The organism is Proteus sp. fly-1008, from assembly GCF_040140305.1.
GTDB lineage: Bacteria > Pseudomonadota > Gammaproteobacteria > Enterobacterales > Enterobacteriaceae > Proteus > Proteus vulgaris_B.
Genome location: NZ_JBEEWH010000001.1, coordinates 1 through 57671, shown reverse-complemented (window position 1 = coordinate 57671; position 57671 = coordinate 1). Strand labels below are relative to the sequence as shown.

Genomic DNA, 57671 nt, shown 5'->3' with positions numbered 1-57671 from the left:
AATTATATACAAACTATTGTTCACCGACATCCGTCTTATTAAGAAAACATTAAAAAAACCTTAATAATTACTTGGAGATAATCATCTCAATAGCCATAATATTAAAAAATTTGCCAATCAATATGATCAACATCATTGATGCATTTGATATTTGTATTAAATGTAGTTGATAATAATTTTTCGTCCAATAAGAGCGCAGGTGATCCAGAATCAACCAAATATCCATTTTTTATTAGCCAAATTCTGTCTGCTTTTTGATAGGAATGATTTAAATCATGCGTACTCATAATAACTGTACCACCTTGTTGGCAAAATATATCAAGCCATTTGTCCAAAATTGCCAATTGTACGACATCTAGATTATTCGTTGGTTCATCAAGTAACATTAACTTTCCTTTTAAATCGTAACTTGACCATAACTGAATAAATGCGCCAGCGAGCCTGATACGTTGCCACTCCCCCCCAGACAAATGATGAATATTTTTTGATAATAAACCATCAATCTGAAAATCACTCAACAATACATTTAATAGCTCAACGTCCATTTCAGACACTTTGTGATATAAAGCAAGATAATGAAAAACGGGCATAAACGACAAAGCCTCTAATTGTTGTATAACAATGCTTTGCATTCTAGAAAGATCATCATATTTATAATGTCTTATTGAGGTTTCGTTTAGAATAATTCCGCCTCTAAATGAAATTTCCCCCGCTATAGCCATTAAAAGCGTACTTTTTCCTGCACCATTCGCGCCAATTAAGTGAATACGTTCGCCATAATCCACAATCTCTGTAAATGTATGAAGTCGGTTATCAACATTCAAATTATCAAGCTTAAGCAACGCCATATTACAAACGTCCCATCTCTTTTGTTACTAATAACCAGATAAACACAGGGGCACCAAGTGTTGCCGTAATCACACCTATCGGAACTTCTGCACCATTTAGCATCAAGCGAGATAAAAGATCAGCAAGTAATAACAATCCACTCCCCGTGAGTGCGCACGCGGGTAACAGTGTTTTATAATGAGTTATGCCACTTAATCGTAATAAATGAGGTACAACAAGACCTATAAAACTAATAGCACCTGCTATCGCCACACTTAGCCCTATCAATAAACCGACTGCTAAGATAAATCCATTGCGCCATCGATTAACTGATACTCCTAATTGCTTTGCCCTAAACGAACCTAATGATAAATAATTCAGAGTATCTGCGTGTGAAATTAGGATCGCAATTATCGGAATAAGAGCCCAAAATAATACTTGATGACGCCAATCAATTCCCCCAAAGCTCCCCATCAACCAATACATTAATTGTCTTAAATCTAAAGCTGAACTGAAATAAACTAACCAAGTCATGACGGCACTCGCCATAACACCTAATGCTACACCTATTAATAGCAACTGGGCATTAGACAGTTTTTTTATTTGAGCAAAACACATTAATAAAATAGTAATACCTAACGCACCTAATACTGCCACACTGCTTATTAACCAAGGATTTGAACCAACGTGTAAGACAATCAGTAATACAATACACACACCAGCACCACTACTTACTCCCAATAATCCTGGCTCTGCCAACGGATTTTGAAATAAAGCCTGCATAATAGCGCCAGCAATGGCTAAGCTTGCTCCTACCATCATGACAGCAAGTATTCTTGGTAATCGAATTTGCCAAATAAATAATTTAGCTTCATCGGTTAACCACTGATGTGGAAATAAGGAAATTTCACCAAGAGAAAGGGAAAAAACAAAAAGCAGACTCAATATTGATGCCATCAAGAATAATTTTTTTCTATCGCCAATACTTTGCTTTTTTTTAAGTTCAATAAGAGGATTATCTTTACTCATTTTATTCCCTATTAACACTACCGCTTTTTTCATCGTTTTTATTTATAAAATACCTTTAATGCAACATAACATGTTCGTATTCAATGATGAAAAGCTAATTTTAAAACACCTTAATTGGAAGTGAATAATGACAGAGAGATGTGTTTATGATTACAGTATTTAACTACATGATAAACAATAAGAAACGAAGGTTATTAAAAAAACAAAAAATTCTCAATCTAAAGACAAATGTTTATTCAGATAATATCTGATAAATAAAACATCCTCTAAATTGGAGCTCCATAATAAAATTATGGATAAAAAAGCAAAAAAAAACGGCCTTCAATAGAAAGCCGTTTTGGGTGTTTTTAATTTTTACTCTTTTGGTGTTGCGCTTTCAACCCGGCTTTTTAACTTTTGTCCAGGGCGGAAAGTAACAACACGGCGAGCCGTAATAGGAATGTCTTCCCCTGTTTTCGGATTACGACCTGGGCGCTGATTTTTATCACGCAGGTCAAAGTTTCCGAATCCAGACAGCTTCACCTGTTCTCCATTTTCAAGAGAACGACGCACTTCCTCAAAAAAGGCTTCTACAAGGTCTTTTGCATCGCGTTTGCTAACACCAAGTTTTTCAAACAGATTTTCTGCCATTTCAGCTTTTGTAAGCGCCATAGGTCTAGTCCCTCAAGGATGCTTGGAATCGCTGTTTCAATGCTGCGACACAGTTACTTACTGTTGCAGCAATCTCATCTTCTTCCAGTGTATGCTCGATATCCTGCAAGATTATGCTAATAGCGAGGCTTTTATAGCCCTCTGCTACTCCCTTACCACAATACACGTCAAATAAGTTTATGCCAACTATTTGATTTCCGCCAACTTTCTTACATTCAGCTAAAATATCTTCTGCAGCTACATCATTCGGAACAACTACAGCGATATCTCTACGATTCGAAGGGTAACGAGAAACTGCTTTTGCTTGTGGTAAACTACGATTTGCAATTGCATTCCAACGTATTTCGAATACTACCGTACGACCGTTTAAGTCAAGTTTGCGTTCAAGCTCTGGATGAACAACGCCAATACAGCCAATGTATTCATTTCTCAGATAAATCCCAGCACTTTGTCCCGGATGAAGCGCTGAATGATTAGCTGCTTTAAATGTAATTTCATCTAGCTGGCCTGTCAATTCCAGAATTGATTCAATATTACCTTTCAAATCAAAGAAATCAACAGTTTGCTTCTCTAAAGCCCAATGTTCTTCATAACGGTTGCCCGCGATCACACCAGCCAGCATCAGTTCCTGACGTATTCCATATTCTGCTTGATTATCAGGAACAAAACGCAGACCTGCTTCAAATAACCTAACTCTAGATTGTTGACGGTTTTGATTATATACAGTGGTCGTTAATAATCCGGTTAGTAGAGACAATCTCATTGCTGACATATCAGCTGAAATTGGATTAGGTAGAATTAATGCTTCTTCATTTGGGTGTAATAAAGCTTGGATCTTCGGATCAACAAAGCTATAAGTGATAGCTTCTTGGAAACCATTGTCTACCAGCATTGTTTTAACGCGTTTCAATGACAAGTTCGCTTCACGATGATTAGTCATCACTAAATCAGCACGTAATGGCACATCAGGAATATTGTTGTAACCATAAATACGAGCGACTTCTTCAATAAGATCTTCTTCGATTTGAACATCGAAACGCCATGAAGGAACGCTTGCTAACCAACCATCATTTTCAACAGTAACGGTGAAACCTAAACGAGTTAATGAATCCAGAACTTGTGCATCATCAATAACGTGACCTAATAAACGGTCTAACTTGTTACGAGTTAATTTAACTGGTGCAATATTAGGTAAATATGCTTTATTGGTTACATCAATTACTTCACCAACTTCACCACCACAAATCTCTAACAGTAGCTTAGTTGCACGTTCCATTGCCTTGTATTGAAGCTCAAAATCAACACCACGCTCAAAACGATGAGAAGCATCTGTATGTAAACCATAACGGCGTGCACGGCCTGTGATGGATAATGGAGAAAAGAATGCGCACTCTAAAAATACATTTTTAGTTTCTTCATTAACACCTGAGGATTCGCCACCAAAAATACCCGCCATACCTAATGCGTGTTTTTCATCAGCAATAACTAGAACATCATCTTTTAATGTAATTTCATTGCCATCAAGTAAAGTTAGTTTTTCACCTTCTTTACCCATGCGAACAACGATAGCTCCCTCAACGCGATCAAGATCGAACGCATGCAGAGGCTGACCCATTTCGAGTAGAATTAAGTTAGTTATATCAACAATTGGGTCAATAGAACGAATACCACCACGGCGTAATTTTTCTTGCATCCATAAAGGTGTTTTTGCCTTCACATTCATATTGGTGAAAACACGACCTAAATATCGAGGACACGCTTCTGGTGCTTCAACACGAATAGGAAATGTCGCTGAAGAAGTTGCTGCAACCGGCGACATATCAGGTACTTGGCATTCCATTTTATTGATAACAGCGATATCACGAGCAACACCTAAAATACCTAAGCAATCAGCACGGTTTGGTGTAATGCTAATTTCAATAGTATTATCATTTAATTTTAAGTATTCACGAATATCCATACCAATAGGTGCATCGGCAGGCAATTCAATAATGCCTTCATGATTTTCTGAAATAGCCAACTCAGAAAATGAGCACAGCATACCTTCTGAAGGTTCACCACGCAGCTTTGCTGCTTTAATTTTGAAATCGCCCGGTAATACAGCTCCTACTGTTGCGACTGCAACTTTTAGGCCTTGGCGACAGTTTGGTGCGCCACAAACGATATCTAATAATCTCTCACCGCCTACGTTGACTTTAGTCACACGTAATTTATCTGCGTTTGGATGTTGCCCACATTCAACAACTTCGCCAACAAACACACCGTGAAAATCACCGGCAACAGCTTCAACACCATCAACTTCAAGACCAGCCATTGTCAGCTGTTCAGAAAGTTCTTCGCTACTTATCGCTGGGTTTACCCACTCACGTAACCAAAGTTCACTAAATTTCATGAGATAATCCCACCTTATTTAAACTGTTTGAGGAAACGAAGATCGTTTTCGAAGAATGAACGCAAGTCGGTGACACCGTAACGCAACATAGTTAGACGTTCCATACCCATACCGAACGCAAAACCTGAATAAACTTCAGGATCGATACCTACATTACGTAATACATTTGGGTGAACCATACCGCAACCCAGCACTTCTAACCATTTACCATTTTTGCCCATAACATCAACTTCAGCAGAAGGTTCTGTGAATGGGAAATAGGAAGGACGGAAACGAATTTCCATATCTTCTTCAAAAAAGTTTTTCAGGAAATCGTGCAGTGTTCCTTTCAAATTGGTAAAGCTGATATCTTTATCAACAATTAAACCTTCAATTTGGTGGAACATTGGTGTGTGGGTCTGATCGTAGTCATTACGATATACACGACCTGGTGCAATAATGCGGATAGGTGGTTGTTTATCTTGCATGGTACGAATTTGCACGCCAGATGTCTGCGTACGCAGTAAACGTTTCGCATCAAACCAGAATGTATCGTGATCAGCCCTTGCTGGATGATGAGCAGGAATGTTTAACGCATCAAAATTATGATAATCATCTTCAATTTCAGGGCCTGATTCTACAGAAAACCCTAATTCGCCAAAGAAAGTTTCAATACGTTCAATTGTACGAGTTACTGGGTGTAGACCACCGTTTTCAATACGGCGACCAGGTAAAGAAACATCAATTTTCTCAGCAGATAAACGTTCGTTTAATAATGCTGATTCCATAATTTCTTTACGAGAGTTCAGCGCTTGCTGAACCTCTTGTTTAGCCTGGTTAATGACAGCCCCTGCAGCTGGACGATCTTCCGCGGGTAAGTCGCGCAGCGTGGACATCTGAAGCGTTAAATGACCTTTTTTCCCCAAGTATTCAACACGAACCGAATCCAGCGCAGCAACATCCTGTGCCTCTTCGATAGCTGCTTTAGCTTGAGCAACGAGTTCAGCGAGATGTGGCATCGTTTCCTCTTCCTTTGACCTGATGAGGTCTATTAGTTGTTATCAATGATGACGAATAAAATTGCCCTTTTTGGTTTCTAACCCAGTATTGGGATCTGAAAACAAAAAAGCCTCCATATTGGAGGCTCAGGCGCTACTTTTCGTTTCTTTTCTTACGCGCAAAAGCCCCTTAATTTAGGCGCTAAAGTAAAAAAAGAAACGGAAAAAAGCGATATTTAACATGAATAATGTCTCTTCAAATATTAACTTATTGAATTTATATCATTAAGCCACAAATTTAGACAAAATAAAAGAGGGAGAAAACTCCCTCTTCCATTGACTTAATAATTAAGCCAGAGCACCTTTCGCTTTTTCAACTAAAGCAGCAAATGCTACTTTGTCGAATACAGCGATGTCAGCCAGAATCTTACGGTCGATTTCAATGGATGCTTTTTTCAGACCATTGATGAAACGGCTATAAGACATACCGTTCTGACGAGCTGCTGCGTTGATACGCGCAATCCACAGCTGACGGAACTGACGTTTTTTCTGACGACGGTCACGGTACGCATATTGACCAGCTTTGATAACAGCCTGGAAAGCTACACGATATACGCGTGAACGTGCACCGTAATAACCTTTAGCTTGCTTTAAAATCTTCTTGTGACGAGCACGGGCAACAACGCCGCGTTTAGCACGAGCCATATTAAACTCCTAATGTCTATATTCTGTTAAAAAAATGATACTTATGCGTATGGTAAGCAAGCTACGACCAGACCTAAATCTCCTTTAGAGACCATGCCTTTTGGACGTAAATGACGTTTACGCTTAGTTGATTTTTTAGTCAGAATGTGACGGAGGTTAGCATGTTTACGCTTAAAGCCACCACCAGCAGTTTTTTTAAAGCGCTTAGCTGCGCCGCGTACTGTTTTAATCTTTGGCATTTCTATAATCCACTTCGCATTGTTGATAACATAAAATAATGAGGCGAATAGCAATCAGCCATTAAGGCTGACGCTATTACTTGAATTGCCCGACTATTTCTTCTTCGGCGCTAACACCATGATCATCTGACGCCCTTCAATCTTATTAGGGAAAGATTCAACAGCAGCCAGTTCATCCAAATCTTCGCGGATACGGTTAAGCATTTCCATACCGATTTGTTGGTGTGCCATTTCACGACCACGAAAACGTAGCGTGACTTTAGCTTTATCGCCATCTTCAAGAAAACGAATCAGGTTGCGTAGTTTGACCTGATAGTCGCCTTCATCTGTACCAGGACGGAATTTAACTTCCTTGACCTGAATAACTTTTTGTTTCTTTTTCTGTTCTTTGAGAGTCTTACTTTTCTCATAGAGGAATTTGCCGTAGTCCATAATACGACAAACCGGCGGCTCGGCATTAGGACTAATTTCAACTAAATCAGCACCTGCTTCCTCGGCTTTCTCAAGAGCCTCTTTCAGACTAACAACTCCAATCTGTTCGCCATCCAAACCTGTTAAACGAACTTCATGAGCGCGAATCTCACCATTGATGCGATTCTGACGCGTTGATTGAATTCTTTTTCCGCCTTTAATACCTTATTCCTCCAACTGATGAAGACTTCTGCTTCTAATTTCTTGCAGAAGCTTTTCTTTAAATTCGTTAACGTCAATACTGCCAAGGTCTTTTCCTCGACGAGTACGAACCGCCACTTTGCCTGATTCAACTTCTTTATCACCACAGACAAGCATGTACGGAACACGACGTAAAGTATGTTCACGAATTTTAAAGCCAATCTTCTCATTTCTCAAGTCTGCTTTTGCACGAATTCCGGCATCTTGCAATTCTTTGACGAGTTTTTGTACATAATCAGCCTGTCCATCCGTGATATTCATCACGACAACCTGCTGTGGTGCTAACCAAGTTGGGAAGAATCCTGCGTACTCTTCTGTCAGAATACCAATAAAACGTTCTAAGGATCCTAGCACTGCTCGGTGTAGCATAACAGGTACTTTACGCTCGTTGTTTTCAGCGACATAAGACGCGCCTAAACGACCTGGTAGTGAGAAGTCTAATTGTACTGTACCACACTGCCATGCACGATCTAAACAATCGTAAAGTGTAAATTCAATTTTAGGGCCGTAAAACGCCCCTTCACCCGGTTGATATTCAAATTCAATATTATTATCAGACAAGGCTTTTGCTAAGTCTGCTTCCGCAACATCCCATAATGCATCTTCACCGATACGTTTTTCTGGGCGAGTAGACAGCTTAACAACGATTTTTTCAAATCCGAAAGTAGAATATACATCATAAATCAATTTGATGCAGTCATTTACTTCACTTAAAATTTGTTCTTCAGTACAGAAGATATGCGCATCATCTTGTGTAAAGCCACGAACACGCATTAAACCATGTAATGCACCTGACGGTTCATTACGGTGACAACTACCGAATTCAGCCATACGTAATGGTAAATCACGGTAAGAACGTAAACCTTGTTTAAAGATTTGTACGTGACCAGGACAGTTCATTGGTTTAATACAATATTCACGGTTTTCCGAAGAAGTTGTGAACATGTTTTCTTTGTAGTTTTCCCAGTGACCTGTTTTTTCCCAAAGAACACGATCCATCATAAATGGACCTTTTACTTCTTGGTAATCATATTCTTTTAATTTACAACGTACAAATGTTTCTAACTCACGGAAAATTGTCCAACCATCATTATGCCAGAAAGCCATACCTGGTGCTTCTTCTTGCATATGATATAAATCAAGCTGTTTACCAATTTTACGATGGTCACGCTTTGCGGCTTCTTCTAAGCGATCTAAGTAGGCTTTTAGCTGTTTTTTATCAGCCCAAGCTGTACCATAAATGCGTTGTAGCATTTTATTATCGCTATTACCGCGCCAATATGCACCTGCGATTTTCTGTAACTTAAAGTGATGACAAAAACGCATGTTTGGAACATGTGGTCCACGGCACATATCAACATATTCTTGATGATGATAAAGACCTGGTTGTGAATCTTGACTAATATTTTCATCAAGAATAGCAACTTTATAATCTTCACCACGGGAAACAAATGTTTCTCGAGCTTCAGCCCAGCTTACGCGTTTTTTAATAACATCGTAATCTGTTTTCGCCAACTCTAGCATGCGTTTTTCTAGAGTTTCTAAATCTTCCTGCGTGAGAGAATGGTCTAAATCTACATCGTAGTAGAAACCATTTTCGATAACAGGACCAATCGCCATTTTGGTTTGTGGCCATAATTGTTTAATGGCATGCCCTAATAAGTGAGCACAAGAGTGACGAATAATTTCAAGACCTTCATCATCTTTTGCGGTAATAATCGCTAGATTTGAATCATGTTCGATTAACTCACAGGCATCTACCAGTTCACCATTAACACGGCCTGCAATACATGCTTTTGCAAGTCCAGGACCGATATCTGCAGCGACATCCATGACAGAAACTGCATTTTCAAATTGACGTTGGCTTCCGTCAGGAAGAGTAATAATTGGCATTTAAAATCCTTATTTACAGTGGTGACCCATACGCAAGATCACTTGTAAGCTTTTTATTTCATCTATATTCAGTACGTTACGACAATTTCTCACTTTACCTCGCGAGGTTTGTACTCAGTTATGTACACAATATTTATTATATAAATATCCATAGCATTACTGAGCCTTATCGCAACTCAGGGGGGATATTATCACAGACAGTAAAGATTTATACATTTATCTGTCTTTCTTTCCTCAAGAAAATACCAAATAGAAACCACAAGAAAATGCACACATCATATTGTATTAATTGATTGATATCCTTTTCTCTATCTCTTTTTTATTATCTATATTTTTGATGATGGAATTATATCTAAAATATCGAAGTAAATAGCTAACGCAAATTTTTCTTTTTCTAATTTATTCGCTAACATAGTTATATCCATTACAGTGATAATCGCTTGTATTTACAAAGTTATTATCTAGTCTCCATCCGAACCAATTAAGTATATTCTTGTTATAGACAAACTTTGCTTTTTTTATAGGATTTTATTACCATCACTAGTAACCAAGCGGAAACCGTGGCTTTAAAAATAATAGACTCTGGGGCGGGCCAGAACTTTCATCGTTAATATAAAAGGTGTATAACGTGTTTTATCTAAAGCCTCGTCCTCGTAAGTTAGTCTATGCCATTACTTTTGAAACTCTCGCGATTTTATTAAGCACTGTTTTACTTGCAATATTAAGCCAAAGCCAATCACATAATTCACTGCCTGTTGCAATTGCTGTTTCTGTTATTGCCCTAATTTGGAATTATATCTTTAATTCTTTCTTTGAATTTTTTGAGCTAAAGCTAAAAATAGAAAAACGTACAATTATTATACGTCTTATCCATGCTATTAGCTTTGAATTAGGTTTGTTTTTCTTTACGATCCCACTCTATATGTGGTGGTATAACGTTGTTTTTATAAAAGCCATAAGTATGGAAATCACCATTTTGGTGTTCTTTTTTATCTATACCTATTTGTTTACGCTAATTTTCGATAAATTATGTCCTCGAATTTACTCAGCCGAAAATGAAAATAAAGCAACGCAATAATTAGGTTTCCCTATATTCTGTAGGACTTTTATTAAAGTATTGGCGAAATACCTGGCTAAATGCGGAATGAGAATCATAACCTACCACTAAAGCAATATTCTCAATATTTGTGGATGTATATTTCAATAACTCAGCGGCTTTATTAAGTCGCTGTTTAGTCACATATTGCATAACAGACATGCCCAGCTCAGATTTCATTTTTCGTTGTAACGTACTTGCTGAAGTATTAAATGCTAATGCAATATCATGTGTTGTGAGTGGTGTATGTAACTTATTTGCTAACCACGCATCAAGATTATCACGCCAATCTTTTTGTATTTCCATTTGAGCAAGTAAAAGTCGTGTTATGGTTGAATATTGCTCGGGAGGCTGGGGATATTGATGCAACCACTCTAATAACCCTATAGCAGCTGGTGACAAAGCGAATTGCCCCCCCTTTTCACTCAATTGCCATTGTGAAGTTACGGGCAATTCTAAGATAAGATTTTTATTATCTTTATTGCCAGAAAAAGCGTGATTAATAGTTGGAGGGATAATTAAGCAATTTTGATTAGAAATAAGAAAATCTTCTCGATTAAAGTTAACCTCCATCGAGCCAGACAAACCAAAAATAATCTGCCATAAATTATCATGCTGATGAGATACAGTCTCTTGTGTATAACATCGTAAATGTAATTGAGGTAATAACAAAAGACACTCCTCCTTTTCAATACACTGGTTGATAAACACTATATCAAAACTCAACCGAACATCACTATCGAAGAGTATCTTGTTAGAAAATTATTATGTTAAACAAACTTAAGCCAAACGAGAACCATTTGGTAAAGGTAAATTAAATTCAGCTAATACAATCGCACCGGTTTCATCTGGTGCTCCGGTAATTAGCACTTCGGATTTAATGCCAGCTATACGCTTAACAGGGAAATTACAAACACATAAAATACGGCGTCCAACAAGTTCTTCAGGTGTGTAATTTACCGTAATTTGGGCACTAGACCGTTTAATACCCAACTCACCTAAATCTACCTCCATAACATAAGCAGGTTTATTCGCTTTTTTATTAATTTCGGCACTAATAATTGTTCCTACACGCATTTCTACACGGAGAAAATCATCCCATTCAATTACATTTATCATTTTTTACCAATCTATTTTATTTACAGTGATATCTTGATTACTGAGTTATAGATTAACATGCATCATGCAACCTCACCTGTAGCAAGACAATCATTCTCTGTTGAGAAAGAATCATCCTATTCTATTTTTTCACTATTTAAATTATTAATAATTTTCCGTATTTTTAACCATTATTTAAATAGTCGTACCATTTCATAAATTTGTTATGTATAAAAAGTATTCTTAATGGTGAGTCTTTTCATGCTAAAGCGGGAAAATATGAAATGAAAAAAATAACAGACTGGGTAACTCTTGAAGGAAAGCTCGTACGCTTAGTACCACTTAGTATGGATCACTATTCAGACTTATATGAGTTAATTAAGAAAGATAAACCCGATGAACTTTGGTTTACGACTGTTCCTTCAGTAACAGAATTGAAACGTGATATTGAACATAAGCTTCAATTACAACAAAAAGGATTAATGTTGCCCTTCACCATTTATTCTCAAGCAAATAACCGTATTGTAGGTATAACAACATTTATGAATATTGATAACCAAACACCAAGGTTAGAAATAGGCTCAACGTGGTATGCAAAAGAAGTACAAAGAACAGGAATTAACACTGAAGCTAAATACCTATTACTTAAATATGCGCTAGAAGAGTTACAGTGTATTGCGGTTGAATTTCGTACTCACATATTAAACCAAACAAGCCGCAAAGCAATTGAACGCCTAGGTGCAAAACTTGATGGTATTTTACGCAATCATCGACTAACTACAGGCGGTCAAAAAAGGGATACATGTATTTATAGTATTACTGATTATGACTGGCACTCAGTAAAAATACATTTAGAGTGGTTAATGAAGAAATACCAATAAACATTAAGATTATTATGCTTAAAAATAACTTTTTTGCTGTTTAATTTGTTATCATAATTGCTCCTTAATTACCTGTTATTATAGGAGCTTTTATATTCCATGCACTCTGCTTACCAGTTTTTTCAGGCTATAGGCCTTGGTCTTATTTTACTTTTACCTTTAACTAATCCATTAACGACTGTTGCTCTCTGGCTTGGTCTTTCAGGAAATATGACCAAAGAACAGCGTAATCAACAATCTTTAATGGCATGTGTCTATATTTTCCTTATTATGACCATCGCGTTTTATGCGGGTCGCGTCATAATGACAACGTTTGGTATTTCGATACCCGGTCTTCGTATTGCTGGTGGGATGATAGTGGCTTTTATTGGCTTTAGTATGTTATTTCCTAATACACCTAATGTTGATGATCCTATTGCCGACGATAATAATCCCCACCACAATCCCAAAGAACCCAATATTGCCTTTGTTCCTTTAGCAATGCCAAGTACTGCTGGGCCAGGAACTATTGCAATGATAATCAGTACCGCAGCATCAATTCCTTCGCGTACTGATATTGCACAATGGGTATTATATGTTGCCCCTATAACGACCTTCTTTTTAATTAGTGTGATTGTTTGGCTGTCACTACGTGGCTCCACCAGTATTATGAAATATTTAGGTCACAGTGGCATTGATGCTATTTCTCGCGTAATGGGATTTTTATTAATCTGTATGGGCGTTCAATTTATGATTAACGGTGTTCTTGAAATCATTGCAGATTTGCCTGCTTTATTAAAACAGGCTCAGGCCGTAGCTAATTTGCCAGATTAATTATCCCCAGCATGGTAAGCGGCTCTTACTTTAGCTAAATAACGTGGTGCTTGAGTTGCCGGATGGTTTTTTTCAACGTAACGATAAAAATCGTCCGCACTCATTGAATTAATTTTAGCTATCGCATTGTCTCTATCTTTATCAAATGTTCTCAATAAAGCGCCTGCGCCATTAACATAAGCAAGGATGGTGGCGTAATAAAGTGTTTCAGGATCAGCAATACCAACAAGGTGGCGCTCTCTTAATAGTTGAAGATAAGCAGTACCTAAATCAATATTAATAGCGGGATCTTTCAATTGAGCTGTTGTTGGTTGTCCCGTTTTTCCTCTATTTTGATAAACATCTCTTCCTGCTGTTGATGCTTTAATCTGCATTAATCCAACTGCATTTGATTTACTAATTACCTCTGGCCTAAAATTAGATTCGACTTGGATGATAGCTTTAATTAATGTTTCATCAACATTATAACGGCTAGAGGCTTGTTGTATGTGGTTATCAAAAGGGGTTACTTTCCATTGTGCCGTGGATATTGAAGCATTATTAATACGGCTATTTATCGGCTTTTGGCTTAAAAATCGAGATGTGTCTTTTTGAATCGGTTGACGAGCATTATCAGCACAACCAGCAAGAAGCAAAATTGCCAAAGAAAAGATGATTTTTACTTTCACGTTTTATCCTTTTGCATAAAGGGTTGTACAAAGACATATTTATATATCAACAAGTTGGAGATATATTATTCTACTTCCACACAAAAATACATATTAAAATATGGCAAAGTGCGAGAAATAAATCAATCTATTACTATTTCTAGCACGTGCGTTTTATCTCAAATTTAGCCTATATCCTGTTTTCCCCCAGAAATCACTCAATCAAAATCGAGCCAAGCATAATAGGTTTTTATTACATATTCTAAAATAAATCATATGAATTAATTACAATAAGAAGGGGGTTTATGGGAACTATAAAAATGGTAGAAGTATAACAAGCGTTGGTTTTTGAGGAAAAGTGAGCTTTTATTAGTAATAAAAATAATCTCTTGCACAAATAGTTACGAACGATTGTTAATTTTTGTGACAAAACCCGACAATCTACTTAACATTTATTGGAATACATGTTGTTATCTTATTTCTAGTCGTTATCAAATGAAGCTTTTTGCACAGAGATAACTTGACTTTTTTGAAATGATATTGATAATCATTATCAATTAAGAAGATAACTCTGCAACTATAAGGCAATAATAATATGGATATATTTCGTTCTGTAAACAAAATTTCACTTACAGCTTTATGCCTTATGGCAACTGTATTTTTAACCACACCTACACAAGCAAAAGATAAACTTAAAGTCGTTACTACCTTTACTATTATTCAAGATATCGCACAAAATGTCGCTGGAGATGCAGCGATCGTTGAATCAATTACAAAACCTGGCGCTGAAATTCATGATTATCAGCCTACCCCAAAAGATATTGTAAAAGCTCAAAAAGCTGATTTGATCTTATGGAATGGTTTAAACCTTGAACGCTGGTTCGAGCGTTTTTTTAATGAGTTACGTAATGTTCCTGCGGTCGTCGTAACAGAAGGCATCACGCCAATGGCAATTAGTGAGGGTGCTTACAAAAATAATCCGAATCCACACGCATGGATGTCACCAAATAACGCATTAATTTATATTGAAAATATTCGTAAAGCACTTGTTGAACACGATCCTGATAATGCAGCAATTTATAATCAAAATGCAGCAAATTACGCAGAAAAAATTAAACAACTTGATGCACCATTAAGAGAAAGATTGTCTCGTATACCACAAGAAGATCGTTGGTTAGTGACCAGTGAAGGTGCCTTCAGTTATTTAACTAATGATTATGGCTTTAAAGAAGTTTATTTATGGCCAATTAATGCAGAAGAACAAGGCACACCACAACAAGTTAAATACGTCATTGATACAGTAAGAAAACACAATATCCCTGTTGTCTTTAGTGAAAGTACAATTTCAGATAAACCGGCTAAACAAGTCAGCAAAGAAACTGGTGCAAAATATGGCGGTGTTCTTTACGTTGATTCACTTTCCGCTGAAGGCGGTGAAGTTCCTACTTATATTGATTTAATTACTATCACTGTGGATACAATTGCGAAAGGATTTGGTCAATGAGTAAAATAGAAACGAATCCAACGTTGACAGTTGATAACGCTACTGTCACCTATAACAATGGTCATACCGCCATCTTTGATGCGAGCTTCTCTATCACGGGTGGCACAATTTGTGCCCTCGTCGGCATCAATGGTAGTGGTAAATCCACTCTATTTAAAACCATTATGGGGCTAGTAAAGCCCTCTAAAGGTAAAGTGACATTAAACGACAACCCTATTCAACAAGCATTAAAGCAAAACATGATTGCTTATGTACCACAAACAGAAGAAGTTGACTGGAATTTTCCTGTGCTCGTTTCTGATGTTGTAATGATGGGACGTTATGGAAAAATGGGTTTTTTTCGTATTCCATCAAAACATGATCATGAGGTTGTTGAAGCATCGCTAGAGCGTGTGGGGTTATCTGGATTAGGTCATCGTCAAATTGGTGAGCTTTCTGGTGGTCAGAAGAAACGTGTTTTCTTGGCGCGAGCAATGGCTCAAGAAGGCACTGTTTTATTACTTGATGAACCCTTTACTGGTGTCGATGTTAAAACCGAAAATGCCATTATCGAACTTTTACGTAATTTACGTGAAGAAGGTCATCTCGTTTTAGTTTCAACACATAACTTAGGAAGTGTGCCTGAATTTTGTGACCACGTTATTTTAATAAACAGAACGGTATTAGATAGTGGACCAACTGAAACAACCTTTACCCAAAAGAACTTAGAACACGCATTTGGTGGTGTATTGCGTCATATCAGTTTGTCGGGTTCTGATCTTCACGATGACGATGATCCACGCTCACTTACTGTCATTACTGATGATGAACGCGCGGCCGTTTTTTATGGTCATCAAAAAGAACATACTCCAGCGCACCAAAGTCAGCGCAAACAAGGAGATTAGCCATGCTAGATTTACTCCTACAGCCTTTTGAATATAACTATATGGTGAAAGCTATTTGGGTTAGTGCTTTAGTAGGCGCTGTCTGTGCGTTTCTTTCATCCTATCTTATTTTGAAAGGTTGGTCATTAATGGGAGATGCCCTTTCCCACTCCGTTGTTCCTGGTGTTGCGGGGGCTTATATATTAGGTTTACCTTATGCGGTCGGTGCTTTTTTTACGGGTTTGCTCGCAGCATTATCAATGACATTTATTCGCCATATCACACGCCTTCGTGAAGATGCCGTTATTGGCTTTATTTTCTCTACTTTTTTTGCCTTTGGTCTGTTGCTGGTTTCGCTTAAACCGACAGCCGTCAACGTTCAGACCATCATCCTCGGGAATATTCTAGGTATTGCAGATGAAGATGTATGGCAAGTTGTTATTATTACAGGTGTCTCTTTTCTCGTCTTATTTTGTATCTGGAAAGACTTGCTGGTCGTTTTCTTTGATGAAATCCATGCCAGATCTATTGGTCTATCACCTTTAAAATTAAAAATTATCTTTTTTACTTTATTAAGTGCTTGCACCGTTGCTGCACTTCAAACTGTTGGTGCCATTCTGGTCATTGCAATGGTTGTAACACCTGGCGCAACAGCTTATCTACTCACCGATCAATTTAAACGACTTGCTATTATTGCTATCTGCATTGGCACAATAACCAGTGCTGTAGGTGCCTATCTTAGCTATTTCTTTAATGGTGCAACAGGTGGCGTCATTGTCACAATGCAAACTGCACTTTTTTTATTGGCATTCTTATTTGCGCCTAAACATGGCATGTTAGCTGCACGTCGCCGTGCTCGCCAAAGCTCACAACAGTTAATCTCACAATCTCATCAGCACCAAGAAGTTGCAAAACAAGAAGAGGTGAAACTATGAATGAGCTAATCGAATTTTTCATTGAACCATTTCAATATCCTTTTATGCAACGAGCTATTATTGCTGCTATCATTATCGGGATCGCCTGCGCTATTTTATCTTGTTATATGGTTTTAAAAGGCTGGTCTTTAATGGGAGATGCTATCTCTCACGCAGTGTTACCCGGTGTAGTACTTGCTTATGTCACTGCAATTCCATTAACGGTAGGCGCCTTTCTTTCTGGCTTATTTTGTTCGTTTGCCACTGGCTATTTAAAAGAGCACAGTCGTATTAAAGAAGATACTGTGATGGGAATTGTATTCTCAGGTATGTTTGCCGTAGGCTTGGTTATTTTTGCCAGTGTCGATACAGACCAACATTTAATGCATATTCTATTTGGTAATATTTTGGGTATAACGCCAGATGTATTAACTCAAATTAGTATTATTTGTTTAATTACCATCACTATCATGCTAGTTAAGCAAAAAGACTTTATGCTTTATTGTTTCGATCCTAATCAAGCAAGGATCGTCGGTTTACCTGTTACCTTATTGCACTATGGCTTACTGTCTATTTTGGCATTAACTATCGTTGCTTCAATGCAGGCCGTCGGGATTATTTTAGTTGTCGCCATGCTTATTTCTCCGGGGATCACTGCGTATTTATTAACACGTAGTTTCTCTCGTATGATAATGCTAGCTATTATATTTTCTGTCGCATCCAGTGTGATTGGTACATTTATTAGTTTCCATATTGATGGTGCAACAGGTCCATGTATTGTGCTAACTCAAGCTATATTCTTTATTATTGCGTTATTCTGTAATCAGATTAAATTAGCAAAAATAAAGCGACAAACAAAACCCGCGAACGCCTGATAATCTCCTTTATCTTCGCAAAAACGGGATAATCATCCCGTTTTTTAGCTTTATACTTTATTGATTTAATTAAAGTGTTATTGTCATAAGATAAACATCGCTCGTTATTATTTTATTTGGGTCTACTAAGTAAACAACTTTGCGAGGTGTAAGTATGTGGCAGAATATAGGTCGTTTACTGGAATCAAACTTAGGATTTTCAGCAAAGATAAACGAAAAAACTCACCTTTCTAGTGGCGATATTCACCATACATGGAAAATTTATTATGGTGATACCCCCGTCTTTGTAAAATCCAACTTACGTGAGTTTCTGCCTAATTTTAAAAATGAAGCAGAACAACTTGAAATGTTGGCAAAAAGCCAAACAATTCGTACTCCTCGCGTTCTTGGCATTGGTAATAGTAAAGATGCCAGCTTCTTACTCCTCGAGTTCTTACCTGTGCAACCTTTTACACCTCACAGTGCTTATTGCTTTGGTCAACAATTAGCAAGACTACATCAATGGGAAGATCAACCTAGTTATGGTTTTGATTTTGATACTCAAATCGATACAACTCCCCAACTAAATGGCTGGGAAAAACGCTGGAACCACTTTTATTCTGAAAAACGTGTTGGCTTCCAACTGCAACTGGCGTCAGAAAAAGGGATGGTCTTTGGTGATATCGATGAGATCACCCAAATTATTCATCATCATCTAGCTGATCATAACCCACAACCGTCTTTGCTTCATGGCAACTTATGGCCTAAAAACTGCGCTGCAATTGGTCAATCTGAAGGTACAGTTTTTGATCCTGCTTGTTATTGGGGAGATAGAGAATGTGATATAGCGATGCTACCACTTTGTACTGCAGTACCCGCTAATATTTTTGATGGTTATCAGAGTGTCTGGCCATTATCTGAAAAGTTTTTATTACGTCAGCCCATTTATCAACTCTATTTTTTCCTCAACCGTTGTAATCTATTTGGTGGTGAAAAAGATTACCTAGAAGCCCGAAAAATCATTGATGATTTATTAGCCACCCCCTGACAAAAGATAAAAAACAGTTTAAAACAGGTAATAAGCTAAAAATATAACCTCGCCAGCTCACATTGTGCGAGGTTTATTTTCCCTTCAGTTAGATAAATGAACTATCCTCGTTCATTGTAAAGGGCTATTACCACCCTAAAAATTTCAGCAAGAAATACCCAATTGCCATAACAATAATGGGGGATAGATAAAGCACCATAATTTGAGTGAAAATAGTATGTCGTGGTAATTTGATATTCTGTTGTAACTCTTCCGCAGTGATACCACTCTTCATCGCTCGTTCAATAATAAGCTGATCTTGTATATTTTCTTTTAAATACTTAACTTGACGATAAATTCGTAATCCCGATGCGCTAAACGCCAATCCAACAAACATAAAAAGAAAAATAACAAAAAAAGTGATATTTTCCTGACTCAATCCCATTTGTGTATTGGGGATAGGTGAATTTCGCCAGAAGAAGCCTAAAAAAGGTGTATTAAATTGTACCATTTCCGCTAACACACGAAAAAAATCATTGATCACGGCATTTACACCATCACCACTTGGACGTTGGATTGCAGCCAATCCTATCAACGACACTGTTGTAGAAATAAAGGCAGGAATAAAAATAAGCCAGCCAAGAACTCGCTTTGAAATGGCATATAATCCTGCATATTGATAACTCATCACATCCTCACTAGTAGAATTCGTCAATATTTATCTGTTTATCGTAGTCTAATTAACGGCTAATACGACAATATATTAATAGTAGCCATTCTCTCTATTTATTTTACTAAATAAATAAGAAACTGATTAAAAAGATTTTCTTTGTAACTCTTGCTACAATCGCCATTCGACAACATAGACCTTATTTATGGAGAGTAACATGTCTTTTAAATTCCCTATTGAAGCTGCTATTTTTGATATGGATGGTTTATTAATCGACTCTGAACCATTTTGGCAGCAAGCAGAACATGAGGTCTTTGCTGAATTAGGCGTCGATTTATCCCTTTCATCGGCAATGCCCGATATGGTTGGATTAAGAATAAACGAAGTCATTGATTTATGGTATAAAGCCTCACCATGGCAAGGCGTTTCAAAACAAGAAGCAAAACAAAAAATGGTTTCTCGTGTTGTCAAATTGGTTGAAGAAACCAAGCCACTATTACCTGGTGTCGAACATGCTCTAGATCTTTGTAAATCATCAGGATTAAAAATTGCGTTAGCATCGGCTTCTCCTGATTTTATGCTTGAGCGTGTGCTTGAGTTGTTTAATATTCGTCATTATTTCTCAGCTGTCGTGTCTGCTGATGAATTACCGCACAGTAAGCCACATCCAGAAGTTTATCTAAATGCAGCTAAAGCACTTAATCTTGATCCTATCCACTGTGTTTCATTAGAGGATTCTCGTAATGGCATGATTGCCTGTAAAGGTGCAAGAATGCGCTCTATCGTTGTACCAGCAGCAACACAATTTAATGATAAGCAATGGGGTTTAGCTGATGTGAAAATTGCCTCTCTTAATGAGTTAACACAACTACATTTATTAGGTTAGTTTCCATCAATAAAAGGGATATTTTGCTTTATTAGATATCCCTTTTGTTCTGCTTCTAACACTTAATTCATTAATGCTACTTTTTTTACTCTTAGCATTTTCTCACTCATTTGTCTTACTACCACCAGCCCCCATTCTATCTTTTAGGTTTTTATCCTAAATTCGATCGTTTTTAAATCAATCAAATAAAATATTTCTGTTATTGCTTAATATTTAAGACAATTTTTATCTTTTTTGTCTGTTAGTTATCATCAAAACCTTTTATACTTTATCACTGTATAAATGAACAGCAAACGAACAGACTTGGAATGACCGCAGAAGGACATTTACTTTTTTCTGTTGCAACACTTGTGTTAGCACAGAAACTTGAAATAACGCCAGCTCTTGCTCATGGTGATTGGTTTCACATGATCCCTGCTGTCTTATTAGGCTCACTTTTACCAGACTTAGATCATCCTGCCTCTATACTTGGACGATTGTTCCGTATTATTTCTCTGCCCTTATCAAAACTTTGTGGTCACCGAGGTTTCACTCATAGCCTACTCGCATTTTGTGGTTTAGCCATTTTATGGGAAACCCAAGTTTCACCACGCTGGGAAATTTCAGCAGATATTTTTCATGCACTTTTACTTGGTTATCTTAGCCATCTCATTGCCGATATGTTAACCCCAGCAGGAGTTCCTTTCCTATGGCCTTTAAAAATGCGCTTTGCGCTACCTATTTTAGGTAAAAAAAATAATAAAAAAGGGGAGCGTTTTATCTCCGTTCTTATTCTTGTAGGCGCACTTTTCTTACCTCCACACCTTACTGTTACATTGCCTTCGCAAGTCAATAATTGGTTACAGATGTACCACGACAAGCGCACTAATTTTTAACCCCCCCTGACAAAACCCTACGTTTCTCTATTTATTTATAAATTCTTACATCTTTTTATGCCTATTTTCTTGTCTTTATAACCAAACGATTATATAAAAGAATAATTAATTATAAAAAGTTATTAACAATCCTGTTACCCTATAGCGAGTTGATGCTGTTATATCCTTTCTTACTATCTAAGAACTCATATCGCATACAATCGTCGAAATTATATAAATAAAAATCTCGTTGGAGAGTTAAGATGAATTTTCCGTTAATCATTAACGTACTCGTCTTTGTTGTGTTATTACTCGTCTTGGCTAAATTAAGTCAACGTCAGTGGAGCCTTTCAAAGAAAGTTCTTGTTGGTTTAGTTTTTGGTGTTGCTTTTGGATTAGCGCTACACGCATTCTATGACTCACACGATCCTATTATTAAAGAATCTATTCTTTGGTTTAATATCGTGGGTAATGGCTATGTTCAGCTATTACAGATGATCATTATGCCATTAGTATTTGCCTCTATTCTTAGTGCCGTTGCTCGTTTGCATCAAGCATCATCATTAGGAAAAATCAGTGGGCTAACTATTGGTACTTTATTATTTACCACTGCCATTTCTGCATTAATTGGTATTGTGATCGCCAATTTATTTGGTTTAACCGCAGAAGGCTTAGTGCAAGGCGAACAAGAAGCACAACGCTTAATTGCGCTTGAGCAAAATTACATGGGTAAGGTTTCTGACTTAACCATGCCTCAGCTTATTTTGTCATTTATTCCTAAAAATCCATTTGCTGACTTAACAGGTGCAAGTTCAACATCAATTATTAGCGTTGTTATCTTTGCTACATTCTTAGGTATGGCTGCGCTGAAATTACTCAAAGAAGATCAGCCTCGTGGCGAAAAAGTCTTAGTTGCGATTGATTGCTTACAATCATGGATCATGAAGCTAGTTCGTATCGTTATGATGTTAACCCCTTATGGTGTTATGGCGCTGATGACTAAAGTTGTAGCCAGCTCAAATATGCACGACATCATTCAATTAGGAAGCTTTGTTGTTGCCTCTTATGTTGCTATTGGCTTAATGTTTGTGGTTCATGGATTACTCGTTAGTTTTACAGGCTTAAACCCTGTTAAATTCTTCAAAAAAGCGGGTCCATTATTAGCATTTGCATTTACTAGCCGTTCAAGTGCAGCAAGTATCCCGTTAAATATTGAAACACAAATCAAACGTGTAGGTGTACCAGAATCTATCGCGAGTTTCTCATCATCTTTTGGTACAACGATTGGCCAAAATGGCTGTGCAGGTATCTACCCTGCAATGCTCGCTGTTATGGTTGCACCAACCGTGGGTATTAACCCCTTAGATCCAATGTGGATAGCCACTTTAGTCGCTATCGTAACCGTCAGCTCTGCGGGTGTTGCGGGTGTTGGTGGCGGTGCTACATTTGCAGCTCTTATCGTTCTGCCTGCAATGGGTTTACCTGTGACATTAGTTGCCCTATTAATCTCTGTAGAACCATTAATTGATATGGGACGTACCGCATTAAACGTCAGTGGCTCAATGACTGCTGGTACAATCACCAGCCAAATCATGGGGCAAACGGATAAAGCGGTCTTCAATCAAGATGAAGAAACAGAACTTACAGTAAAATAAACTTTATCTACCTCTATTGAGAGAGCCAGTTCATTTTGAACTGGCTTTTTTTTATATCTATATTAAGTTACATATCTTCTATCTATGCCATTCACCAATATCAATAAAAAACCTATAAATATAACAAGGTAAAATCGTGCAAAAAATTATGCGAGTTTTGCGAAAACTCTATAAGTATGAAAACAGCCAATATGATCCTGAACGCCAAGTTTCTCTTTATCATCTTGATGTTCTTTCCGAAAAGGAAAAAAACATATTATTAGCAGCCAATTGGCAACCTAATATTATTGAAAAATTTGCGGATCATTCAGATATTATTAATCAATTACATAGTTTAAAAAACAATCCGTTACTCACTCAAAAACGTTGTTTAGATGCATTTGTGGCTGGTGTTGGTGGTAGCTATCTTAGAGGACGCTCTGTTTTAGGCGCTTTCCATAAATTACAAAATTTGCCACTACATAATTATGACGAAAAGCCTCAATATGCCTGTTGTTGGATTTGTAGTGATAGCAACGACCAAAAGCATATTAATGATAGTTATTTTCAATATTGCCTCTATTACGGTAATTCTTATACTGGCAATCCCTCTTATGCTTATCTGAATTTAAAGCACTTGCTAACAATTCCTCCCGTTAGTCCAACGCAGGCAGACAAAGAGACTTTTAAGCAATTACTTCATTTATTACGTAGCGCCCATGAAGATGAAACTCCGGGTAAGTTTGAAAAACGGTTAAATGAAGCTAAATTAATTTCTGGTGATAAATACACCAAGCGAGGTATCTTGCACTCACTTGCTTTAGTGGGTGTTATTCCCAACGCCTTTATTCCATTATCTTTAAATAGCTGGGCCAATTTCGGTGATATTACCATTGTAGAAAATCAGCTTAATAACACCAAAGGGCGTTCCGATATGGAAATGCCGTGGGCAGGATGGAACGGTAATCTCAAGATTGATGAAGAAAAAGCCATGGCTTATTTTGGGGAATACTTAGATTAAATATCAATATTTTCCATAAAAAACGCCCAATACTGATCATATTGAGCGTTTAAACATTGGCGTTAATTTATAGCCTTTAATATTTTTATTTTAGATACTCACCATTGCGTAGTGCTTCAATACGCTTGTCTAATGGTGGGTGAGATAAAAATAATTCACTAAATGACTTATTACGGCCATTAATGCAGAAAGCCATCATACTGCTCTCTTCTTGTGGCTCATAACTCGTTTTTAAACGTTGTAATGCTGCAATCATCTTCTCGCGACCAACAAGTTTTGCCGATCCCGCATCTGCATGGAATTCACGGTAACGAGAGAACCACATGGTAATAATGCTTGCCAAAATACCAAATACAATTTCCAGTACCATTGAAACCCCCATATAAACCCATGGGTTACCATTGCTATTTTCACTCTCTTCATCACTCGAAATAAAATTAGCAACGAATTGTGCAATGATACGCGAAATAAAGATAACGAAGGTATTCACAACCCCCTGAAGCAAGGTCATGGTTATCATATCACCATTAGCAACGTGGCTAATTTCGTGAGCAATAACCGCTTCTGCCTCATCACGACTCATATTGGCTAACAATCCTGTACTTACAGCCACCAGCGAAGCATCACGACGAGCGCCTGTCGCAAAAGCATTAATATCAGGTGCATCATAAATAGCCACTTGTGGCATTTTAATACCGACTTGTTCAGATTGGCGTCTTACCGTATCTAATAACCAACGCTCTACTTCTGAAGTTGGGTTTTCGATAACTTGACCACCCACTGAACGTAATGCCATCCATTTTGACATTAACAGTGAAATAAATGCACCACCAAAACCAAACAAACCCGCCATGATCATCAAACCTTGAACACTGCGACCTTGTATACCGGTTAAAGATAAGATGATCCCAAAAACAAACATTACAGCTAAGTTTGTTAAAAGGAATAACGCAATTCTCATCATATTGATACTGTTCCTATTTTATCTAATTATCACATTGCAAAAACTATCTTATAAATAAGGCTTTTTTGAATTTTATCAAGTCTTTTAACGTATTTAATACTAAAAACAGTATAACTTTACATTTTGATAAAAAAATAGGATTTAATTACCTACTTATTGGGCATTATTTAAAACTGAAAAAAGATGGGTGATCTAAAATAGGCGGGACAACTTTTCGTATTATTTAGCTAAAGAGAAGGCTTTATAACCTTATACCTATCAATAATAAGCTCATCATAAAAAGTGAAATAGATTAGCATATAAATGGGACACTATTATCGTCGAGCTAACTGTCGCTATGCTCTTTGTGCACGACTTGTAAATAATACAAATCGTGCACATGAAACAAGCAATAGCGTAATTAACGCTATAAACTAATTACATTTTAAAACGATATGTGGTTGTCATTGAGCCTGATAATGAATGTGCTCGTTGTGAATGACCATCATACAATTTTGGTGTGGTGTAATCGTTTTCTTGCTGGTGGTGCCAACCGATACCACCACTTAAAGAAACAGAAAGATTTTTTGTTGGTTTCCAATAGCTAAATAAACCAAACTGTCCTTGTTTTAATCTTTCACCTGAATAACTGAATTCACTATAGTTAGTGCGTGCACCAATTGACAGCTCTTTACTAATTCTGTATTCAGCTTCCAATGCCCCCATAACTTCACCATCACGTACATAGTCAATATCAGCGTAAGCTGGTGAGTTAAAGCGTCCACGAGTATTACCTATTGGGTTACGTGCAAATTGACCAACACCATTTGCTTTCTCAGCATCGGTATAAGTCACACCTGTACGCAATGTCCATGGTGACTCAGGAATTCGCCATTCCATCGTACCTGCAAAGTGCCATGCATCATTATCAAAATTACGCTTACCTTTATTAGCATCACTTAATGTACGCTTACCTTCACTACCATAATCGTGATAATAAACAACACCACCAATCGTCACATCTGAGGTTAATTTATATTTTGCTTCTAAGCCTTGCTGACGGAACACATCATCCGCCTGACCATAGAAATAAAATACTTTTAACGGTTTAGAGTTATAGTTAATTCCACCAGTTAACACATGATCGATATTGTGTCTGACACCATTACCATCACTGAAATACATTCTGTCGATATTTGGGCTATCACGACGCATTACTTTACCATCAAGAAACAGTAAATCTAAGCTCCAATCACCCATTGCAGTGTTGGTAGCATAACCATTATAACTGTTTAATGATAAGCGCTGTGAGTTAGTAAAAATACCCGTATTTTTCAGCGTAAACCAACCTGCTTTACCGTTAATTAAAACAGGATCTAAATCAAATTTAACTTTTGCGAAACGTTGACCAATTTTGTTATAGCCTTTTGCATCACCATCATCATTATATAAAATTGCACGAGAGGCGAAGTCTTTACTTGCACCTAATTTGATACCACCATAATAAGAGACATCAAATCCGAGAATGCCACCTAAATAACCAGATCTGAAATCTGCTTGAAAGTTTTGTCCCCAAGCATTGGCAACTTGTTTTCTATAACGTTGCTCTTCTTTATCAAAACGGTTTTCAGTTTTTAAGTATTTCCACATATTAATAGTAGAAAGTTCTAACTCAGAATCTGAGATCAATGAGTTTTCTTTAATTGAGTCTTCCCAATTTCCAGCATTCGCAGCACTCACAGCCAAAAAACAAGGGGATAACATAAGCAACGCAATTCTTTTTACTTTCATTTTAATAAAACCTGGTTAATAAATATTTTTAATTAATTTATATTGACTTATATTCCATAAGCTCAACAAAGTACCATTTTTATATTTAGCTAAAAAGTTACCCTTGTTTAAATTATTGTTGCAGTAATTTTAAACACTAAGTCATTTTTTGGCATAAAAAATTCAATATGACTATTTCGCCACATTAGTATTTACTTATTTTCTCTTAATAGAAGTTTTTTAAACAAACTATAGTTTATTGGACGTTTAGATATTATCCCTTACGTAAAAAGCCTGAGTTTGAAAATATAATATTTAAATCACTAATTGCTACTCTAATAACGTATTCTCAATGTATCAACAATGATAATTCACTATTTAGACAATAATTTTTAGCTACTGTGATGGCGAGCCAAAGTGACACAAAAAGTTCATAAACTGTATGCTATAGTAATTTTATGTCAGTTTACGCGACCATTGTCACAACATGTTACATTTATTGCAATAAACAAATCATTAAATGTGAATTAAGTCACAATAAATAATCAAGCTATTCTTTTTATATCTCGTAATACTTATTTAAACTTTATTTTGAATTAAAAATTAAGTGACGTAAAAAAAATTTAAATTTTTATGTATTATAAAATGCTAGTGACGTTAATAATTACTAATGTTACTGGTAACTTAATAGAGGGGTCATTAAAGTGTATTGAGAAACAACATTAAGATTATCGCTAGAAAATACATAATCTATTTTATTAAAAATGCTTTTAATAACTCACCAGATGCACATTGATTGATAATAGCAGTCCTTAAATCTTGGCTGTATTAAGATATAAAAAAGCCCCCAGTAATTGATTATCCAATTATTGGGGGCTGCAATAAATACCGACTTTAAAACGAATACTTTAATTTAATAGTTTTTTCGGCTTAAGTACTTTTGAAAGATCAACTGCGATTTTTGCAGTCTCATCTAAATAAGGATCTGGCCCTTCATAATCCTTAGGTAAATCATCAAGTGACTTTAACAAAGGCTTACCTTCTAATTTAAAACGCTCATTAATACGATTTAATTTAATAGTTTCTAGCTCTTTGTTTTCTTTCTCTCTTTCAGCAAAATTCAGGATAACAAATTTATCTTCACCTTTTGCTTTAGCATCATTGTAACGTTGAATATCATCAAAAATATATGAGAATTCTCTGTCGCTTGCTATACGTTTAGTGTGCTGCTCCGTTAATGGCGCTAATGCTGTTTTCAATTTATCTGAGTATTCAGATAACTGATAACTAGCTGGAGAAATACTATCCCAAGGTAATGCGTTATCTTCAAAGCTCTCGCCCATTTCAGCACTATCAAAACTTGGTAATAATAAATCAGGTGTTACCCCTTTAAGCTGAGTACTACCACCATTAATTCGATAGAATTTTTGGATAGTGTATTGTACTGAACCTAAACCTGGCCAATCAGGGCTAAGCATTTGATCGTAAACTCGCGTTAGAGGGCGATATTGCTGAACCGTTCCTTTACCAAATGTCTGTTCACCAACAATCAAAGCACGCCCATAATCTTGCATAGCAGCCGCAAAAATTTCAGAAGCTGAAGCACTAAAACGGTTTACAATAACAACTAATGGACCTTTGTAATAAACAACATCGTCCCTATCAAAATCTTGTCTTACACGACCATTATTATCTCTAACTTGTACCACAGGGCCACTTGGAATAAATAATCCTGACAGTGAAATGGCTTCAGTTAAAGCACCACCACCGTTACCACGTAAATCAATAACTAATGACGATACATTATCTTTTGCTACTTTTTGCAATTGAGTTTTAACATCATTAGTTAAACCAACATAGAAGCTTGGAATATCTAAAATAGCGACTTTATCGCCATTAATAACTTTTTCTGTCAATTTAACCGCTCGGTCTTCTAAACGGATCTGTTCTCTCACTATCGTGATTGTTCTTGGTTTAGCGCCTTTCTCATCAGAGATAACTTCCAACTTAACTTGACTACCTTTCGGGCCTTTAATCAAGGCAACAATATCATCAAGTCGCCAACCGACAACGTCTACCATCGGTTTATTTTGTTGGCCTACGGCGATAATTTTATCACCGACTTTCAACTCTTTACTTTTTGCAGCCGGTCCTCCGGTCACCATCGAGTTGATCATCGGATAATCATCATCCATTTGTAATACAGCACCAATGCCTTCTAATGAAAGGCTCATTTCAGAATCGAATGCTTCTGTATTTCTTGGTGATAAATAACTGGTATGAGGATCGATTTCGCGGGCAAATGCCGACATAATAATTTGAAAAACGTCTTCACTTTGGCTTTGTGTTTGACGACGCAAAGCGGCTTTATAGCGCTTAGTCAACGTTTCTTTAATTTCACTGTCTGTTTTTTCAGATAATTTCAGTGTTAACCAATCATATTTAACTTTTTCATCCCAAAGCTTATCTAATTCAGCTTGAGTTTGAGGCCATGGCGCTTTCGTTCTATCTAACTCAAACTTATCCTGACCGGTTAAATCTATTGGCTTATTGATACGATCTAACGCATATTTAAAACGTTCAAAACGTCTTTTTTGCGCTAAATTGAAGAGATCATAAAGGGGTTGAAGATCGCCTTTTTTCAGGTATTCACCCACTTTGGTTTTTTCTTTATCAAATTGGGCGATATCAGACGCAAGCAATACATTGTGGCTATAGTCTAATAAATTAAGATAGCGATTAAATATTTTTTCAGAAAAGCTCGCATCTAGAGAAAACTGGCGATAATGAGAGCGTTCAAAACGAGAGGTTACTCGCTCGCTTACAGTAGAGTGTTGTGGCTCTTGCTTTAATTCGGGTAACTGATCAATAGTTGCCATTGCTGGAGTGGCTGGTTTCTCAGCCATCACAACAGAAGTACCTGTTAATGTTAATCCGATTGCAAAAGCCACATTTAAAAGTTTGTTCATGCTCTGGTTGGCCTCCGTATCAGAACTTTAAATGTTCCGTGCGTACATTCATTGCCAAACCGTTAGGCAATTGTACACGTACACCCTCTTTTGCTATCTCTAGCACTGTCGCATTCATCACGCTACTACCGACGTTAACTTTCAGCGATTGACCAACAGTAAGAACTGATGTGTCTGTTACTGGAATTAACTTTTCAGTATTTTGGCGTGGTGCTTTACGAGGAGCTTGAGCCGCTTTTTGAGGACGAGGCTGCCGTTTTTCACCGTCTTTAGGTGGCTGACGACGCGTATTATTTGGCTTTTTCGCTGCCGGACGCTTACTGGTCTCCTTATCACCTTCAGCTTCGCGCTTTTTAGCACGTTGTTCAGCTCTTTGAGCTTGAACGCGCGCCTTGGCTTCTGCTAATTGTGTACGAGCATGTTCAATATGCTCAGCTTCCAGTTCGCCGCAGTCATTACCATCCAAATCGACACGTTTTGCCCCTTCTTTAACTCCATAAAGGTAGCGCCAACTTGAGGTATATAAGCGTAATGCAGAACGTAACTGTGTTTTGCTTAATTCAGCTTCATCTTTTAGAGCTTCAACAAGATCTTGAAAAATGCCAACTTTCAAAGGGCGAGCTTCGCCCTCAGCAATAAAACACTTAGGGAAACGTTCAGCTAAAAAAGCGATGATTTCTTTACTACTATTCAACTTAGGTTGATTTTCCATGAAATTTCCTGATTACAACGGTTTTGCCAACCAGCGCAGGCATGAACAAGCGACATTATAATAGTGTTGCCAACAATTTCTATGGCAAACGCCTGTTAACTTACACAAAATTCACAATATTTTGCTGTATGACAAGTTTTTAAATGCTCGCAGAGCACGTCACACAACGCTTTAAGCCCATTTTCATCTTTTTTATCAAAACGATTAAAAATAGGGCTATCAATATCGAGAACGCCGATAATTTGTCCATTTACCTCTAGAGGTAGAACAATTTCAGACTGACTTGCACTGTCACAAGCAATATGTCCACTAAATTGATGAACGTCATCCACTCTTAAAATTCTGTTTTCGGAGTATGCAGTTCCGCAAACTCCTTTTCCAAAACCTATCCTGACACAAGCAATTTTACCTTGGAATGGACCAAGAACTAATGAGTCACCATCATTAAGATAAAACCCAACCCAATTTATCGTATCTAACTTTTCGAAAAGAAGTGCGCTGGTATTAGCAAGTGATGCGATAAGATCATTTTCACCAGACAACAAGGCTGACAAATTATCAGTGAGTTCCTGATAAAAAAGCGAATTTGGCATCATTAACCCCTATTTACATAACTAAAATAGATAACATACTCGTAATTTAGCCTATTTTATCTTGAGGTTGAATACTCCATTTTCAAGAATTGGGTAAAAAAACGATAAAACTCCCTTAACATCTACAAAAAAATTCAGACTCTTATTATTGTAAAATGAAAGGCATAAATATAATAAAAATGATAACTTGTGAACCATTGAGTATAGGTACTTTTTTTTAGCTTAATCAAACGATAACTCTTAAGAAAGCTAACTTAGGCGAATTAATGAGCAACACTGAGAACAATATCGCAATTAACGAAATAAAATCAATACGCTGTCAAGAATGTGACCATCTTGTGGCACTCCCTCTTGCGCTTAAGCGTGGAGAAGATGCGTACTGTCCTCGTTGCCAAGCTAAGCTTGCCTCTTATCGAGATTGGTCACTTACTCGCTTACTCATTTTGTCGATTACAATGCTAATCTTGGCATCTATTGCATTTACCCAACCATTAATCAAAATTCATTTATTGGGCACAATGATAACAACCAATGTGCTTGATGGTATTCGCATGATGTCAGAGCAAGGCGCTCCTCTTACTGCAACTATGGTTCTCTTTTGTGCTGTCGCCGCCCCTCTCAGCCTTCCTATTGCTATTTTATATCTTCATTTAGGTTCGCGTTTACATTTAAATTTGCGTCCAGTACTTTTAATGCTTGGCAAATTAAAAGAGTGGGTAATGTTAGATGTTTATTTGATTGGGCTGGGTGTTGCAACAATAAAATTAGGTGATTACGCCACAGTTTATATTGGCAATGGATTAATTGCTTTTGTTTCTTTAATGCTACTAAGCTTATTGATGCTAATTAACATTAATATGGACCAACTTTGGCAACAATTTTATCCACAAAAAGAGATCCAGCGCAGTCCTGCGACATGTCATGCTTGCCATTATCATTTTAAAAAAATGCCTTCGACACATTGTCCACGTTGTAAATCTTGCTACACCCCAAGACAGCCAATGAGTTTGCAGAAAACATGGGCAGCATTAATTGCAGCGATTATTTTATTATTACCTGCAAATTTATTGCCTATTTCTATTTTTTATTTAAATGGTCAACGCACCGAAGATACCATTTTTTCTGGCGTCATTGCCTTGGTAAATTCAGGTAATACCCCTATTGCTATTATCGTTTTTATTGCCAGTATTTTCGTGCCTTTTTTCAAAGTTATTATTATGTTGGGTCTATTGTTGAGTATTCATTTTAATTCTAACATTCACCCTCTATTTCGTATGAAATTATACCGTTTTGTCTCTTGGATAGGACGATGGTCAATGCTTGATCTCTTTGTGATCGCACTGATGATGTCATTAATTAATCGAGATCAACTGATGACGTTTACAATGGGTCCAGCAGCTTTTTATTTTGGTACTGCGGTTATTCTTACTATCCTTGCCGTTGAATGGTTGGATAGTCGTTTACTATGGGATACTTATGCAACACGAAGAAAACGACGCTCAGGAAACACAAGCCCAAATACGCCGCAAGCGTAGAATTTCGACATTTTGGCTACTCCCTGTTATCGCCATTTTTATTGCAAGTTGGTTGCTATTCCAACATTGGCAAGATAAAGGCGTACAAATTACGATTGATTTTCAATCTGCTTCAGGGATTGTCTCTGGTAGAACACCAATCCGTTATCAAGGCGTTGACGTAGGGATCGTTAAAGATGTCACCCTAAGTGATGACTTACGCAGAGTTATTGTTACAGCTGATGTACGAAAAAGCCTTGCAACCGCATTACGGAAAAATACGCAATTTTGGCTTGTTACACCTAAAGCAAGCCTATCAGGTGTATCTGGGCTAGATGCCTTAGTGGGTGGTAACTACATCAGTATGCTACCCGGTGATGGTGAAAAGCAGTTTAAATTTATTGCTCAAGAAGTGCGTCCTCAAGCAAATATTGATAAAAATCAGCAATTAATTACCTTAACAGCGGATAAGCTGGGATCACTTAATGTTGATTCTCAAGTTTATTACCGCCAAGTTCCTGTAGGGAAAGTTTATAGCTACGCAATTCGTCCTGACAACCAAGGTGTTTTTATTGAATTAAGTATCGATAAACAATATGCACACTTAATTCGTCAAGACAGCCATTTTTGGAATGTCTCTGGATTCCAAGGCAATTTTAATTTAAAAAGTGGCGTATCCATTAAAATGGAAAGCGTTTCTGCTTTGATTAATGGTGCGATAGCCTTTGACTCTCCAGAAAATAGTCAACCTGCACAAGAGAACCAACAGTTTGTTTTACAATCAGCTACCTCTGTTGAGGCGGGTAAAGCAATATATGGTGAAGATGGGCTAATTCTTTCTCTAACTAGTGAAGAAAGTTGGGGGGTCGATGCAGGACAGCCTATTCTCTTTAGAGGCATTACAATTGGCCAAGTTATACAACGTAATATAAGTGATGATGGTGTTATCTTCGATGCTATTATCGCCCCTGAATATAAACATTATATTTATGAGAACAGTAAGTTTGTTGCCAATAGCCGAATAAACGTCAATATGGGCTTGAATGGCATTGATATTCAAGGTGCTTCTCCTCAAGAATGGCTTGAGGGCGGTATTCATCTTATCCAAGGTAACAAAGGTACTCCTAAAGAACAGTACCGTCTGTATCGCAATGATTTTTTTGCTAAAGCAAGCATCAATGGTAATGAATTACCAGTGACATTAACGCTAAAAGCCTCCAGCCTTCCGGGCATTCAAAAAGGCTCTGTCGTGCTTTACCATCAATTTCAAGTTGGTGAAATCACTGATGTCAGGCCATTAATTAATGAGTTTGATATTGACGTTTATATTTCTAAACAATATCGCCACCTTCTTACTGAAAAAAGTGTTTTCTGGACTGAAGGTGCGGCAAAAGTTTCCGTCAATGGTTCAGGATTGACCGTTGAAGCGACACCATTAAATCGCGCCTTAAAAGGCGCTATTAGCTTCGATAACTTTGAAAATATCAACAATAACGCCTCACGTTACAAACTCTATTCGTCAGAAACTAGTGCTAGGGCTATTGGTGCTCAAATCACTTTAAAAACTTACGATGCTAGTAAGCTTTCTGAAGGCATGCCTATTCGTTATTTAGGCATTGATATTGGTCAGGTTGAATCACTGCTCCTCTCGCCAGATAGAAAAGCCGTGACGGTTTCAGCAGTACTCTACCCTGATTACGTAAAAACATTCGCAAGATCAGGTAGTCGCTTTGCGGTTGTCACACCAGAGCTAACTGCGTCAGGATTAGATAATCTAGACTCTCTGATTCAGCCATATATTAAAGCGGAACCTGGTAATGGTGGCGTTTATCGTCAATTTGAACTTCAAACATCTAACATTACAGACTCTCGCTATCTTGATGGATTAAATCTTGTTTTAAATGCCACAGAAGCCGGCTCAGTACAAATTGGTACGCCGATTTATTATCGAGGTCTTGAAGTTGGTGCTGTGACAGGGCTTGAGTTAGGGAACATGTCTGATAGAGTTTTAATTCACATTCGAATTAGTAAAAAATATCAATATCTTGTTAGAAATAATACCGAATTCTGGCTCTCTTCTGGATATAACTTCTCCTTTGGTTTAACGGGTGGCGTTATACGAAGCGGAACATTTAAACAATTTATACGTGGAGGTATTACATTTGCAACGCCACCTTCCACGCCACTACAGTCAAAAGCGAAACAGGAACAGAATTTCATTTTAAATGCAAAAGAGCCTAAAGATTGGGATGAATGGGGAACTGCGATACCAAAGCCATAAAATAAGATAATTCTCCCTTATTTACTTCCAGTTATTTAAAGCGGATCACAAAAAATGATCCGTTTTTTTTATTTATGAAATATATTTTGGAAATAGATTCCATTTATACTATGCTTGATTTTGTTTGGTCGAAAAGCATTATTCATGATAAATGCCACCAATGAAACATAGCGGAACACAACAAAACATCGCCTAAACTGGAGTTATAATATGAAGAAAACAACGTTGAAAATTGCTTGCTATGAAATTGAAGATATTACTTTGAAACACTCTTCCGATAATCAATTAACTTACATTCATATTCCATGTGATTATGATACAGAGTTTTGCATGCAACTAGATGGATGGGATGAAAACACGAGCATTCCGGCTCAATTGAAAGATAAAAATATTCTGCTTTATCGTCATGCTTATGACAAAGAAAACCACCACTGGATCTTAAAAGTGGCATAAGAGATGCTAAAACAACATAAAAAAAGCCAGATAAATCATTTATCTGGCTTAGGGAAAAGGCTCATTGCGAGCCGTGCGCTAAAAAGTAATTACTGATTACTGCGTAAAAAAAATCTAGGACTAACTCAGACCTTTCTATTTCACAACCTACTGTTAAATATTAGCTAACAATATGTAAATATCCAGTAAACGACTCAATAACACACCCTTTTCTATTCAAAAAATAATCTCAAGTAAAATTTATTTATTAAATCAATAAAATAGAAATAAAATCCTCACCTCCAGTTATTAATCATTTGATTAATTACTTTCGCAAAGTGCTTTAAATGCACCTTGAATAGCTTCTACTGATTTTTTCTTTTCAGGAGAATTAGGGTCTGGAAGTAAAATAATATCAATTAGTTGTGCCTTAACTTTTCCACTTTCCATCTGTTTCATAGCAATTTCATTAAGTGGATACTGAACTAATGTTGCTGGATTGATCACAAACCAAGCGCCATCAGTACGACAATTAAGCATCACCTCTTCTCGTGTAAATGGCCAATCGTCACCAAATTGAAGCTTACTCACTGTGGAAATTGGAGCAGAAAATGCTTGAAAAGAGAAAAGCATTAACATTACCGCTAACACAAAACGTTTCATGTTTATATCTCACTTAATAAATTAGATTTTTACGATTATATAACAATCTATACAGGTGAGTTAATCGCAAAGATGGCAACAGTAAAAATAACCATAGTTCCAAGTAATAGTTCAAACCAGCTATTAATTAGCAACCACTGAAAATTATTTTTCTTACGAATATGAGGCACCAAAACATAACGATTAATTACAGCTAAACCTAGCATTAGCACAACTAAGCTGATTTTAAGCCATAACATGCTTTGATATTCTGATGATAAGTGTATTGCAGGCCACCCTGGAATGAGCATAACAGCACTAATAATACCCGTGATGGTAACCAATAAAACAGCAACATGACCAAATAGTGAAAATCTCTTCATTGTACCAATAATTGGCTTGATCATCCCTTCTGCAAGTTCATCTTTATTACGCAAAAATTGTAAACAAGCAACAAATGGCCATAAACCGCCAAACCAATACGCAGCACTAATAAGATGAATACTTTGATTAACTTTATAAAGAGTTGCTTCTGATCCTGTAAACATGGCGCCATGTCCGATAGACGCATGTAGGATCAACATAATTGACGCAATTATTAATAAAGAGAAATTACGAATATAACGTTGGTGTATAAATAATACAGCTAAAGCAAGAGTTGCTAATATCAACTGCCATTGCCAAATCTGTCCAAATGAAGTACCTAATACCGCTTTCCATATTTCAAATGACCAAGCATCCTCCCATCCATCACCCATAATGCCAGATTGCACAGCCATCCATAGATAAGTCGTAATAAAGACGGTAATAGTGCTGATGGCTAATGCAGGGCGTAAACGAACCTGAATAAGAGGTATAAACTTATCTTTTGCAAGAATGGCGGCCGAGAAGCTCAGTCCGAACATAAACATGACGGCCACAAAATGAAAGAAACGGCATAAAATATAAACGTCTTCAGGTGTCATTATTTTACACTAAATTGATAAGAACCTTTTGTCTTGTGCCCATCAACAGAAACGACATTCCAATCAACTAAATAATTACCTTCAGCCAGATCACTTTCTAAAGGCAATAATAATTTAGTGTTGTTAACAGGATCTAAACTCAGTTTTCCTACTGTGATTTCTTTACCTTCAGCATTTGTTACTTTAATTTTACTAAAAGCAAGTTCTATGCCTTCAGAAAAATCTAGCGTGATAACTTTAGGTGCTTGTGACTGTTCAATAGCCGCGCCTTCAGCAGGTAACTGTGATTTTAAATGTGCGTGAGCTAATGCTTGTTGATATGACATACCTAAGAATAAAACCGCAATGGCTGATAATTTACCCCAAGATGTCTTAAGTGTATTTAATGACATAATAACCTCTTAAATTACAGGTGATTTTTTTATTTATGGAAATATTTTATAGCAAATTTGCGTCAAGATCTCCGCTTCTTCATATTAGAAATAAAAGGTTGTGAACTAGCACTCAAAATATATGTTATTTAGAGCAGTTTCTGTTTCAAATATCACCCATTTTTACACTTCAAAAAAATATAATACCCACATTGACAGTCTAAACAGTTCAATACATAACCAAATTAAGTTAAACGTAAAATAAACATCCTGTATAAATAACATCCAAAAACACATTCAGGATAAAAAACAGTGTAAGTAAAGAAAGAGATAAAAGATAAAAATAGAAAAGGAGCTAATACAGAAGAATAAATAACGCCCTGCTATTCACTCATAGCAGGGCGTAATAATTCATTTATTAACTTAGGCTATCTGAAGCTTTATTAATAATTAGACATGTGCAGATGTTGATAATGTATTCAGATCTTTATCTAACAAGAATAAAGCTTTACCACTGTCACCAACCATTGCTAATTTATCTAAGATTGACTTAAATAATTTTTCTTCTTCATGCTGCTCTGCAACATACCATTGTAAGAAGTTAAAGGTTGAATAATCTTGAGTAGTCATCGCTACATGAGCTAATTTATTAATTTCAGCTGTAATATGTTTTTCATGCTCGTAAGTTTTATCGAACAATTCAGAGAGTGATGAAAATTCTGATGGAGGCGCTTCAATTGCACCAAGTAAAGGCATCGCACCTGTATCACTTAAATAATCAAATAAGCGATGCATATGCTCCATTTCTTCACGAGAATGTGCTTTTAAAAACTTAGCTGCACCATCAAATCCTTTATCGTCGCACCAAGCACTCATTTGTAAATAAAGATTTGCTGAATAAAACTCTAAATTTAGCTGTTCATTCAATTTATTAATCATATCTTGATGTAACATATTTTACGTCCTTTACTAGGAAAATTAACATTACGGATATTATGCACACTTAAAAATAAAAATATAGCTATTTAAATAGAGTTTATTTATTTTTTTAATTACTCAATACGTAACAAAAATAAAAACCAATCTCATTTACAATATGATTTTATTATTTCAACAAAAGTTAAATGCTAATTATTATCATTAATGGTAAAAAAATAAAAAATCGTAACTCATTGTAATAAATAGTCATTATTTTAAATTGAATGATAATATTAATTTAATTATTTTAGCTTATAGAAGTGTTTAACTTTTATAAAATAAGAATAAAGTGGTAAAATTCAATTGTTATTTTCTATTTTCAATTCCTCACTCTATTTATACCTCTATTTAAATCCCCTCTTCTTTTATATATATTCATTTTAATTTGGATATAAAAAAAACTAATTATCACCTGTAAATTAATCTATTTTATTAACACTTATTTCTAGTTTTCTCCATTGCGCCCCATCCTCTTAAATTACTGCGATTTTTCATTTTTTGCATGTAAAAAAACACACAACTCTCAAAAAATAAAAATATTTCTAATTTTTATACAGTTTTTGGTTTTGGCTGATAAGATTAGTAGGTAACTCAAAGTTGTATGTGCAAAAATTTAGTATTAAAGCCCTAATCATAATAAAGGTTAATTAGGAGCCACTATGACAAAAACAGTGTTAGTACCCGTTGATTTTACAGAGCTTGGTTTATTGGACAAGGTTGTTTCTCATCTAAAAGCATTGTCTGTCGCTGACAAACTGAATATTCATTTTTTATCTGTGATCCCAAGTTATGAGTCTTTTGTTGGATTTGCATTTGCAGGCCAAGACAGGCTAGCAAGTGACAAACAACGTATTGAAATTGCGTTATCTACGCTAAAAGAAAACTTATCGCATGTTGATATTTCCAACAGTACCTCTCAATTTTATGTTTCCATTGGTAATCCTCGCGATAAAATTTTAGAAACAGCGAAAAAAATTCAAGCCGAATTAATTGTCATCGGTTCTCGTAACCCTGGCATGAAAACTTATCTCCTCGGTTCTACCGCATCATCTGTTGTTAGCTATGCTGAATCATCAGTATTAGTTGTCCGTTAATTACTTTATTCTCTTATAAGAAATCTGGTATAAGCCATAAACCAGATTTCTTATTCTTTATTCCGCAAAATTAACTCAAAATAATATTTTATTTTATTATTCTTATTTTTAAGAGTAATTATTAACAATATATCTTTAAACAATAAGATTATTATTAAAAAACAAGAAGAAAAAAGAGTGTATTAACAGTTACTATACAAACATATATATTAATAATTTATTAATACTTTTATATTGTTCATCATGTGAATTTATGTAAAGATACTTTTCCTACTATAAAAAACCAAGTGTAATCAATATCGGTAAAAGGAATTAACATGAATAAAGAGTATTCTGAAAAATGGCAAGAGCGTTTTTCATTTTTTGATAAATATGGCTCACCTAAAACCCCTGAATTTAAAGCTGCTTATAAAGAACTATCCTTTGGTAAACGCATTCTCATTGGAATGAATATCTGGGCCTTTTTCTTTGGTTTTATTTATTTTCTTATTTTAGGTTTGTGGCGTAAAGCATTAACATTATTTGCCATTAACATTGCTATTTTTACTATTATCGGTTTCTTACCTGTAAATAATGGTGTAATCAATGCCATTGGTATTGCCATTAATATTTTGTGGGCAATGACAGCTAACTATGCTTATTATTTAAAAGAAACTAAGAATGATCAAAGCTGGAACCCTTTTGAAGGTGTTCTATAATAATTTTTCTATAGTAATATCAAAGGGGTAATTTACCCCTTTAGTTTTTATATTCCTCTAATCCTTTTTACTACAACACTACAATACCTTCTATTTCCTTCATAAAAATTCATTTTCCTAATCAGAGAAATTCTAGTCAATGCTATAATACGTTAACTAGAAATCAGGGAAAAAATTATGTCGAATCATTTTCAAGGTAAATTTGAAGCAGAACTAAAATATCACCTTCAAAATCCAGAAAAATTTATTGCAGTGTTAGAAAAAGCAGGTGCAACCTTATTTACGCCTAATAACCAAGAAACAGATTGGTATATGGAACATTCCGATCTCAAATTCCCGACATCAAACATAAGTTTATGTATAAGAAAAATGTTACCTTCGGGTATAAACCTTCTTATCGTTAAAGGTCCTGATTTATCACAATGTGAAGCAGTACGGATAGAAGATGCAGAAAAAACAGTCTCCATGTTTACCACGCTAGGCTACCACTGTATTCTCAATTATACCAAATCAAGAGAAATCTATTTTTTAGACGATTTTCATATCACTATTGATAAATTAGACAATCTAGGGTCATTTGCGGAATTCGCTATTATGACTGACGATCAAAGTAAACTCCCTCTCTATACAAAACAATTACAAAATTTAGCGACAAAGTTTGGATTTACAGAAAAACATCTTGAAAAAAATAACTATAAAAAACTGATGTTGGATAGCTTAAAGAGACAACTTAATTCAATTTAAAGATATTCTTTCTATCACTTATTCAAACACCGACATTATAACCACATCCTAAATATCGGTGTTTTATCTTGCCTAAGATTATTTACCTCACGTAGTAAAAAAATAGAAAAAACCTTTCTTGATACAAATTTAAATTGAATGCCTTTTTTATGGAGATTTTCTTAAACTTTTTCTTTATTTTTTCTTTAATAACGTTCAGCTTTAGGCTAAAAATGCCATTCAGATCCAATTTAAAAGATATTTTTGTAATACCACTTATATTAATGTCATGTTTTTATTACAATTAATAAAAAAAATACACTAATAGGAGGGATTATGCTTGAAAATTACCTTAACATCTTCATTAAGGCAACTTTTATTGAAAATATGGCATTAAGTTTTTTTTTAGGAATGTGTACTTTCCTTGCTGTTTCAAAAGAAGTAAAAACATCATTAAAACTAGGACTCACAGTTACAGCTTTACTTGTTATTGCCACTCCAATCAATAACTTAATTTATAATTTTATCTTAAAAAAAGATATTTTAGTGGAAGGTATCGATCTTAGTTTTCTAAGATATATTACTTTCATTGGTGTTTTAGCTGCATTAGTTCAAATATTAGAAATGTTTTTAGATAAGTTTATCCCTTCACTTTACCATTCATTAGGGATCTTTTTGCCTTTATTAACTATTCATTGCGCTATTTTTGGTGCCACCATTTTTATGGTTGAGCGTGATTATACATTTTCAGAATCAGTTATATACGGTGCAGGTTGTGGCGTAGGCTGGTTACTAGCAATCGTCTCCCTATCTGGCCTACGAGAAAAAATGAAGTATTCAGATATTCCTAAAGGGCTAAGAGGATTAGGTATCACCTTTATCACTGTAGGGTTAATGTCATTAGGTTTTATGTCATTTTCCGGCATTTCACTTTAAAAAAACATTGAATATCATTTAATTCAAATTTTCATACATCACAAATTTTATTGAAAAAATGACATAAACTATAAACGGAAAGCTTACATTTTCCGTTTATAGTATTTTTATCTATTTTCTTTCTAATCCCCAATTTCTTCTTACCTATTTTAATTCGCACAATCACATAAACACTTCTTATTTATGCTTATAATAATAGAAAAATTAATCTTATTTATTGCTCTTTACATCATAAGTGTTTTTTTATTTTACAAATAGAAGTATTTACATTATTAAAATCTTATTGTTTAAATCACAAACCATTAACTCACATTAAATCAATAATAAATCAACAGGTTATCAATAAGTTATTAAAGATAAAAATTTTTATACTATCTCTTTATTTTTTCAAATTTTAACTCTTAAATTAAATTTAATGAAAATCAATACGTTACATCTCTCAATCATTCATTTGAAAAATTTATTAATAAGAACAATAAATAACCATAAAGAATATTTATAAAATGCCGATACTCTTTTTTAGTATTTGAAAAAATCAAAAGGATATATGGCATTAAATCAAAGAGTGCTCTAAAAACATAACTTTACTCGTTTTTAGCCATTTTTTGTCTATACCAATTACAGGAAGTAAAAATAAAACTTAAAAATCAATAAATTGTACATTTATATTTTTATAAAAAGGAAATAACTATTCATGTTTAAGAACTTCAAACAACGTTATTTACCAAACGTCTCTTTTAGTATGTCGAATTTAAAAACAACCACCTTAGTTTGGCTTATAACGGGCTCCTTAATTTTACTTCTTGGTTTAGCCTCTGTTTTATTTCTTTCATCCGTAAATGATTACAAAAGAAACTTAAACACACTAAATAATATCTATAATGAACAATTACTACTAACTAACACCTGGGAAAATTTGCTACAAACTCGTAATACCTTAAACAGAGCAAGTTCCCGTCATTTATTAATTATTAATAAAATGGCCACTGCAAATACTGATATTTCATCTTTATTGCAACAAACTAAAGAAAAGCTTCAAAGTGTTGAAACCGCTTGGAGTCGTTTTAAAAATATTCCTCATAACATTAAGGATGATAGCTATATTCAACAATTAGAACAAAAATATACTGAACTTAATGCTGCATTAATTGAATTTTTAGCCTTCTTAGAACAAGGAAAAACATACGAATATTTAAATCAACCAACACAAACCTACCAAGATAATTTTGAGCAAGCATACATCAGCTATCATCAACAACTACAAAGTCATTACACTGCATCATTAAATGAAGGTGAGTTACTGTATGATAGAATCATTTATAGTTTAATTGTAATTACAATCCTTATTGTTATTTTTTCTTTTTTAGTCCAGATCGTATTACGAAAAAACTTTATTTCACCTTTAAATGCCATAATGAAGAATATTGAAGATATTAGTAATGGTGAGTTAGCAACTAATGTCTCGACAAAAGGCCTATTTGAAATAAACATCCTCACTAAAAATATTGAAAAAATGCGAGATCAAATAAAGCAGATAGTTAATAACATTAATAGCAGTTCAGGACTTATCAATTCAGAATTAAATGATATTTCTATTATGAACAATAATCTTGCTATTCGTGTTGAGCAACAATCAGCAGCTGTACTTGAAACATCCGCAGGGATAAGACAGTTAAGTGTGACCTCAAAACAGCATGCAGAAAATACCCAAGCATCATGTGAACTTGTGACTAAAACAGATTCAATGATCCATCAAAGCAATGAAATGTTAGCTAACGTAGTTGAAAATATGCATGAAGTCGTCTCTTTCTCTGAACAAATTAATGATATTACATCAACAATTGATAATATTGCCTTTCAAACTAATTTATTAGCGTTAAATGCTGCTGTGGAAGCCGCTAGAGTGGGTGAACATGGAAGAGGATTTGCTGTGGTTGCAAAAGAAGTCCGTGAATTATCCATTAGCTGTAATTTAGCATCAAAAGAGATAAAAGTACTTGTTGCAAATTCAAGTAAAAAAATAAACCAGTGTTTTCAATTAGCGGCTGACGCAAACGATAATATGGTGGATATTTCTAAACATACTGAAAACATCAATGAAATGATCCACGATATATCAATCTCAACCAATGAACAAAGTAACGGTATTGCTCAAATTGAAGATGCTATAAACCAATTAGATCAAACAACACAAGCTAATGCCACAATGACAAGGGAGCTAGTTAATTCACTAGACTCCCTACAAACACAATCAAACCGATTAAAACAAGAGTTAACTGTTTTTCATCAATAAAAAATGCTAACTAACTCAATAGAAAGCTATCTTAGGATAACTTTCTATTGTTCATATATTAAAGTATTAAAAATGACTAAATTCAGGGATCGCCTTCTTGCCATGTGATTTTAAAAAATCTAAAACTTTCCTTGGAGACGTATTTAATATGCGTTCTTCAGGAAAATCTATTTGAGTTAATACTTCTAATACTCGATCAAATTTTCCTAATGATGAAGCAATATGAGAATCAGATCCTAGTGCAATTAATCCACCTGCATCACGCACTGCTTTAGCTATATCTATGCAGTTTTTCTCACTTCCTACTCTAGAATGAATAAATGATGAATTATTCATTTCTAAAGCAACGTTACTAGCAGCGGCTACTTTGGCAACTTCGGTAATATCGATGGGGTATTTAGGATTTCCTGGATGGGTTATCATTTGAACAACACCACTTGTTATTGTCGCGATTAAAGCCTTTGTATTATCCACAATACCCATTGAGCTCATAACCGGATCGTGAAAACCAGCAAGCACGATATCTAATTTCTTACTCATTTTTTCACTGCAGTCCGTTTCGCCTTTTATATTTTTAATATTTGCTTCAATACCATAAAGTATCCCAACACCATCAATCATGCGGGGGATCACGGGTAAATTAGAAAAATGCCATTCATGAGGAGCATCATCCATATCAGGACCATGATCAGTAATTGCAAATAATTTAATTCCCTGCTTTTTAGCTTGCTGAAAATATTCACTCACCGTACTGTAAGCATGTGTACTGGCAATTGTATGAGCATGTAAATCAACGGGATACATAAATAATTCCTTCATAAAAAAGCGCTATGATCATCTATAAGATAGTTCTTCTTCAAATATAGGACCTACCTAAAATCGATGAGCTACAATAACAAAAATATGAAATAACTTATAAGATGCTATTTTTATTTTTTTCTTACATTAGTAAGAAATGAAGATAAACTTCGATAAATATGCTTTAATCTTCAACATGTTATTTAATATTAATTAGATAATTAATGTTTCACTTTAGTACTATACACAATAATTATGAAAACACATTGTATAATGCTTTTTCATTTTAACTTTACAAAGGCTAATTATGTTCAACTATCCTGCAGTCGCTCATTTTGATGAAGAAAGTGAAACCTACGAAATTACTTATCGTGATTTTGATAATATACATGCTGTTGCTTACACGGAAGATGATATTGAGCTAGAAGCCTCTGATATTTTGCATGTTGGTCTTGAAGAGTTTATTTCAAGTAAAATGCCTATTCCTGCGCCATCAAAAGCACAACCGGGTGATTTTATTGTTTACTTACCACTTATCAGCTGTTTGAAAATCGCGCTTCATAATGCAATGCTGGAAACTAAAACAAAAAAATCAGATCTTGCAAGAAAGATGAATTTAACTAGCGCACAAATAGAACGCCTATTTGAAATTAATCAAACATCAAAAATTGATAGCTTAGAACAAGCTCTTTATTTATTAGGCTATGGGATTTCTGTTAGCGTTTATAAAGACAAAAATTGATAATGCTAAAGATAAAAATGGCTCTAATAAAAATTAGAGCCATTAGTTTATATTATTTTACAATCCACAAATCTTGTTATTAGATATTATAACTTTTTGCTTGCTAAAAATTTGGCATGATTAGTATAAATCGCAATAATATCTTCACCTCGCCCCACTAATCCTGCAACTTGGTTAACCATATCAATGTGATCTTCAGCATAATCATCCTTAATTAATTTACCTAATCGCATACTCGTTCGACCAACTAAGCCATCATTTTGACGCTCAATGAAAAAAGCACTTAATACACGCATTGCTGCATGAGTCGGATCCAGTAAATTACCTTTTTCGCCCGCAATGAGTCCTTGAATATAACTGCCAAATGAGTAGTAATGTACGCCATTAACGACTTCTTTACCTTCACCACCACGAACTTCAGGTAGCCCTTGTGGATATTTTTTATTAAATTCAGTTACGTTTTCAGTCGTTAATGCTTCTAATGCAGCGATAGCATCTTGCGGGTTGCCACGATTACCAGAGAATGTAGAAATAATTGTACCAATGGCTTTCATAACAGCATCTGCGATATATTCAGGTACACTATCTTTACGCATAATACGTCGTACTAAGTCAGCAATTTCTGAACCGTGGTTTACACCATTAACAGAGGTCACGGAGGCGATATTTTTAGCATGTTTCGCCGCAACATAACGACAAGCTAATGGACCTTGGCTATGACCAATTAAATTGACTTTTTTTGCCTTCGTTTCTTTAAGAATTTTTTGCACAAATTCCCAAAGTTGCTCACCACGAACTTCGTTAGAATTAAATGCAGAAAGAGATGCTGTAAAGACTTGATGCCCTTCTTTTTCTAATGCATCCGCGATACCGTAAAAGTATGGGTAACCAACGATATCATCAAAGCCAGATAAACCATGAACTAAAATAATTGGATATGTAGTTGACATATTTTCCACTCCTTGGGGTTAAGTTAATTATTTGCTAAACATCCTATTAGCAATACTTACAACAATCGGTAAAATACAAATTTATAATATAACATCATATTTTGACACTTTATTTGTTATAAGTGATTATTAGAATAATCTAAAATTTACGATCGTAAAGTCATATTTTTATCAATTTTATATTTTTTAATTATCACCCGAAAAAATCAACATACCCTCTATCAAACCTTCTGCTTTTTTTAACTTTTTACCAATATATGTATCCGAACATTTTTCATTTTTTGCAAGCTCAATAAAAGTTTTTCCAAAAACATAATAATTAATAAGTAACTGATAATTTTCTATATTATGCCTCATTAGTCTTTTCATTAAATCATTGATTATATTTGCTTTATAATGAGAGCATTGTTTTCGTTGCTTTATTTTTTCCGGTATAACTTCTTTTTTGTTTTTAGTTAAAAAGTAAACAGCAATATGATCATTAGCAACCCATGCTCCCCACTCTTCAAGTATTTTTGAAATATTCTTCATATTAACATCCTTATTTTTCCATATAGTGATAATCGCATCCCGCAATCATTTAAAACACCTATCTAATTATTAATAGGTATTATAAATATAATAGCAAAAATTTAATTTACAACTGTATTTAATAAAGATATGAGGTTAAATGCTAGAACTATTAGAGGATATGTAAAATCTAAATATAACTTGGCTATTTTAATTAAAAATCAGATTATCTTTAAGTTATAAAGAATTTTATTCTGTTTTTTTCTTAAAATAGCCAGCTATATTAAATATTAGCGATTATGGTAATGTTTCTTCAGGTCGTAAAGTCAGTACCTCGTACCCATTCGAAGTAACCAAAATTGTATGTTCTGACTGTGCCGATAATTTTTTATCTCTCGTTACCACAGTCCAACCATCTTTTTTAGTTTTTATTTTAGCCCCCCCCTGATTAATCATTGGTTCAATCGTAAAAGTCATACCTTCTTTCAATTCAATACCTTGCCCCTTAATACCATAATGTAAGACTTGTGGTGCTTCATGCATTTCTCTACCAATACCATGTCCGCAATATTCTCTTACAACACTATATCCATGGCTTTGTGCAAAGCTTTGAATTGCATGACCAATATCACCTAATGTTGCTCCCGGTTTAACTTCCTTAATACCTTCCCACATTGCTTGATATGTTGTTTTAGCTAATTTGCGTGCAATAGGAGATGCCTCTGGCATAATATACATTTTACTAGAGTCGGCAATAAATCCATTCTTTTCTAATGTGATATCAACATTAATAATATCTTTGCTTTTTAGTCGTTCGTCTGATTTTGGTACGCCATGACAAACAACTTCATTAATTGATGTATTTAATACATACTCGTAACCATACTGGCCTTTACTTGCTGGTCTTGAGTGGAGTTCATTAATAATAAAATCTTCCACTTTATCATTGATTTCTAACGTAGAAACACCAGGCATAATAAAGTCATCAAGCATTGTAAAAACTTGCGCTAACAAACGTCCAGATTCACGCATTAATTCAATTTCATCAGACGTTTTGATTGTTATTTTATCCATATTCCTTTCCTCTTATTCTGCTTGTTGCTTGATAGCTTCTTTTTCCAGCATTTCGTTAATAATCATTGGAAATGTTTTCTCTGGATTTAACTCTGCTTGGATACCAATTTTTATCCAAAATTCTGCCTGAGCATTAACAGAACGAGACATTACATTACTTGCCTTTCTCAAATACTCATGTAATTCATCAGAGATTTTTACAATACCCACGCTAATCCTTATATACAAATCATAATGAAACATATACGTTCTATAATAGAATCAATTACTGGTGCTTTCAATTGCTATTTAGTTCTAACATAGGCATAAAGTGCTCAAATAAAGGAAAAAGAGTAAATAACACTCAAAATAAAAGGTCATATTTTTACTTTTTTATATTTCAATGAGTTTATTCAGAAGTACTTAGTAATTTTTATATGACAAAGAGAATAAACGTTATATTATTTTTTGCGTAACGCGAGTTAAGGAAATTTATATGAAACTATCATCGCTGTTGATTGGTTAGATGTTATTAGCGGTACAGTAGGCTTATATGAAAATATGGGGGCTTGTTAAGATATGGAAAAATTTTATTTATTTAAGAGTTTAGAGCATATTAATTATAATTTTTCTTTTTTATGTTATTATTCTCTGACTTTGTTTTTTATTACCACGCTTATCACTATTCACATTCCTTCTATCCTTTCAAAAAAATATTATTTTATATTCTATTAACAATAAAAAATTTTTAGGAGTTATTATGTCTAAAAAACCATATCGCATTATATTAACAGGTGGCCCAGGTTCAGGAAAAACCACATTAATTAATACGCTTAAAAATAAAGGTTATTCTTGCTCTTTAGAAGCAGGTAGAGCCATTATACAAGATCAAATGCTTATTGAAGGTAATGGATTACCATGGATCGAGCCTGAAGCTTTCGCACAATTAATGCTAAGTTGGGAATTACGTTCATGGCATGAAGCAACCAACACTGAAGCACCTTATTTCTATGATAGAGGCCTTCCCGATATTGCAGGCTATCTATTATTGTGTGGATTGCCCATTCCCAAACATCTTAACAATGCAATAATGCTATTTCGCTATTCAAAAAATGTCTTTATTGCTCCACCTTGGCCTGAAATCTATACGCAGGATGAAGAAAGAAAACAAACAATAAAAGAAGCAAAGGAGACTTATTTAGCAATGCTAGAAGTTTATAAAAAATATAATTACAGTTTGATTGAGTTACCAAAATTAACAATAGAGAATAGAACTAATTTTATTATTAATAAGATTTAATATTAGCCAGTAAGATATTACTGGCTTAGATAATAATAAATTCTTAGTAAGAAGCCATAATTTTTAGATCTGGTTTCTCCCCTCGCATTATAGCTCGTTGTTGTTCATGAACTGCCTCATTAATGGCTTTTTGTTCCCCTGGCGTTCGTGTATTTTTACCGCAAACTAATGTTGAACACACCGGGCTACCTATTCTATGGCTCCCTGAAGTACCCGTACTAAAAGTCACATTATCAGTTGTACAACCTAATAATAGAAAAGATAACAATAAAGTGATTACTATGCGCATAATTTTCCATATAAAATTAAATTTTAAATTGATATTGCAGTATTAATAGGCATCAAAAGTATAATGTGGCTTTTGTATCCACTTAAATTCAACTGTTTGTTTTTTTTCATTCCAAATAGGTTCAGGAACGGGCATCGTAAAGCTTATTTTTTGAATAGGCTTCATTGTTGAATATTCATTATTTCTATATTGATTATTTACTGATGATTTTGACTCATTTAAACCCACTTTAAAAAGTTGTCCAAATTTACGATTATCTTCTTGTACCTCTAATTCAAACCGCGATTGTTTACCCAACATAAAAACCAAATTATTATTTATCGAGTTATTATCAGGTCGGTGACTATCTTTACTAGATCTATTAACTGGTTTGTTATTGCCAATTAATTTCTGACTCGTGCATCCCACACAAAAAATTAAAGATGATAAAAGCAATAAAAAAAAATGCATAAATTAAATTCAATAAGAAATAGGAATAACAATTATTTCATAAAATACATTTACTAACAAAATAATTTTCTCTTGCATCATAAAAAAAGAGAATATATCTTTATAAAAGATAATATTAAATAGCTAAAACTAGAAACCACCTCAGATAATGATAAAAAAGCCAACATAAGTAAAATAAATAGAAAATATACCAATTCATTCACTCTAAAAATGATTACTATAAGTATATAAGGTGCAATTATCAACATAAAAAAGGCATTAATAATAATGCCTTACATTCTAATTATAGGGTGTTTTTATTTTCTTTTATAATGAGATTTAACTAGAGAATCCCTATATATTTCAGTTTTATAATGAACAAACTCTATCTTATTATTATTTGGGATAAATAATGGAACCCCATGACCTAATAAAATAGGTATTTTTGTTATTATTAATTCATCAACAAAACCTTCATCAATAAATCCTTGGACAGTTTTACCACCATCAATATACACTCGTTTATAATTATTTTGGTTAAGTCGTTGTATTATTTCAGATACATTTCCTGACATGATCTCAACATTATCTGGTAATGACGTAGATAATCTTTTAAGGGTGTGGCTTAACACAAAAACAGGCTGCGTATAAGGCCAATCGATATCAAAGCTCATTATAGTTTCGAATGTCGTTCTTCCCATAACAATAGCATCAATTTCATTCAGAAAATCTGCAAAACCAAAATCTGAATTTTCAGGATTTTCAATATCGGTAAGCCAATCAATATTACCTTGTTTATCGGCAATATAACCATCTAAACTTGTGGCGATATAAACGACAATATTCATTTACTATACTCATTATTCCGAATAGGAACATCAAGTTAACATTTATTGAATAAGATTTAAAATGGAATATAAAAAGTGAAGTGATTAAATTTAAGGTATGTTTAATTATTTGAATTTGAAAGCTTGTTAAAAATTAGCTATTAAAAATTATAAAAAAGCCTTACAAATGCTTAGATTTATAAGGCTGCTGAAAATCAATATCGTTTATTGACCTGCTGACATTTTCTTCATTTGTTCTAAAGAATCTAATGCTTGTTTACAAGTACTTTCTTGAACATCTTTAGGTAATGCTGCAAATTGTTCTTTCGCCTGAGCATACTGTGCTTTCATTGCTTCAGCTTGAGCTTTAGTTGCATCATTTTTCGCCATTAACTCAACATAAGAGTCTGTTTCTTTAAAATAATCTTCACATGCTTTAGATAAATCAGCAGAAACAGCAACAGAAGAGATTGATAATAAACCCAATGCTAAAATAAGCTTTTTCATAAATATCCTTTAAGTATTGTTAACAGTTAGAAAGTAATTTCTATTATTCTTCTTAAGTCGGTATTATCTCAAAAGATAATAAAATAGGGATAAGTATTATCTTAATTAAAAAATAAAATTTCATCTAATAATGATTGGAATAAAAAATAAAATCAAAATATGATAATTGAAAATTAGCTTATCATTTTCAGTATTAACTATATATATTAAATTATTCTTTTTAAATTAAAGGGTTATTTTTATAAATTAATAATTTAATTTTTTAATTATAATGTTCGTATAACGATAATGCTCGATAAAATAATACCTAAAAATCATTGATAAGATAGACTCGTACACTTGCAATAATTTTAATGGTGACCTTCTCCCTGAAAATAAAATTAAAAAACTAGGAATAGTACGTAAAAGATAAATAAATAGGCTTGCATTTCTTACCCTAGCTTGTAGCTAAAAACTAATTAATGATATCTGAATAATGAATAATGAATAATGAATAATGAATAATGAATAATGAATAATGAATAATGAATAATACACTTTCATACCGTATTATTACGGATTAGTAAATAGTAAATAGTGAAAATTTTTAAAAAATCGAACGTGTTTTGACTCAAAAACTCTCATCTTCTTATTATGTCTAAAATTCATGGGTAATTATGAAAAATATCATTATTTATGATAAACAAATATAATATAAAACAAAAAACAAAAAACAAAAAACAAAAAACAAAAAACAAATTAAACTAGAATTAATTATTTTAGTCTCAACTTAAAAATCAAATGTCAGAATAATTATACACAACAAGTTATTTAATTTATTATTAACTTATTATCAATTAAATTAACAATTTGATTTTTTTCATAGAGTTTATTTATTTTTCCGTGATCTATATAAAAGGATCATGCTTCATTTTTATATATAGTTGCCCGTACTTAATAGGTTCTATTAGTCAGGGGATTACCCCGCCAACGGAGGCATTTAATGTCTATAAAATGGGTTTTAATCATATCTGGAATTGTTATTGGTGCTATCGCTTTACTTCTTGGTATTAACGGAAATCCCCCTAATATGGGTGTTTGTGTTGCTTGTTTTATTCGTGACAGTGCAGGCAGTATGGGATTACATAATACTGAAACAGTACAATATCTTCGCCCTGAAATATTCGGTTTCATTCTCGGTTCATTTGTAGCGGCTTTACTATTCAAAGAATTTCAATCAAAAGCTGGATCAGCGCCAATTATTCGTTTTACATTGGGCTTTTTAATGATGGTCGGTTGCTTAGTTTTCTTAGGTTGCCCATTAAGAATGGTACTTCGTATTGGTGCGGGAGATTTGAACGCAGTAATAGGATTAGTTGGATTAATAATCGGAATTGGTATCGGAAGCTTATTCGTAAAAAAAGGATTTTCCCTACCAAGAAATTATCGACAATCTCCTGCAGAAGGTTTTATTTTACCCGTTATATGCGTATTTTTATTTGCTTTATTCTTATGGAATAGTGATATTTTTAATTCCAGCGTGAAAGGTCCTGGCGCAAGTCATGCTCCAATATGGATGTCTATTATTGCGGGACTTATTATTGGTTTTATTATTCAACGAACTCGATTTTGTTTCATTGGAATGGCAAAACATGCCTTTTTATCACGTAATTATAATATGGCGTTTGGGGTGGCCGCATTAACACTTGTTGTTCTCTTAGGTAATCTTTACTTAGGAAAGTTTAATCTTGGATTTGAAAATCAACCAATTGCTCATAGTGATGGACTATGGAATTTTCTTTCTATGGTGCTTGTAGGCCTTTGTGGTGTATTTATCACCGGTTGTCCATTGCGCCAACTTGCCAATGCTGGGCAAGGCAATTCCGATGCTGCAATTAGTGTATTAGGTATGTTACTTGGTGCTGCTTTTGCTCATAATTTCTCTTACGCCTCAAGCCCCACTGGGGTTACAGATAATGGCAAATTCATTGTCATTATTGGCCTATTAGTTACATTTATTGTTGGTGTCATTTATACTTATGCCGCAAATAAAATAAACCACCATGAGACTAATAAAAATGACGCATAATTATTTATTCCTCTTTCATGAACAATATGCAGTCAAGAAACTTCACCATCAGCTCCAAAAAGATAATTTTTCCTCAAGAATAATTGATGCACCAAGAAAATTATCTTCTGAGTGTGAATTAGCCGTATCGGTTTATTTTTCTAATAATGAAACTTATAAGCATTATATTAATGATAACATTAGAGTTATTTATAAAATAAATTCAGATCGCTTTGATGTGCTTTGGCAAGATAAAATTTGAAGTAAAATATTATTTCAATAATACTTTTTATAGCCTCAATAATGAAAGGCTACATGAGTAGCCTTTCATTGATCAAATAAAACCTAGTGATTATACTTATTAGTATTATTCAAATATAAAAAAACCACCCAGATTTACAAAGGATGGTTTCAATATTTTAACTATTTATAAAATAATTATTTTCTATTCTTCTTCTGGTGGATTTTTGAGGATCTGATGAATTTCCTCTTTTAGTCTTAATTTTTGTTTTTTTAACTCTACAACTTCTTCACCATACCCTCTTCTATCCTTATGTTCCAATCTTACTATTTTATGGTCAAGTTCGTTATGTTGATCAAAAAGAGCGCGAAAATGAGGGTCTGTTTGGCGAAGCTTTGAAATTAAATCACGATATTCTGGAAACATAAATAGCTACCTTCCTTATTAATTGTGAATTAAGTACTCTTTTAAGTCTTACTCAAACTGATTAACCTGTCATTGTCTTTATGTTAAAAATAAGACTAACATCAATTAATATTTATAATTTAAAAATTACTAAATAATTTTCTATTAAACATTTTAATTATGATTATTATACGTAATACATTGAGTTATCTAGCTTTATAAATCCACTTGTTCTTGAACAAATAAAAAAGGATCAATATTTTGTTAACTTTTCCTATTCTGACCAAACATCTTCATAGCCATCTCTATCAATAATAAAGTTATATCCTTCAGGAAGATAAAGATATTTCATTACCTCCGGTAACACTGTATTTAAATGTTCTGTGTGCAATGCTTGGTAAAAATTATCTCTTTCACAATATTCCCCACAATAAAAAAACCAACTTATCGTACTATCTTTAGATCTTTTTATGCGTGTGCCATAGATAGGTGTTAAATTTAAGGTATCTAAAGCAATAGCTACCATCTCTTCCGGATTTTCAGGTAAGACACCATATTTTTTGCATACCCTTTTTTGTTGTTCAATAACATGTAATATCTTATTTTTATTTATCATCATATTCCAAAGCTAAAAATGAGCTCAGTTAAAGTACTTTCCCCGTACAGGATTATAACGAATTCGCCACAATGCACCAAACGCCATAAAAATGAACATTAGTCTATTCAAACAACTAGATACAAAAAATAAATGAATTCAAATAAAAAAGAATAAAAAAACACCAATTCACCTTAAAACTAGACAAAAAGCAGTGTTAACGCATTTTTTGTTGTGAAAAAAGCACTTATTGTTAACTCATAAAATATAAATTCTCTATATTTGTAGTGATCTCTAATAGTTATTTATACCCATCTATTTGAGTCACTAAGCCCAATGCCGCCACATTGGGCTTTTTTATGAAGGATCAGTTGATATTATTTCTCATTACAATAAATTCAAACCTCTTCAGGTTTGTTCAAATGTTGAACTGTAAAATCAATCGGTTTAATCACAAAATGTTTTAATTTTATATGATTTAATCAGTTTCCAGTAAAGTATTACCTAATACTCTGATTTTTTTTATATTTATATTATTATAATTCTTAAGATAAAATAATTATTGCCGACCCAATTCCTTTTTTGCCGGCATCAATAACTATTTATTAGATAGAAGCTCCTGCTTATTAGATAAAAGCTCCTGCTCTTGTAATTTAGAAAGCGCTAACTCTTTCATCCAATCTGCAAGTAATGGTGCTGTTTTTATTGAATCCAATAATGCACGCTCTTTTTTTGTTAAACGAATAACAATAACCTCTGTTTTCATTGTAGACATAATAATTCCCCCATTTATAAAAGAGAAAATATTGGCACAAAACAGTAACAGAAAGGTCTGACTTACACGGTTTTACAAAATCATCATTTAAAGATGTTTTGATAAATTAAAATCCCGCAAGATACGAAATATATTTAGCTTACTGTATTTTAATCAAAAACATTATTAATAATTGAAGTGACTATCGCTGTACTTAATGCGATCAATACCAAATCATTTCCAACAATGCGCCATTCGTAACCAGGATAGTAAGGTAATTGGCTAAGCATTTTTTCAGGAACCATTTTCTTCGCGATACCTGGAGGCAATGGCTTTCCTCTTACTAAATTTTTAGCAATACCAGGGGGTAGCGATGAATATCCAGTAAATCCACCATTCAATGCAATTGCTCTAGCCTCATTATAAGATAAAGAAATTGAGAAAGAGGTTTCATTATCAAAGTGATTATTTTGTAATTTATTATGCCATTTGTTTGGCTTCTCTCCTTGATGCCCTTTATTTTGACCTCTTCCATGCCCATTATCTGGATCAGCATAAGAAGAAACAGATATCATAGACAAACCTATAATCACCAACAATAAATTACTTATTCTAGAAAAAATCCCCATGTCTATAGTCTCAGCAATTAATTTTTCACAGAGTATCCTTCGAGCTACACAACTACCATAAGTAATACTCCTAGAAAAAATAACTGGCAGGTACCATTGTGCTAACTTAGTTACAAATACATAACTAAGTCTTTTTTGTTTCAAATACTCTTACTTCGCATAATCCTGTAATCATGCTCTAACTCTGCAATTCGTTCTCGGAGTAACCAATAGTTTTGGATAGCGGTATCAGTAGGTCGGACTGTGGTTGCAGAAGCCACGCTGGTAGAGGAAGTAGTTATGATTTTGTGATACTCGTCTTTGATATACACCCGCTCAGGACAACACTCATAAATATCATGCAAGCAGGTAATTTCATTCTTAGCATTAACTAACTCCTACCTGTATTGAATATCCAATTGGCTTATACGAAAAAAGGTCACCGAAGTGACCTCTATAAGAACGCTAAATTATTTTCAATAACATGTGTTAATTAGCTAGCTTTGCAACCACTCAATACTGGTTTATCTTTTCCTTCAACTAAATCGGCATTATCACCTTTAGTATAAAGCTTATAGGTGTAATTTTTATTCATTGCCTCATAGTTTGCTCCAGAAGCCATTTTCATAATCTTCATTGGTATCATTTCATCCATTTGATTAATGATTGCATAGCTATCTTTTGCTGTATTTATATAAATAACTTCCATTATTTGATTGTTTTCACATGCATAAGATACTTTCGTTATCTCATCGCCATCATCCGCCATAACAAAACTCGCAGATAAAAGGCTAACAGTAAATACAATACTTTTTAATAATAGCTTCATATAATCTCCTAATACTATTTGATACACACTTCTAATACATCACTAACCAATTTCTTATGATTAATCGAACCCTATATTGGCTTCCATGAGATTTATCCAATTGTAAAAAACCATCATTAGTTTATTGAGCAATAAGGAGATTGTTTTAAGCTTTCCTTAATTTATTTTTAGTTCATTCATTTGTGTAAATAAAACTCTTGGCAAATACTCTTCAAATGACGTATTAGAAACAATCACAAGACCATACATAGATATCCATGTATTCGTTTGTTGTAAGTGCCCTTGAATAAACTGTTTTGCTTTCTCTCACAAATAAACATAACTCTCTTGTGCCCAGCAATAGACCACCGACATCATTAATCTTTTGTGTAGCGATTCGATATTGCTTTTTACCTACGGAAGATATCGTATAAATTAATTGTGTTAATTGTTAAATTTAGCCATCAACCGTATGGATATTCGCCGTTAAAATGACTAAGGTATTTTTTCACTGTCTGTTTCTGTGTGGGAGTTCAAATCAGACGGTAGTCTCTAATATGTTCTACCTACGAACTAGTCAACTTTAGCCTTATAATTTAAATACTCTCACAAAAACAATTAAGGCTACACATTATGCGTAGCCTTAATCTTATTCACATTATCTAACTCAATTAGCTTTTATCTTTATTTTCTATCGCTATTGTTTGTCGTTTTTCTTCTTCGGGTAATTCATACTCAATAGCAAT

At 34.5% G+C, this 57671-nt stretch carries 60 protein-coding genes and 1 other annotated feature; of the genes, 24 read left to right on the top strand and 36 right to left on the bottom strand.

From position 1 onward, the window contains the following. Positions 1-101 precede the first annotated feature (101 nt). The 9 genes from ABN256_RS00300 to thrS all read right to left on the bottom strand — a co-directional run bounded on the left by ABN256_RS00300 (position 102) and on the right by thrS (position 9386). Positions 102-848 carry a vitamin B12 ABC transporter ATP-binding protein BtuD gene (locus ABN256_RS00300; RefSeq protein ID WP_196553171.1) on the bottom strand — a complete coding sequence of 249 codons (747 nt, stop codon included), beginning with the start codon at positions 846-848 and terminating at the stop codon, positions 102-104. 1 nt (position 849) lies between these two features. Beyond that, positions 850-1857, bottom strand: a complete 1008-nt coding sequence (gene btuC / locus ABN256_RS00295) for a vitamin B12 ABC transporter permease BtuC (protein ID WP_197269265.1) — start codon at positions 1855-1857, stop codon at positions 850-852. 354 nt (positions 1858-2211) lie between these two features. Further along, the gene (gene ihfA, locus ABN256_RS00290) at positions 2212-2508 is read right to left on the bottom strand and encodes an integration host factor subunit alpha (protein ID WP_036937394.1); all 297 of its coding nucleotides are present in this window, start codon (positions 2506-2508) and stop codon (positions 2212-2214) included. A gap of 4 nt (positions 2509-2512) precedes the next feature. Next, the gene (gene pheT, locus ABN256_RS00285) at positions 2513-4900 is read right to left on the bottom strand and encodes a phenylalanine--tRNA ligase subunit beta (protein WP_196553173.1); all 2388 of its coding nucleotides are present in this window, start codon (positions 4898-4900) and stop codon (positions 2513-2515) included. 14 nt (positions 4901-4914) lie between these two features. Then, positions 4915-5898: a phenylalanine--tRNA ligase subunit alpha gene (gene pheS, locus ABN256_RS00280; RefSeq protein WP_072070368.1), complete on the bottom strand. Its 984-nt coding sequence runs from the start codon at positions 5896-5898 to the stop codon at positions 4915-4917. Positions 5899-5998: 100 nt separating this feature from the next. After that, positions 5999-6121 (bottom strand) — a sequence feature (Phe leader region). A gap of 104 nt (positions 6122-6225) precedes the next feature. Further along, positions 6226-6582, bottom strand: coding sequence for a 50S ribosomal protein L20 (rplT, locus tag ABN256_RS00275; protein WP_036937406.1), 357 nt, complete (start codon positions 6580-6582; stop codon positions 6226-6228). Positions 6583-6623: 41 nt separating this feature from the next. Then, entirely contained in the window at positions 6624-6821 is a 198-nt protein-coding gene (gene rpmI, locus ABN256_RS00270; RefSeq protein WP_004263702.1) for a 50S ribosomal protein L35, read from the bottom strand. Positions 6822-6914: 93 nt separating this feature from the next. Then, positions 6915-7454: a translation initiation factor IF-3 gene (gene infC / locus ABN256_RS00265; RefSeq protein ID WP_036937410.1), complete on the bottom strand. Its 540-nt coding sequence runs from the start codon at positions 7452-7454 to the stop codon at positions 6915-6917. Positions 7455-7457: 3 nt separating this feature from the next. After that, positions 7458-9386 carry a threonine--tRNA ligase gene (gene thrS / locus ABN256_RS00260; protein ID WP_196553174.1) on the bottom strand — a complete coding sequence of 643 codons (1929 nt, stop codon included), beginning with the start codon at positions 9384-9386 and terminating at the stop codon, positions 7458-7460. Between the two features lie 628 nt (positions 9387-10014). Here thrS and ABN256_RS00255 point away from each other — a divergent pair. After that, entirely contained in the window at positions 10015-10464 is a 450-nt protein-coding gene (locus ABN256_RS00255; protein WP_197269317.1) for a PACE efflux transporter, read from the top strand. Here the strand turns inward: ABN256_RS00255 and ABN256_RS00250 are convergent, their stop codons facing one another. Together ABN256_RS00250 and ABN256_RS00245 are read right to left on the bottom strand one after the other, a co-directional pair. Next, positions 10465-11154 carry an AraC family transcriptional regulator gene (locus tag ABN256_RS00250; RefSeq protein WP_197269318.1) on the bottom strand — a complete coding sequence of 230 codons (690 nt, stop codon included), beginning with the start codon at positions 11152-11154 and terminating at the stop codon, positions 10465-10467. A gap of 108 nt (positions 11155-11262) precedes the next feature. Further along, positions 11263-11601, bottom strand: a complete 339-nt coding sequence (locus ABN256_RS00245; protein WP_181879807.1) for a tRNA-binding protein — start codon at positions 11599-11601, stop codon at positions 11263-11265. Positions 11602-11864: 263 nt separating this feature from the next. Here ABN256_RS00245 and ABN256_RS00240 point away from each other — a divergent pair, with 263 nt between their 5' ends. Together ABN256_RS00240 and ABN256_RS00235 are read left to right on the top strand one after the other, a co-directional pair. Then, positions 11865-12461, top strand: coding sequence for a GNAT family N-acetyltransferase (locus ABN256_RS00240; RefSeq protein ID WP_196553177.1), 597 nt, complete (start codon positions 11865-11867; stop codon positions 12459-12461). Between the two features lie 99 nt (positions 12462-12560). After that, positions 12561-13274: a MarC family NAAT transporter gene (locus tag ABN256_RS00235; protein WP_072070377.1), complete on the top strand. Its 714-nt coding sequence runs from the start codon at positions 12561-12563 to the stop codon at positions 13272-13274. Here ABN256_RS00235 and ABN256_RS00230 read toward each other — a convergent pair. Then, positions 13271-13942 carry a transglycosylase SLT domain-containing protein gene (locus ABN256_RS00230; RefSeq protein ID WP_196553178.1) on the bottom strand — a complete coding sequence of 224 codons (672 nt, stop codon included), beginning with the start codon at positions 13940-13942 and terminating at the stop codon, positions 13271-13273. The two genes, ABN256_RS00235 and ABN256_RS00230, sit on opposite strands and share 4 nt — an antisense overlap. A 625-nt stretch (positions 13943-14567) precedes the next feature. Here ABN256_RS00230 and ABN256_RS00225 point away from each other — a divergent pair. From ABN256_RS00225 to ABN256_RS00205, 5 genes are all read left to right on the top strand, one after another. Continuing rightward, complete coding sequence (locus tag ABN256_RS00225; protein WP_231619387.1) at positions 14568-15425, top strand: metal ABC transporter substrate-binding protein; 858 nt, start codon at positions 14568-14570, stop codon at positions 15423-15425. Continuing rightward, complete coding sequence (locus ABN256_RS00220) at positions 15422-16309, top strand: manganese/iron ABC transporter ATP-binding protein (protein WP_072070382.1); 888 nt, start codon at positions 15422-15424, stop codon at positions 16307-16309. Before ABN256_RS00225 ends, ABN256_RS00220 begins: the two co-directional genes overlap by 4 nt. A 2-nt stretch (positions 16310-16311) precedes the next feature. Further along, the gene (locus tag ABN256_RS00215) at positions 16312-17223 is read left to right on the top strand and encodes a metal ABC transporter permease (RefSeq protein WP_197269319.1); all 912 of its coding nucleotides are present in this window, start codon (positions 16312-16314) and stop codon (positions 17221-17223) included. After that, positions 17220-18077 (top strand): metal ABC transporter permease, encoded by an 858-nt coding sequence (locus ABN256_RS00210; RefSeq protein WP_036937443.1) that lies wholly within the window; start codon positions 17220-17222, stop codon positions 18075-18077. The genes ABN256_RS00215 and ABN256_RS00210 overlap by 4 nt, the downstream gene beginning before the upstream one ends. A 154-nt stretch (positions 18078-18231) precedes the next feature. Next, positions 18232-19104: a fructosamine kinase family protein gene (locus ABN256_RS00205; protein WP_197269320.1), complete on the top strand. Its 873-nt coding sequence runs from the start codon at positions 18232-18234 to the stop codon at positions 19102-19104. Positions 19105-19231: 127 nt separating this feature from the next. Here the strand turns inward: ABN256_RS00205 and ABN256_RS00200 are convergent, their stop codons facing one another. Continuing rightward, the gene (locus ABN256_RS00200; protein ID WP_115349618.1) at positions 19232-19771 is read right to left on the bottom strand and encodes a YniB family protein; all 540 of its coding nucleotides are present in this window, start codon (positions 19769-19771) and stop codon (positions 19232-19234) included. A gap of 199 nt (positions 19772-19970) precedes the next feature. Between ABN256_RS00200 and hxpB the strand changes: the two genes are divergently transcribed. The 4 genes from hxpB to ABN256_RS00180 all read left to right on the top strand — a co-directional run bounded on the left by hxpB (position 19971) and on the right by ABN256_RS00180 (position 24148). Next, positions 19971-20639 carry a hexitol phosphatase HxpB gene (gene hxpB / locus ABN256_RS00195; RefSeq protein ID WP_072070393.1) on the top strand — a complete coding sequence of 223 codons (669 nt, stop codon included), beginning with the start codon at positions 19971-19973 and terminating at the stop codon, positions 20637-20639. A 308-nt stretch (positions 20640-20947) separates the two neighbouring features. Continuing rightward, entirely contained in the window at positions 20948-21514 is a 567-nt protein-coding gene (locus ABN256_RS00190) for a metal-dependent hydrolase (protein ID WP_197269321.1), read from the top strand. 242 nt (positions 21515-21756) lie between these two features. Then, positions 21757-23148, top strand: a complete 1392-nt coding sequence (locus ABN256_RS00185; RefSeq protein WP_072070396.1) for an L-cystine transporter — start codon at positions 21757-21759, stop codon at positions 23146-23148. 136 nt (positions 23149-23284) lie between these two features. Beyond that, complete coding sequence (locus tag ABN256_RS00180) at positions 23285-24148, top strand: hypothetical protein (protein WP_231619308.1); 864 nt, start codon at positions 23285-23287, stop codon at positions 24146-24148. An 85-nt stretch (positions 24149-24233) separates the two neighbouring features. On the opposite strand, the gene htpX is transcribed toward ABN256_RS00180, so the two are convergent. The 5 genes from htpX to msrC form a co-directional block, all read right to left on the bottom strand. Continuing rightward, positions 24234-25112 (bottom strand): protease HtpX, encoded by an 879-nt coding sequence (gene htpX / locus ABN256_RS00175; RefSeq protein WP_072070398.1) that lies wholly within the window; start codon positions 25110-25112, stop codon positions 24234-24236. 417 nt (positions 25113-25529) lie between these two features. Further along, positions 25530-26882 carry an OprD family outer membrane porin gene (locus ABN256_RS00170; protein WP_197269322.1) on the bottom strand — a complete coding sequence of 451 codons (1353 nt, stop codon included), beginning with the start codon at positions 26880-26882 and terminating at the stop codon, positions 25530-25532. An 887-nt stretch (positions 26883-27769) separates the two neighbouring features. Then, positions 27770-29830 carry a carboxy terminal-processing peptidase gene (gene prc, locus ABN256_RS00165; RefSeq protein WP_196553184.1) on the bottom strand — a complete coding sequence of 687 codons (2061 nt, stop codon included), beginning with the start codon at positions 29828-29830 and terminating at the stop codon, positions 27770-27772. A 19-nt stretch (positions 29831-29849) separates the two neighbouring features. Further along, positions 29850-30542: an RNA chaperone ProQ gene (proQ, locus tag ABN256_RS00160; protein ID WP_196553185.1), complete on the bottom strand. Its 693-nt coding sequence runs from the start codon at positions 30540-30542 to the stop codon at positions 29850-29852. Between the two features lie 95 nt (positions 30543-30637). After that, positions 30638-31135 carry a free L-methionine (R)-S-oxide reductase MsrC gene (gene msrC / locus ABN256_RS00155; protein ID WP_115349612.1) on the bottom strand — a complete coding sequence of 166 codons (498 nt, stop codon included), beginning with the start codon at positions 31133-31135 and terminating at the stop codon, positions 30638-30640. A gap of 266 nt (positions 31136-31401) precedes the next feature. Here msrC and yebS point away from each other — a divergent pair, with 266 nt between their 5' ends. From yebS to ABN256_RS00140, 3 genes are all read left to right on the top strand, one after another. Further along, a complete protein-coding gene (gene yebS / locus ABN256_RS00150) occupies positions 31402-32670 on the top strand; it encodes a membrane integrity lipid transport subunit YebS (protein ID WP_197269323.1) in 1269 nt (422 codons plus the stop codon). Beyond that, positions 32612-34930, top strand: coding sequence for a PqiB family protein (locus ABN256_RS00145; RefSeq protein WP_349438889.1), 2319 nt, complete (start codon positions 32612-32614; stop codon positions 34928-34930). Before yebS ends, ABN256_RS00145 begins: the two co-directional genes overlap by 59 nt. A gap of 210 nt (positions 34931-35140) precedes the next feature. Further along, complete coding sequence (locus ABN256_RS00140) at positions 35141-35383, top strand: DUF1480 family protein (protein ID WP_072070409.1); 243 nt, start codon at positions 35141-35143, stop codon at positions 35381-35383. 300 nt (positions 35384-35683) lie between these two features. Here ABN256_RS00140 and ABN256_RS00135 read toward each other — a convergent pair whose 3' ends face one another. From ABN256_RS00135 to ftnA, 4 genes are all read right to left on the bottom strand, one after another. Then, complete coding sequence (locus tag ABN256_RS00135) at positions 35684-36025, bottom strand: YebY family protein (RefSeq protein ID WP_196553188.1); 342 nt, start codon at positions 36023-36025, stop codon at positions 35684-35686. Between the two features lie 47 nt (positions 36026-36072). Then, positions 36073-36969 (bottom strand): copper homeostasis membrane protein CopD, encoded by an 897-nt coding sequence (copD, locus tag ABN256_RS00130; protein ID WP_115349610.1) that lies wholly within the window; start codon positions 36967-36969, stop codon positions 36073-36075. After that, positions 36969-37361 (bottom strand): copper homeostasis periplasmic binding protein CopC, encoded by a 393-nt coding sequence (gene copC / locus ABN256_RS00125; RefSeq protein ID WP_109408636.1) that lies wholly within the window; start codon positions 37359-37361, stop codon positions 36969-36971. Before copC ends, copD begins: the two co-directional genes overlap by 1 nt. 429 nt (positions 37362-37790) lie before the next feature. Further along, a complete protein-coding gene (ftnA, locus tag ABN256_RS00120) occupies positions 37791-38294 on the bottom strand; it encodes a non-heme ferritin (RefSeq protein WP_072070414.1) in 504 nt (167 codons plus the stop codon). 683 nt (positions 38295-38977) lie between these two features. Between ftnA and ABN256_RS00115 the strand changes: the two genes are divergently transcribed. The 5 genes from ABN256_RS00115 to ABN256_RS00095 all read left to right on the top strand — a co-directional run bounded on the left by ABN256_RS00115 (position 38978) and on the right by ABN256_RS00095 (position 44062). After that, positions 38978-39412 carry a universal stress protein gene (locus tag ABN256_RS00115; RefSeq protein ID WP_072070415.1) on the top strand — a complete coding sequence of 145 codons (435 nt, stop codon included), beginning with the start codon at positions 38978-38980 and terminating at the stop codon, positions 39410-39412. A 317-nt stretch (positions 39413-39729) separates the two neighbouring features. Then, a complete protein-coding gene (locus ABN256_RS00110) occupies positions 39730-40110 on the top strand; it encodes a DUF2628 domain-containing protein (RefSeq protein WP_196553190.1) in 381 nt (126 codons plus the stop codon). Positions 40111-40287: 177 nt separating this feature from the next. Continuing rightward, positions 40288-40854, top strand: coding sequence for a class IV adenylate cyclase (gene cyaB / locus ABN256_RS00105; protein ID WP_196553191.1), 567 nt, complete (start codon positions 40288-40290; stop codon positions 40852-40854). A gap of 315 nt (positions 40855-41169) precedes the next feature. Beyond that, a complete protein-coding gene (nqrE, locus tag ABN256_RS00100) occupies positions 41170-41769 on the top strand; it encodes an NADH:ubiquinone reductase (Na(+)-transporting) subunit E (protein WP_196553192.1) in 600 nt (199 codons plus the stop codon). A gap of 694 nt (positions 41770-42463) precedes the next feature. After that, a complete protein-coding gene (locus ABN256_RS00095; RefSeq protein WP_197269325.1) occupies positions 42464-44062 on the top strand; it encodes a methyl-accepting chemotaxis protein in 1599 nt (532 codons plus the stop codon). Positions 44063-44128: 66 nt separating this feature from the next. Here ABN256_RS00095 and ABN256_RS00090 read toward each other — a convergent pair whose 3' ends face one another. Next, a complete protein-coding gene (locus tag ABN256_RS00090; protein WP_072070420.1) occupies positions 44129-44866 on the bottom strand; it encodes a phosphatase in 738 nt (245 codons plus the stop codon). A 301-nt stretch (positions 44867-45167) separates the two neighbouring features. Here ABN256_RS00090 and ABN256_RS00085 point away from each other — a divergent pair, with 301 nt between their 5' ends. Continuing rightward, positions 45168-45602, top strand: a complete 435-nt coding sequence (locus tag ABN256_RS00085) for a type II toxin-antitoxin system HicB family antitoxin (RefSeq protein ID WP_196553194.1) — start codon at positions 45168-45170, stop codon at positions 45600-45602. Positions 45603-45688: 86 nt separating this feature from the next. Here ABN256_RS00085 and ABN256_RS00080 read toward each other — a convergent pair whose 3' ends face one another. From ABN256_RS00080 to ABN256_RS00065, 4 genes are all read right to left on the bottom strand, one after another. Further along, entirely contained in the window at positions 45689-46552 is an 864-nt protein-coding gene (locus tag ABN256_RS00080; protein ID WP_196553195.1) for a lipase family alpha/beta hydrolase, read from the bottom strand. A 186-nt stretch (positions 46553-46738) separates the two neighbouring features. Continuing rightward, entirely contained in the window at positions 46739-47083 is a 345-nt protein-coding gene (locus ABN256_RS00075; protein WP_072070423.1) for an antiterminator Q family protein, read from the bottom strand. Between the two features lie 276 nt (positions 47084-47359). After that, on the bottom strand, positions 47360-48136 hold the full coding sequence (gene map / locus ABN256_RS00070) for a type I methionyl aminopeptidase (RefSeq protein WP_115349605.1): 777 nt from the start codon (positions 48134-48136) through the stop codon (positions 47360-47362). Between the two features lie 12 nt (positions 48137-48148). Then, the gene (locus ABN256_RS00065) at positions 48149-48346 is read right to left on the bottom strand and encodes a ParD-like family protein (protein ID WP_072070424.1); all 198 of its coding nucleotides are present in this window, start codon (positions 48344-48346) and stop codon (positions 48149-48151) included. 529 nt (positions 48347-48875) lie between these two features. Between ABN256_RS00065 and ABN256_RS00060 the strand changes: the two genes are divergently transcribed. After that, positions 48876-49415 (top strand): AAA family ATPase, encoded by a 540-nt coding sequence (locus ABN256_RS00060; RefSeq protein ID WP_197269327.1) that lies wholly within the window; start codon positions 48876-48878, stop codon positions 49413-49415. Positions 49416-49458: 43 nt separating this feature from the next. Here the strand turns inward: ABN256_RS00060 and ABN256_RS00055 are convergent, their stop codons facing one another. The 4 genes from ABN256_RS00055 to ABN256_RS00040 form a co-directional block, all read right to left on the bottom strand. Next, entirely contained in the window at positions 49459-49704 is a 246-nt protein-coding gene (locus ABN256_RS00055) for a hypothetical protein (protein ID WP_072070426.1), read from the bottom strand. A 42-nt stretch (positions 49705-49746) separates the two neighbouring features. Further along, on the bottom strand, positions 49747-50001 hold the full coding sequence (locus tag ABN256_RS00050; protein WP_349438884.1) for a hypothetical protein: 255 nt from the start codon (positions 49999-50001) through the stop codon (positions 49747-49749). Positions 50002-50450: 449 nt separating this feature from the next. Next, a complete protein-coding gene (locus ABN256_RS00045; protein ID WP_196553198.1) occupies positions 50451-50981 on the bottom strand; it encodes a dihydrofolate reductase family protein in 531 nt (176 codons plus the stop codon). A 204-nt stretch (positions 50982-51185) separates the two neighbouring features. After that, on the bottom strand, positions 51186-51467 hold the full coding sequence (locus ABN256_RS00040; RefSeq protein WP_072070429.1) for a DUF5339 domain-containing protein: 282 nt from the start codon (positions 51465-51467) through the stop codon (positions 51186-51188). 982 nt (positions 51468-52449) lie between these two features. Here ABN256_RS00040 and yedE point away from each other — a divergent pair. Together yedE and ABN256_RS00030 are read left to right on the top strand one after the other, a co-directional pair. Continuing rightward, positions 52450-53535 carry a YedE family putative selenium transporter gene (gene yedE / locus ABN256_RS00035; protein ID WP_196553199.1) on the top strand — a complete coding sequence of 362 codons (1086 nt, stop codon included), beginning with the start codon at positions 52450-52452 and terminating at the stop codon, positions 53533-53535. Further along, a complete protein-coding gene (locus ABN256_RS00030) occupies positions 53525-53776 on the top strand; it encodes a putative Se/S carrier-like protein (protein ID WP_196553200.1) in 252 nt (83 codons plus the stop codon). Before yedE ends, ABN256_RS00030 begins: the two co-directional genes overlap by 11 nt. 183 nt (positions 53777-53959) lie before the next feature. Here the strand turns inward: ABN256_RS00030 and ABN256_RS00025 are convergent, their stop codons facing one another. From ABN256_RS00025 to ABN256_RS00005, 5 genes are all read right to left on the bottom strand, one after another. Then, positions 53960-54181, bottom strand: coding sequence for an HP1242/YdcH family protein (locus tag ABN256_RS00025; RefSeq protein WP_072070432.1), 222 nt, complete (start codon positions 54179-54181; stop codon positions 53960-53962). Positions 54182-54434: 253 nt separating this feature from the next. Beyond that, positions 54435-54776: an immunity protein Imm33 domain-containing protein gene (locus ABN256_RS00020; protein ID WP_115349600.1), complete on the bottom strand. Its 342-nt coding sequence runs from the start codon at positions 54774-54776 to the stop codon at positions 54435-54437. Between the two features lie 577 nt (positions 54777-55353). Next, the gene (locus ABN256_RS00015) at positions 55354-55530 is read right to left on the bottom strand and encodes a hypothetical protein (protein ID WP_196553202.1); all 177 of its coding nucleotides are present in this window, start codon (positions 55528-55530) and stop codon (positions 55354-55356) included. A gap of 149 nt (positions 55531-55679) precedes the next feature. Continuing rightward, a complete protein-coding gene (locus ABN256_RS00010; RefSeq protein ID WP_072070434.1) occupies positions 55680-56138 on the bottom strand; it encodes an anti-virulence regulator CigR family protein in 459 nt (152 codons plus the stop codon). Positions 56139-56610: 472 nt separating this feature from the next. Beyond that, positions 56611-56946 (bottom strand): c-type lysozyme inhibitor, encoded by a 336-nt coding sequence (locus tag ABN256_RS00005; RefSeq protein ID WP_197269330.1) that lies wholly within the window; start codon positions 56944-56946, stop codon positions 56611-56613. Between the last annotated feature and the right edge of the window lie 725 nt (positions 56947-57671).

Coding starts and splice junctions, on each gene's coding strand:
- ABN256_RS00300 (WP_196553171.1), bottom strand. CDS start 848: ATGGCGTTGCTTAAGCTTGATAATTTGAATGTTGATAACCGACTTCAT.
- btuC (WP_197269265.1), bottom strand. CDS start 1,857: ATGAGTAAAGATAATCCTCTTATTGAACTTAAAAAAAAGCAAAGTATT.
- ihfA (WP_036937394.1), bottom strand. CDS start 2,508: ATGGCGCTTACAAAAGCTGAAATGGCAGAAAATCTGTTTGAAAAACTT.
- pheT (WP_196553173.1), bottom strand. CDS start 4,900: ATGAAATTTAGTGAACTTTGGTTACGTGAGTGGGTAAACCCAGCGATA.
- pheS (WP_072070368.1), bottom strand. CDS start 5,898: ATGCCACATCTCGCTGAACTCGTTGCTCAAGCTAAAGCAGCTATCGAA.
- rplT (WP_036937406.1), bottom strand. CDS start 6,582: ATGGCTCGTGCTAAACGCGGCGTTGTTGCCCGTGCTCGTCACAAGAAG.
- rpmI (WP_004263702.1), bottom strand. CDS start 6,821: ATGCCAAAGATTAAAACAGTACGCGGCGCAGCTAAGCGCTTTAAAAAA.
- thrS (WP_196553174.1), bottom strand. CDS start 9,386: ATGCCAATTATTACTCTTCCTGACGGAAGCCAACGTCAATTTGAAAAT.
- ABN256_RS00245 (WP_181879807.1), bottom strand. CDS start 11,601: ATGATAAATGTAATTGAATGGGATGATTTTCTCCGTGTAGAAATGCGT.
- ABN256_RS00240 (WP_196553177.1), top strand. CDS start 11,865: ATGAAAAAAATAACAGACTGGGTAACTCTTGAAGGAAAGCTCGTACGC.
- ABN256_RS00235 (WP_072070377.1), top strand. CDS start 12,561: ATGCACTCTGCTTACCAGTTTTTTCAGGCTATAGGCCTTGGTCTTATT.
- ABN256_RS00225 (WP_231619387.1), top strand. CDS start 14,568: ATGGCAACTGTATTTTTAACCACACCTACACAAGCAAAAGATAAACTT.
- ABN256_RS00220 (WP_072070382.1), top strand. CDS start 15,422: ATGAGTAAAATAGAAACGAATCCAACGTTGACAGTTGATAACGCTACT.
- ABN256_RS00215 (WP_197269319.1), top strand. CDS start 16,312: ATGCTAGATTTACTCCTACAGCCTTTTGAATATAACTATATGGTGAAA.
- ABN256_RS00210 (WP_036937443.1), top strand. CDS start 17,220: ATGAATGAGCTAATCGAATTTTTCATTGAACCATTTCAATATCCTTTT.
- ABN256_RS00205 (WP_197269320.1), top strand. CDS start 18,232: ATGTGGCAGAATATAGGTCGTTTACTGGAATCAAACTTAGGATTTTCA.
- ABN256_RS00200 (WP_115349618.1), bottom strand. CDS start 19,771: ATGAGTTATCAATATGCAGGATTATATGCCATTTCAAAGCGAGTTCTT.
- hxpB (WP_072070393.1), top strand. CDS start 19,971: ATGTCTTTTAAATTCCCTATTGAAGCTGCTATTTTTGATATGGATGGT.
- ABN256_RS00190 (WP_197269321.1), top strand. CDS start 20,948: ATGACCGCAGAAGGACATTTACTTTTTTCTGTTGCAACACTTGTGTTA.
- ABN256_RS00185 (WP_072070396.1), top strand. CDS start 21,757: ATGAATTTTCCGTTAATCATTAACGTACTCGTCTTTGTTGTGTTATTA.
- htpX (WP_072070398.1), bottom strand. CDS start 25,112: ATGATGAGAATTGCGTTATTCCTTTTAACAAACTTAGCTGTAATGTTT.
- ABN256_RS00170 (WP_197269322.1), bottom strand. CDS start 26,882: ATGAAAGTAAAAAGAATTGCGTTGCTTATGTTATCCCCTTGTTTTTTG.
- prc (WP_196553184.1), bottom strand. CDS start 29,830: ATGAACAAACTTTTAAATGTGGCTTTTGCAATCGGATTAACATTAACA.
- proQ (WP_196553185.1), bottom strand. CDS start 30,542: ATGGAAAATCAACCTAAGTTGAATAGTAGTAAAGAAATCATCGCTTTT.
- msrC (WP_115349612.1), bottom strand. CDS start 31,135: ATGCCAAATTCGCTTTTTTATCAGGAACTCACTGATAATTTGTCAGCC.
- yebS (WP_197269323.1), top strand. CDS start 31,402: ATGAGCAACACTGAGAACAATATCGCAATTAACGAAATAAAATCAATA.
- ABN256_RS00145 (WP_349438889.1), top strand. CDS start 32,612: ATGCAACACGAAGAAAACGACGCTCAGGAAACACAAGCCCAAATACGC.
- ABN256_RS00140 (WP_072070409.1), top strand. CDS start 35,141: ATGAAGAAAACAACGTTGAAAATTGCTTGCTATGAAATTGAAGATATT.
- ABN256_RS00135 (WP_196553188.1), bottom strand. CDS start 36,025: ATGAAACGTTTTGTGTTAGCGGTAATGTTAATGCTTTTCTCTTTTCAA.
- copD (WP_115349610.1), bottom strand. CDS start 36,969: ATGACACCTGAAGACGTTTATATTTTATGCCGTTTCTTTCATTTTGTG.
- copC (WP_109408636.1), bottom strand. CDS start 37,361: ATGTCATTAAATACACTTAAGACATCTTGGGGTAAATTATCAGCCATT.
- ftnA (WP_072070414.1), bottom strand. CDS start 38,294: ATGTTACATCAAGATATGATTAATAAATTGAATGAACAGCTAAATTTA.
- ABN256_RS00115 (WP_072070415.1), top strand. CDS start 38,978: ATGACAAAAACAGTGTTAGTACCCGTTGATTTTACAGAGCTTGGTTTA.
- ABN256_RS00110 (WP_196553190.1), top strand. CDS start 39,730: ATGAATAAAGAGTATTCTGAAAAATGGCAAGAGCGTTTTTCATTTTTT.
- cyaB (WP_196553191.1), top strand. CDS start 40,288: ATGTCGAATCATTTTCAAGGTAAATTTGAAGCAGAACTAAAATATCAC.
- nqrE (WP_196553192.1), top strand. CDS start 41,170: ATGCTTGAAAATTACCTTAACATCTTCATTAAGGCAACTTTTATTGAA.
- ABN256_RS00095 (WP_197269325.1), top strand. CDS start 42,464: ATGTTTAAGAACTTCAAACAACGTTATTTACCAAACGTCTCTTTTAGT.
- ABN256_RS00090 (WP_072070420.1), bottom strand. CDS start 44,866: ATGTATCCCGTTGATTTACATGCTCATACAATTGCCAGTACACATGCT.
- ABN256_RS00085 (WP_196553194.1), top strand. CDS start 45,168: ATGTTCAACTATCCTGCAGTCGCTCATTTTGATGAAGAAAGTGAAACC.
- ABN256_RS00080 (WP_196553195.1), bottom strand. CDS start 46,552: ATGTCAACTACATATCCAATTATTTTAGTTCATGGTTTATCTGGCTTT.
- ABN256_RS00075 (WP_072070423.1), bottom strand. CDS start 47,083: ATGAAGAATATTTCAAAAATACTTGAAGAGTGGGGAGCATGGGTTGCT.
- map (WP_115349605.1), bottom strand. CDS start 48,136: ATGGATAAAATAACAATCAAAACGTCTGATGAAATTGAATTAATGCGT.
- ABN256_RS00060 (WP_197269327.1), top strand. CDS start 48,876: ATGTCTAAAAAACCATATCGCATTATATTAACAGGTGGCCCAGGTTCA.
- ABN256_RS00055 (WP_072070426.1), bottom strand. CDS start 49,704: ATGCGCATAGTAATCACTTTATTGTTATCTTTTCTATTATTAGGTTGT.
- ABN256_RS00045 (WP_196553198.1), bottom strand. CDS start 50,981: ATGAATATTGTCGTTTATATCGCCACAAGTTTAGATGGTTATATTGCC.
- ABN256_RS00040 (WP_072070429.1), bottom strand. CDS start 51,467: ATGAAAAAGCTTATTTTAGCATTGGGTTTATTATCAATCTCTTCTGTT.
- yedE (WP_196553199.1), top strand. CDS start 52,450: ATGTCTATAAAATGGGTTTTAATCATATCTGGAATTGTTATTGGTGCT.
- ABN256_RS00030 (WP_196553200.1), top strand. CDS start 53,525: ATGACGCATAATTATTTATTCCTCTTTCATGAACAATATGCAGTCAAG.
- ABN256_RS00025 (WP_072070432.1), bottom strand. CDS start 54,181: ATGTTTCCAGAATATCGTGATTTAATTTCAAAGCTTCGCCAAACAGAC.
- ABN256_RS00020 (WP_115349600.1), bottom strand. CDS start 54,776: ATGATAAATAAAAATAAGATATTACATGTTATTGAACAACAAAAAAGG.
- ABN256_RS00015 (WP_196553202.1), bottom strand. CDS start 55,530: ATGTCTACAATGAAAACAGAGGTTATTGTTATTCGTTTAACAAAAAAA.
- ABN256_RS00010 (WP_072070434.1), bottom strand. CDS start 56,138: ATGGGGATTTTTTCTAGAATAAGTAATTTATTGTTGGTGATTATAGGT.
- ABN256_RS00005 (WP_197269330.1), bottom strand. CDS start 56,946: ATGAAGCTATTATTAAAAAGTATTGTATTTACTGTTAGCCTTTTATCT.